This window comes from Acidovorax sp. 99, from assembly GCF_003096455.1.
GTDB lineage: Bacteria > Pseudomonadota > Gammaproteobacteria > Burkholderiales > Burkholderiaceae_C > Acidovorax > Acidovorax delafieldii.
This window is the reverse complement of record NZ_QEKU01000001.1, coordinates 4770310-4827980: the sequence shown is the minus strand read 5'-3', so window position 1 is coordinate 4827980 and position 57671 is coordinate 4770310. Positions and strand designations below refer to the sequence as shown.

Below are 57671 nucleotides of genomic sequence, written 5' to 3'. Positions count from 1 at the left end.
GGGCGCACCAGCAGTTGCAGGTGGCCAATCTTCATGGGGCAACACACCGCCTGCAGCAGCTTGGCGCACAACTGGTGTAGCGGCGCTTCGTCCGCCACACCTCGGAGCAGGCAGGCAAACTCATCGCCACCCAGGCGCACCACCAGGTCGCCATGGCGCACAGCGGCGTTCAGTCGCGCGGCTGTGATGCGCAATACCTCGTCGCCCACGCCGTGACCGTGGGTGTCGTTCACGGTCTTGAAGTTGTCGAGGTCGATGAACAACACCGTCGGTCCGGGTTGCAGGGAGTGCCTTTGGTCCAGCAAGTCTTCCAGGCGCAGTAGCAGATGGCGCCGGTTGGGCAGGTTGGTCAACTCGTCGTGCAGCGCCTGGTGTCGCGCCAGGCGCTCACCGTTGCGCACGCGGTCCAAATCGGCCAGCGCCTGGGTCAGTGCCGCCTGAGTGCCTTCCATGGTGCGCTCCAGGGCGTGGCGTTCTGCGGCTTCACGCGCCATTACCTGCAGCATCTGCTGCATGGCTGCCACACAGGTGCTCACACTGGGCTCGCCCAGGTTTTGATTGGCATGCGATGGGGGCGCCATCCACAGCCGGCCGTGCTGGGTGCTGGAGCCCGGTGCCCACTTCACTTGCAGCGAACGCAGCCACAGCTTCCAGCGCTGGACTTGTTCTGCTGTGGGCCAAGTGGCCGCCAGGGCCTTGCCCCACTCCCATGGTCTTTGGTTGCTGTCCATACGATTCATCAGGTGTTTCCGCCTCGCGGCACGAAGACGGTGTGAGCCACAACACCGACGCCGCTCCGGTGTGCCTGCCTCACCAGGTCAAGCGGTTGGCGGGCCAGCCAAGGCATCTGAACAGTGATTTGCCAGTGCCAGAGTCTGCTTGCTGCAAGGGGCGTGTACCGTCTGGCAGCGCACATAAACGTGGTAGGCAGCGCTGGCAAGGTCAATGTTGCAGGTGTTACATTTGTTTGACGCGTTAGCTGCCGCGGGCGCAGCGCCTTTGCACAGCGCTTCAGGCCGTTGCCCAGCACCTTCCGTCCCCGCCAAGGAACCGTCCCATGTCACCAGAACGCCAACGGCTCATCCGCATGCTGTTCGACGAGTACATCGAGATGTATGCCGGACGCGATGCCCGGCTGGTGGATCGCTTCAGCGAGAACTTCAGCGGCTTTGCGGGCAGCAGCGACAAGCTCATCAAAACCCGCAGCGAATGGGTGGACATCACGCAGACCGACTTTGCGCAGGTGCCCGGGCGCATCGGCATCGAGGTGCTGGACCTGTTCCCGCAGGAACTGGGGGCCGATGTGCTGGCCGTGACCGCGTTTTTCCACATCCACCTGCCCAACCCCGACCCGCTGTTTGCCAGCGAGACCGCCCGCTTGGTGCTCGTCTTCCGGCAGGAGGGCGATGACTGGAAGATTGCGCACAGCAGCATCTCCATCCCGTATGGACTGGCCCGAGACGGCGAGGTGTACCCCGTCAGCCGCCTACAGCAGCGCAACCAGGAGCTGCAGACGTTGGTGGATGAGCGCACCCAGGCACTGGCCCAGGCCAACAACCAGCTGCAGCTGCTCAGCAACACCGACGGCCTGACCGGTATCGCCAACCGCCGCCATTTTGACCAGACCTTGGCCCATGAATGGGCTCGCGCACAACGGGCCCACGGACCGCTGTCGCTGATCATGCTGGACGTGGATGTGTTCAAGCACTTCAATGACCACTACGGCCATCTGGCGGGCGATGCCTGCCTGAAATCCCTGGCCCTGACGCTGGCACAGACCGGGGGACGGCGCGACGGTGACCTGGTGGCGCGCTTTGGCGGCGAGGAGTTTGTGGTGCTGCTGCCCGGCGCCGATGCCCGGGTCGCCCTGGAGATGGCCCAGCACATCCAGCAAGCCATCCGGGCGCTGGCCTTGCCGCACGAGGGTGCGCCGTGGGGCATCGTGACGGTGAGCTTCGGCGTGGCCACCATGGCGCCACAGCGCGAGCAGTTGGCCGAAGAGCTGGTACGCCGCGCGGACCGCGCGATGTACCGTGCCAAGCAAGGCGGCCGCAACCGCATCGAGCAGGCGCCGGAGCAATAAAGCGGGGTGGGTCGGGTTTTACCTGGCCGCCAGCCGAGCGAATTCTTCCGCCACGCCCCGCACCGTGAGCGGCGCACAGCCTTCGGCATGGTTGCTGATGGTCACGAAGGCGTTCTGTCCACGGCCTGTGATGCCTGCGATCACTGCGGCCAGTGCCGCCCGGGTGTCCAGGTCCGGGTGGTGCAGGCGGTCGTAGGGTTCGTACATCCGCTCGGCCTCTTCATAGCCGTAGGGGCCGTGCACAGGGTTCAGGTTCCAGCGGCACACCAGCGGGCTAGGCCACAGAGCACGCAGCAGGGGCAGTTGGTCGGGGAGCGGCGGCATCTTGGCATGCAGCCCCAGGCAATAGGTGGCGCCCGCTTCACGCAGCACGGCCGCAAAGTCGGGCGTCAGCCACTCTGGGTCGCGCACCTCCACGGCAATCACCCCATCGGGCGCCAGTGGTGCCAGCGGGGGCAGGGCCAGCAGCATGGCACGCAGGCGATCCAGCAAGGCGGGCATGCGATCCAGCTGCGCCAGCGGCAGGGGGCTGAGCTGGAATACCAGCGCGCCCAGCTTGTGGCCCAGGCCCTGGAGCGCCGGCTCCACACATTCGCTGCGGGCCAGCTCGGGGCTGAGGAACGCCGGGTTGGGCTGGCGGCCGCGTCCGTCTTCGCTGCGCACCAGTGCATCCGTCACCACGCTGGGCGCTTTGACCACAAACCGGAAGTCGTCGGGCACCTGCGACGCATAGCGCTCGTATTGGCTCACCGTGAGCGGCCGGTAGAAGCTGCGGTCGATGCTCACCGTGCGCATCAGCGGGTGCTGGGCGTACACGGCCAGCCCCTGTTTGGACAGCTGCGTGTCGGAATGCTCGCCCTCCCACACCAGGCCTTTCCAGCCGGGGTAGGTCCATGACGAAGTGCCCAGGCGCAACTGGCGGGGCAGGGCAGCAGCCAAGGCTTCCAGAGCATCGTCCGGAACAATCGGGGCCACCGTGCCAGACCGGGTACGCCGTGCCGTGGACTCAGTGCCTTGCGTGGGTGATGGCGCCGATGGCCCGTTGGCCGGCATGTCTGCCGACGGAGGCTTGGGCAGTGTGTCGCCAAAAAGATCGTCTTGCATGCGCTGCTGTGGGGCGGTTTGGCGCGGTACGGCGGGGCAGTCTGCGCTACGAGCTGCCAAACAGCCCGCTCTCGTCCAGCAGGTCAAACGTGATCTGGGGGTGGGTGTCCATGCTTTTCTTGATGGCAGCCGGGATGGCCTGCCGTGTCTTGCGGCACAGGCCCGGCTGTTCGTGCACCAGGATCGCAATGCCCCGCAGGCTGCGCACCTCGTTCGGGCTTTGGGTGATGGACAGGCGGATGCCCAGTTGCTGCTCCATGCGCTCCTGCATCCTGCGCAGGTCGGCAAGACTGCCCAGGTTCTCCAGGCGCTCCAGCATCTTCTTTTCTTCGCTGCGCGTGAGCATCAGGATGCGCAGATCTCCCCCCGGTGCTTGCAGCAACGCCTCCCGGTCGCACACGCAGGTGCCAGGGGGGCATTCGGTACGGATGGGGAAAGGTGGGAGGGACATGAAGCGGCGTGCGAACAGTCTTTCATTCTATGAAGGGCTGACCGTGCCGAGCGTGTGGCCACCTGCAAGTCCATGCGGCCCATGACCCGTCCTGAATAGCGTTGACACCCAGGACGGTTTAAAACTCCAGCCGGACTATCCGACTAATGACGCCCGATGCACTGCATCGGGCGTTTGCATTTTCAGCGACAGATGAGGTCGCTCGCAGTTATAGATGTCGACTGACTGCTCGACCATGCGTCTGGCCTGGGCGAGATCCGCAGGGCGCTGCAACAAGAGCTCGGTCTTCAGAATGCCGTTGACCCGCTCGGCCAGCGCGTTCTGGTAGCAGTCGTAGCCGTCCGTCATCGAGCAGATCACGCCATGGCGCTTGTGCAGGGCCTGGTAATACGTCGAGCAGTACTGGATACCCCTGTCGGAGTGGTGCACCAGCTGCCGACTGCTCTGTCGCCCCGATAGCGCCATCTTCATGGCCTGCGCCACCTCCTCGGTCTGCAGGCTCTCATGCACGTGCCAGCCGACGATCTTTCTGGAATAAGCATCCGTGACCAGGCTCAGGTAAACAAACTTGCCGTGTGTGGGCAGGTAGGTGATGTCAGCCACCCAGACCTGTTCGCTGGCGCTGGCGCGAACCTGCTGTGGCCCGGCTTTGAGCAGGTTCGGATGGCGCCGGAAGCGGTGGTGACTGTCTGTTGTCTTGTGGTACGCCCGCCGGGGCGCCACCAGCAGCCTGGCGTTGCGCAGGACGTCGAACATTGCATCGCGGCCCAAGTCGATGCCTCAGCGCTGCAGCGGCTCCTGCAGCAGGTAGTGCAGCTTACGCGTGCCGATGCGTGGCCGACGCATGCGCTGCTCGCGCACCAACTCCACCACCGCCTGCGCGTTCGCGAGGCGATCGGCCTGGCGGCGCCTGCCCTGGTAATACGCCTGCCGGCTATGGCCCATGTGCTGGCAAGCCCTCTTCACGCTCAACCCTGTGACAAGGTTTTGCGCGAGGACTTGCCCAAAGGCTTTTTTACGACGCGCACCCCGTAGTCCTTGCGCAGCACGTCGATGACGGCTTCGAATAGCCTGGCCTTCTCCTGCGCCTGTGCGAGCTGCACCTGCAGGGCCTTGATCTGCTGCTCGGGCGTGAGAGCCCCAGTGTTCTTCTTGTCTATCGGCATGGCTGCAGATGATGCCGCAGGACTCCAGCCCAGGCGACCGTGCTTGCGCAGCCAGACCAGAACCGTCGAGCGGCCCTGGATACCGTAGCGCTGCTGCGCCTGTTTGTACGTGAGCTCGCCTTTTTCCACCTGCTCCACCACCGCCAACTTAAAGGCCAGTGTGTAGTCGCGCTGCGTGCGTTTGACACTTGATTCCATGACACATGCCCTTTTTGAAAGGTCCATGTGTCAACGCCGGGTAGGACGGGTCACACCCAACAAAAAGGGCTCCCAAAGGGAGCCCTTTTTGCCTGCCCGCCCCTGCGGTTCAGTTAACACTCCCCATGGCAGCAGCACCCGCACCGCGCGAAGTGCCACCACCCTGGGAAGTCCCGCAACTGCTTCAATCCAACCCAAGCAGTTGGTCTGCCAAATTACATGGCGCTGAATTCGCCCGAAGGGATCTGGCCGGTGCGCACGGCTTCGGCAGCCTGTGCACGCACGGCAGCGCGGTCAGCGGTGGACTTGTAGGTCACCACACGCGAGCCTGCGGGTTCCATGTTGTGGGTCTTGGCTTCCACTACAGCTTCGGCTTGCACTTCAGCGCGGGTGCGGTTCGTGTCGAACTTCAGAGCAAATTGCGAGCCATCGGCTTCGTCAGCATGGGCGCCAAAGGCGGCGAAAGCGGCAACAGCGGCGACGGAGAGGAAACGGGCGGTCTTGTTCATGATGAAAATCCTTAAAAAAACTTAAAAAGCGTCTCAAAAAAGCCGGGTCAAAAACCATTCCTGAACCGGGTTCGGTGAGTCGCCTTGCGGGTTCGGCTCATCGATGGGATGAACTGTACGCCGATGGTGTTCAGGGAAAAACCACTCAGTCGCAAACTAACTATTCCAGTATTGGGAACAATCCGCCGAGCGGTCTAAGGGCTGCCAAAACCGCCTGTGGCAAACTCGCGCGCTTCGCTTTTTTGTTTGACCGAGTCTCAGAGAGTCCGCCACACCCATGCAGCAGATCGTTCGGCAGTTGGCCGCAGAAATCAAAGTCAGTGAACAACAGGTGCGCGCAGCGGTGGAGCTGCTGGATGGCGGTGCCACGGTGCCCTTCATTGCGCGCTATCGCAAGGAAGTAACGGGCGGGCTAGACGACATTCAGCTGCGCGAACTGGAGGCGCGACTGTCCTATCTGCGCGAACTGGAAGACCGCCGTGTGGCCGTGCTCAAGGCGATTGACGAACAAGGCAAGCTGACCGACGCGCTGCGTGCCGCCATTGCCGCCGCGCCCACCAAGCAGGAGCTGGAAGACATCTACCTGCCCTTCAAGCAAAAGCGCCGCACCAAGGGGCAGATTGCGCGCGAGTTCGGTATTGAGCCGCTGGCCGACAAGCTGTTTGCCGACCCCACGCTGGACCCCGCCGTGGAGGCCGCCGCGTTTACCAAGCCGCCCGAAGTGCTGGATGATGGCAAGCCCGGTGCCGATTTCTCCACCGTGCCTGCCGTGCTCGACGGCGTGCGGGACATCCTGAGCGAGCGCTGGGCCGAAGACCCGGCGCTGGTGCAAAACCTGCGCGAGTGGTTGTGGGCCGAGGGCCTGCTGCGCAGCAAGAAGGTGGACAGCAAGAACGAGAACGACCCCGAGGTCTCCAAGTTCCGCGACTACTTTGACTACGACGAGCCCATCGGCCGCGTGCCCTCGCACCGTGCGCTGGCGGTGTTCCGCGGGCGTGGGCTGGAGATTCTGGAAGCCAAGTTGGTACTGCCGGTGGAGCCCGAGCCCGGCAAGCCCAGCCTGGCCGAAGGCAAGATCGCCCTGCACCTGGGCTGGAGCCACCAGGGCCGCAAGGCGGACGATCTGATCCGCAAGTGCGTGGCCTGGACCTGGCGCGTGAAGCTGAGCCTCTCTACCGAGCGCGACCTGTTTGCCCGCCTGCGCGACGAGGCCGAGAAGGTGGCGATCAAGGTGTTTGCCGACAACCTGCGCGACCTGCTGTTGGCCGCACCGGCCGGCCCGCGCGTAGTGATGGGGCTGGACCCCGGCATCCGCACCGGCGTGAAGGTGGCCGTGGTGGACGCCACCGGCAAGCTGGTGGAGACCGCCACGGTGTACCCGCACGAGCCCAAGCGCGACTGGGATGGCTCGTTGTTCACGCTGGCCAAGCTCGTGGAAAAACACGGCGTGAACCTGATTGCGATTGGCAATGGCACGGCCAGCCGCGAGACGGACAAACTGGCCGCCGATCTGATCAAGATGGCCGCCAAGGCCGACCGCGCCATCGAGAAGGTGGTGGTGAGCGAGGCGGGTGCCTCGGTGTATTCCGCCAGCGAATACGCATCGCAAGAGATGCCCGATGTGGACGTGAGCCTGCGCGGCGCCGCCTCCATTGCCCGCCGCCTGCAAGACCCGCTGGCCGAGTTGGTCAAGATCGACCCCAAGAGCATCGGCGTGGGTCAGTACCAGCACGACGTGAACCAGAGCGAGCTGGCCCGCACGCTGGGAACGGTAGTGGAAGACTGCGTGAACTCTGTGGGTGTGGACCTGAACACGGCCAGCGTGCCGCTGCTCTCCCGCGTGTCGGGCCTGTCGGGCAGCGTGGCCAAGGCCGTGGTGCGCTGGCGCGAAGCCAATGGCGCGTTCAAGAGCCGCAAGCAGTTGATGGAAGTGGCGGGCCTGGGCGCCAAGACCTTTGAACAGAGCGCTGGCTTCTTGCGCATTCGCGGCGGTGACAACCCCCTGGACATGACGGGCGTGCACCCCGAGACCTACCCGGTGGTCGAGCAGATCATGGAAAAGACCGGCAAGCCGGTGGCCGAGTTGATGGGCCGGGCCGACATGCTAAAGACCCTGAAGCCCGAACTGTTCGCCAACGAAAAGTTTGGCGTGATCACCGTCAAGGACATCCTGGCCGAGCTGGAAAAGCCCGGCCGCGATCCGCGCCCGGACTTCAAGGTGGCGCGCTTCAATGACGGCGTGGAAGACATCAAGGACCTGAAGGAAGGCATGATCCTGGAGGGCACGGTGAGCAACGTGGCCCAGTTCGGCGCCTTTGTGGACCTGGGCGTGCACCAGGACGGTCTGGTGCATGTGAGCCAGCTGGCGCACAAGTTCGTGAACGACGCCCGCGAGGTGGTCAAGACCGGCGACATCGTCAAGGTCAAGGTCATGGAAGTGGACGTGGAGCGCAAGCGCATTGGCCTGTCGATGAAGCTGGACGCCGCACCACCACGCCAGGGCGGTGACCGGGGCGCACCCCGTGACAACCGCTTTGAGGGCGCAGGCCGTGGCTATGCACAGCCCCAGCGCCGTGGGCCCGAGCCTGTGCAGCAGTCGGCCATGGCGTCGGCATTTGCGAAGTTGCAACAGGCCAAAGGCCGCTGACGCAGCCCGCTGTGCCGCCGGTGGTTTTTTGGCCGTGCAGGGGCCCATAATCGCCAGCACCTGAACCAACCACCGGCGCCGTACCCCATGGAGTTGAACGCACTGCTGGCCCAACCTGTGGCACTGCCCAGCCTTCCGCGCGCCGTGGCGTTGCTGATGAGCGAGCTGGCCCACGCTGAGCCCAGCCTGCGGCGCCTGAATCAGCTGTTTGGCACCGACCCGGCCCTGGCCGCGCGCCTGCTGGAGTTGGCCAATTCCCCCACCTTCCAGCTGCCCGGGCAGATTGCGGGTATCCCAGAGGCGCTGGCGCTGCTGGGCACTGCACAGCTGCGCACGCTGGTCACCTCGGCTCCGCTGGGCACTACGTCACGCTCGGTGCCCGGGGTCAACATGCAGCAGTTTTGGCGCTACAGCCTCAACACCGCCAAGCTCGCGCGCTCGCTGGCGGGCATCGTCCACCACAACCAGATCGCGGCGTATACCGCCGGTTTGCTGCATGCCCTGGGCGAGCTGGTGATCCACCTGGCCGACCCTGAGAAGGCCCAGTCGGTCAACACCCTCGTGGCGCCGTTTGACCTGCGCCGCGACAAGATCGAGCAGCGCATCTTTGGCTACAGCTACGGCCAGGTCACTGCGGGCTACGCGCGCCGCTGGCAACTGCCCGAGGTGGTGATTGACGCCCTGCAGCACCAGCATGCACCGTTTGACAACAAGGTCTACGAACCCCTGGCGGGCGTCATCCACCTGGCCGCCTGGCGCGCCCGCGCCCGCGAGGCCGAGCTGAACGAAAAAGAGCTGGCCGTGTCCTTCCCTGGCGAAGTGGGGCTGGCCCTGGGGCTCGACATCGACATGGTGCTGCAGCAAGACCCCATTGACTGGACCGCCCGACCGGATGCGGCGGCGGACTTCATCGTCTAGCAGCAGGGTGCCGGGGCAGGCGGTTGCCAGGGGAGAGCGCTGCTGGGCAAGGTCTAGGGGCTGACGGTGCTGCCCCAGCCGCTTTGCGACAATCAGCGCCATGAAAGCACTGCGCATCCATGCTGGCCCCCGCGCCCGCCAACACCTGGAACAACAGGGCCTGCGGCCCGCTGACGTGGGCGTAATCCCGGCAGCGGCTGGCGGTCCCAAGGGACTGATCCTGGGGCCGATGGACCGGTTCATTTTTGGGGAGTGGCTGCCGCGCTCCGATCAGCCCGTGCACCTGGTGGGCGCCTCGATTGGCGCCTGGCGCATGGCCACGGCCTGCCTGCAGCAATCGGTGGCGGCTTTTGAGCGGCTGGAGCACGACTACATCCACCAGGACTACGAGCTGCCACCCGGCAAAAAGCGCCCCACGGCCGCCCATGTGAGCGAGCGGTTCGGCCAGAACCTGGAGGCCTTCTATGGCGGGCGGGTGCAGGAAGTGCTCAGCCACCCCCGCTACCGCCTGCACATCGTCACGTCACGGGGCCGCCATGTGCTGGGGCGGGAGCATGCGCTGGGTACGCCGCTGGGGTATCTGGGGGCCTTCGTGACCAACACCGTGCACCGCAAGGCGATGGGGGCCTGGCTGGAGCGGGTGGTGTTTTCCTCGTCAGGCGCCGCCTTGCCTTTTGCCACGACCGATTACCGCACCCGGCAGGTGGGGTTGAGCGCAGACAACTTCATGCAGGCGCTACAGGCCAGCTGCTCGATCCCGTTTGTCTTGCAGGCCGTGCACAACATCCCAGGCGCACCCCGGGGCGCCTACTGGGACGGTGGCATCACCGACTACCACCTGCATCTTGCCTATGGGCTGCCGAACGGTGGCGCTTCTGAATTGATAGCTGCTCAGGCAATGAGTACTAGCGCTTCCGGCGAAAAAGACTCAAAAACTGCGGTCGAGCCGCTGCGCGCGGGTGCTGGCGGCATCGTGCTCTACCCCCACTTCCAGCACCGCGTGGTGCCGGGCTGGCTGGACAAGGGGCTGAAGTGGCGCCACAAGGCCACGTCCGCGCTTGACAACATGGTGGTGCTGTCGCCCGACCCGGACTGGGTGCGCCGCTTGCCCAACGCCAAGCTGCCCGACCGCAATGATTTCACCCACTACGGCACGGACAGCCGTGCCCGGGCCCAGGCGTGGCTCGCGGCCACGCGTGCCAGCCAGCAGCTGGTGGACGAGTGGCGCGAGTGGCTGGAGCGGCCTGACATGGGAGCGGTGCAGCCGCTGTAGGCCGCCAGGGCGGACGCGCCTTTGGGGCCCATTGGGTCTCCTGCGCTGGCCGCAGGCTCTCAGAACCTGTTCAAAGTCTTTTTGGAGTTGCACAAGTACCTTGCCGGGATGGGATGCAAGGCGCGGTGCGCCGCCGATAGCCCGTGCTATCGGCAAGCTTTGCTCCGCCGCAGACCGCCCGGCAAGGCACTTGCCCGCAGGGTTGGAGTGAAATCGGGCCGATGAACTCGGAGCTTTGGCGCCCCGGCTGCTTGCATGGGCACGAGCCCATGCGGCGCATCCGAAGCATCCACTCATCCCGATTGCACTTCAATGCAATCTCCAAAATGACTTTGAACAGGTTCTCAGATCGAGGCAGGGCGACGTGCCGCCTCTTGCACCGCCCGGGCAGCATGGCGTGCAGCGTGGTCCCGGGCCCAAGGCAGCACGTCGGCCGCGGGCATGGGTCGGGCAATGCCATAACCTTGTGCGCGTTCGCAACCCAGCTCTAGCAGCTTGGCGCAGTGCTCGGCGGTTTCGACGCCTTCGGCCACCACATGGCGGTGGAACGCAGCCGCCAGCGCCACGATGGCTTTGACGAGGGTGAGGTCGTCGCCATCCTCCAGAATGCCGCGCACGAAGGACTGGTCGATCTTGATCGTCTCGGCGGGCAGGCGCTTGAGGTAGGACAGGGACGAAAAGCCGGTGCCAAAGTCGTCCAGTGCAAAACGCACGCCCAGGGCTTGGCAGCTTTGCATCATGCGGCGCATGTACTGCATGTCTTCCAGCGCGGCGGATTCCAGGATCTCCAGCTCCAGCCGCGAGGGAGACACCTCGGGGCAGGTGTGCAGGATGTCCTTGAGCCGCTGCACAAAGTTGGGCCGGTGGAAGTGGGGCGCCGCGATGTTGACGCTGACTTCCCAGCCCATGCCGGCATCGCTCCATACCCGCATCTGCGCCAGGGCCTGGCGCAGCACCCATTCGCCCAGTTCGACCTGCAGGTCCGTGTCCTCCACCAGCGGCAGCACGTGCTGCGGGCCCAGCAGTCCTTCCTGCGGGTGTTGCCAGCGCAGCAGGGCTTCGAGCCCGATGATCTCGCCGGTGCGCAGGTTGACCTTGGGCTGGTAGTGCAGCACCAGCTCCCCCGCGTGCAGTGCGCGGGCCACCCGGGTCTGGCGGGTGTGCTGGGTCTGCACGGCGTGGTCGTGCTGTACATCGAACACGTGCAGCTGGTTGCGCCCGAAGCTCTTGGCCTGGCACATGGCTTGGTCGGCGTGGCGCAGCAGGGTGTCGGGGTTGGCGTCGTCTTGGGGAAACACGGCCACGCCAATGCTGACGGTGATGTTCACCAGGCGGTCGTCAATCGCATAGGGCGCGGCCAGTTGCTGCATCAGCACGGCCAGGCGCGCCTCGATGGCGGGCACATCGGGCTGTTCGCCCAGCAGCAGCACAAACTCGTCGCCGCCCATGCGGGCCACGGCTTCGTGGGCCGTGATGAACGCGCCCAGGCGCCGCGCCACTTCCTTGAGCAGACGGTCGCCCACGCGCTGGCCAAAGGTGTCGTTCACGGCCTGGAAGTGGTCCAGGTCCAGCATGCACACCGCCAGCAGCAGCTGCTTGTTGCGGGCCACAAACAGGGCGTGCGTGAGCTTTTCGGCCAGGGCCGCGCGGTTGTACAGACCGGTGAGCGCGTCGTGGCGGGCGTGCCACGAGATCTGGTGGCGCAGGTTGCGTGTTTCGGTCACGTCGCGGAACACCAGCACGCAGCCTGCCGCGTGGCCGCTGCCTTCGCGGATGGCGGCTGCCGTGTACTCGATGGCGTAGCGCTCGCCCGAGCGGTGGATCAGTACCTCGTAGGTGGCCTGCTGCAGCCCACCCGGCTGGGTGTCGCGCTCGGCGGCCGCGCTGGCGGTGCGACTGGCGGGCTCTTCGTACAGACGGAACACGTCGTCCAGCTGCCGGCCCAGCGCCTGGTCGGCAGTGAAGCCGGTCATGAGCTGCGCGGCCTCGTTGATGGTCTCGATGCGCCCACCCAGGTCGGTGGTGATGACGCCGTCGCCGATGGATGCGAGGGTGATCTCGGCACGCTCCTTTTCGGCGCGCAGGGCCTCCTGGGCGCGTTTTCGTTCCGTCACGTCCACCAGCGTACCGATGGTGCCAGCCAGTTCGCCGTTGGTGCTGGTGAAGGGCGCTTCGTAGTAGGCCATGTCCAGCGGGGGCTGGTGGGGCGGGCGGATGCGGATCTCGTTGTCGTGCGCACTGGCGATGCGGGCCGACCGTTCCGGGGCCAGTTCGGCAGGCAGGCTGGCGCCTGCGGCGCCGTCAGCGCCCGGCTGCGACTGGAACAGGCGCTGCCATGCGCGGTTGGCGTCCAGGTAGGTGCCGTCGGCATGGCGCACAAACACAGGCAGGGGTAGGGCATCGATCAACTGGCGGGTGAAGTGCAGTTGCTCGCTTTGCTGGCGCTGTGTTTCATGCAAGGACAGCACCAGGGACTGCACCTTGCCCGCCATGTCGTTGAAGGTCTCGGCCATGGCGCGGGACTCCAGCGTGCCGGTGACTTCCATGCGCGTGCTCAGATAGCCTTGGCGAAACGCATCGGTGGCCTGGGCCAGGCGCTGCAGCATGCGGGCATTGGCGCGCAGCAATAGCGTCAGCAAAAAGAAGATGGTGAAGATGTTGAGTGCCGAGATGCGCGCCTGCACCAGCACCGTGGCCCACACCTGGTCTGTCAGGGGCTGCGGGTGGGCCGTCACTGTCAGTCGGCCCGATGTGCCATCTGCCAGCGCCAGGCCGGACTGCTGCACCGGGGCAGAGAGGTCCAGCCAGTCGGTAAACCATTTGGGAGCAACGGCGGGGTAGGGAAAGGCGGTGACCTCGATGGCGGGCTGGTCGGCGGCCTGCCACTTGATGGACGCCACCGCCGGCGCGGCCTGCGCCAGCCCCTCGGTGAGGATACGGGTCACGGTGTCGGCATCGGGCGCGGGCTCGGCGGCCAGGCGCAGCTGCAATGGGTCGCTGGCGCGCCGCAGTTCGGTGGAGCCTTGCTGCAGGGCTTCGTCAGTTTCTGCAGCCAGCAGGTAGTGGTAGCGCACCCCCGTGACCAGCAGGATGATCGCCACGATGGACACATACAGCCGGGGGTAGGTGCCCCGCAGAAGCCAGGTGGTGAGATTTCCGGTGCGCATTGACGGTGGTCCTCCCCACAACCCAGTGGTAATGAATGGTTAATTAATTGTTGACAGCGGCGAGTCTATCTTGTGAGAAGTTGTGAGCGCGGTTTTGCGCAGCACCACCGGCCGGGTGTTGCTGATGTGTGACGTTTTGTAAAACTGCGGAGCTGCCGGCGCGCGCAAGGTGCTCCTGACAAGGGCACTGGCACGCGCTGGTTTCCCGCGCCATGGGCTGCCGCGCTCGCGTGCGCGGCAGTTGCCCCAAGGGCGACGCGGCTGGGCTCAGAGCGACTGCGCCAGCATGTCGCGGTATTCCTCGGGCGTGGCGATGCGTGGGTTGGTCTTGTGGCAGTGGTCGGCCATCGCACCCTTGATGATGTCGTCGAACATGCTTTCGGTCACGCCCATGGCGGCCAGGCCCGTGGGCAGGCCCAGGCGGGCGTTCATGTCGCGGATGGCTTCGGGGATGTCGCCTGCGCTGGCCAGGCCCATGGCGTGGGCCATGCGCTCCAGGCGCTTTTCCTTCTGTACCGACTCCGCCTGCGCGTTGAAGCGCACCACGGCGGGCAAAAACATGGCGTTGAGCGTACCGTGGTGCAGGCGCGGGTTCACGCCGCCCAGGCTGTGGCTGAGCGAGTGCACGGCGCCCAGGCCCTTCTGGAAGGCCATGGCGCCCTGCATGCTGGCGCTCATCATGTGCAGGCGTGCATCGCGGTCGCTGCCGTTTTTGGTGGCCTGTTCGATGTTCGCCCAGCCGCGTGTGAGGCCGTCCAGCGCAATGCCGTCGGCGGGTGGGTTGAACGCGGCGGACATGAAGGTCTCCATGCAGTGCGCAATTGCGTCCATGCCCGTGGCAGCCGTGAGCATGGGGGGCAGGCCGAGGGTGAGTTCCGGGTCGCAGATGGCGGTCTTGGGCACCAGGTTCCACGAGTGAAAGCCGAGCTTGCGGTGGTCGTCCACGATGATGATGGCGCCGCGCGCCACCTCGCTGCCCGTGCCGCTGGTGGTGGGCACGGCGATCAGCGGCGCGGCGCGGTCGGTGATGCGCGGCGAGCCGCCTTCGATGGTGGCGTAATGGGTGAGGGGGCCTTCGTGCGTGGCGGCAATCGCGATGCCCTTGGCGCAGTCGATGGCCGAGCCGCCACCCACGGCAATCAGGCCGTCGCAGCCCTGGGCCTTGTACATGTCCACGGCAGCGCGCACGGCGGCTTCGGTGGGGTTGGACGGGGTCTGGTCAAACACGGCCACCGTCATGCCCGGCAGCGCATCGAGCGCCTTTTGCAGCACCCCTGCGGCTTTCACGCCGGGGTCCGTCACGATCAAAGGGCGGGTGATGCCCACGCGCTCGCATTCCTGCTTGAGCAGTTGGACAGCGCCGAATTCAAACTGGATCTGGGTGACGTAGTAAATGAAAGCCATGGTGCAACAGGATGTGTGGATGGGGGTGCCAGCGATTACGATAGCTCGCCAGCCTTTGATACAGGTTTCAAACCCACTTTATAAGGAGGAGACAACCTTGAAAACGAAGCAAACCCTGATGGCGGCCCTGGTGGCCGTCGCATCTGTGACAAGCGCCCAGGCCCAGTGCCTCACGGACGCGCAGGCCGCCGACCTGGTGGCCAACTATGTGGCCAAGACCCCGGCAGCCAACCCCGAGAACCTTTCGGACGCCGACGGCGCCTGTACACGCGGCAAGGTCAACGCCTTGCTGGCCCAGCGCATGGGCAAGGTGATTGGCTACAAGGCCGGCCTGACCAACCCCGCCGTGCAAAAGCGCTTCAACACCGATAAGCCCGTGTGGGGCAAGCTGTACGAAGGCATGGTGCTGCCCAGTGGCGCCACGGTGGATGCGGCCTTTGGTGCCCGTCCTCTGTACGAGGCCGACATGCTGGTGCGCGTGAAAAGCGCGGCCATTAACCAAGCCAAGACCCCCATGGACGTGCTGGAGGCCGTGGACCAGATCATCCCCTTCATCGAGTTGCCCGACCTGATGGTGCAGGCGCCGCCCAAACTCAACGGCGCGGGCGTGACGGCCATCAACGTGGGTGCGCGCCTCGGAGTGGCGGGCGCGCCCATTGCCGTGCCGGCCTACCGCGGCGAACGTTTTGCGATGCTGAAGGCCCTGGCCGACATGAACGTGTCCTTGACCGATGGCACCGGCGCGCGCCTGGGCGGCGGCAAGGGCAGCGACATCCTGGACCACCCGCTCAATGCCGTGGTGTGGCTGGCCGGTGCGCTGGCGCAGGAGGGCCTGGCCATGCAGCCGGGCGACCTGATCAGCCTGGGCTCTTTCTCCGCATTGCTGCCGCCCAAGGCTGGCTTGTCGGTGACGGCCACGTATGACGGCTTGCCCGGCGCTGCACCCGTGCGACTGAGCTTCAAGTAACCCACCCCTCAGCGGCCCGCCGCCGCGCGGGCCGTTGTCTTTTTTGCCGAGACCCCGACCGTTGACCGATCTGCACATCCACCACACCCGCCTGACCCCGCAGATGCGCAGCGTGCTTGAACGCATGGCCCGCGCCGGGCACCCGCCGCTGCACACGCGCACGCCGCAAGAGGCACGCATCGCCTACCAGGCAGGCGCCGACGTGCTGGAGGTGCCCAAAGCCGCGCTGGCGCGGGTGGAAGACCTGCAGATCCCCACCCGCGACGGCGCCCAACTGCCCGCAAGGCTGTATGCACCCAGCACCGACAAGGGCCTGCCCGTGCTGCTGTACACGCACGGCGGCGGCTTCACCATCGGCAACATTGCCACGCACGACATCCTGTGCCGCGAGCTGGCGCGTCTGGCCGGTTGCATGGTGGTCTCGCTGGACTACCGGCTGGCGCCGGAGCACCGCTTTCCCACGGCCAGCAATGACGCCTGGGATGCCTTGCAATGGTTCGCTGCCAACTCTGAGCGCCTGGGCGCAGACCCCCAACGCCTAGCCGTGGGCGGCGATAGCGCAGGCGGCACGCTGGCTGCCGTCAACGCCATCCTGGCGCGCGATGCAGGCCTGCCTCTGGCGCTACAGCTGCTGATCTACCCCGGCTGCGCTGCGCACCAGGACACGCCTTCGCACGCCACCTTTGCACGTGGCCTGGTGCTGGAGGAGCCCGCCATCAGTTGGTTCTTTGGCCACTACGTGACCACCCGCGAAGAGCGCGAGGACTGGCGTTTTGCGCCGCTGCTGGCGCCGGACGTGGAGGGCGTGGCACCCGCGTGGATTGGCCTGGCCGAATGCGACCCGCTGGTGGACGAAGGCGTTGACTATGCCGACAAGCTCCGCCTAGCGGGCGTGCCCGTGGACCTGGACATCTACCGGGGCGTGACCCACGAATTCATCAAGATGGGCCGCGCCATCCCCGAAGCGCGCAAGGCCCATGCCGACGCAGCCCGCGCGCTGCGGCTGGCTTTTCACCTGGAGTAAACGAACCCATGCAACGCAGTGATTTCCGTTGTTTCCACCGCCTGCGCGTGCGCTGGGCCGAGGTGGACATGCAAAAGATCGTGTTCAACGCGCACTACCTCATGTATGTCGATACCGCCATGTCCGAATACTGGCGCGCGCTGGCGCTGCCGTACGAGGCGAGCATGCTGGCGCTGGGCGGCGAGATGTATGTGAAGAAGGCCACGGTGGAGTACCACGCCTCGGCGCGGCTGGATGACACGCTGGATGTGGGCCTGAAGTGCGCGCGCATCGGCAATTCGTCGTGCCTGTTCACGGCGGGCATTTTCTGTGGCGACCGGCTGCTGATCTCTGCCGAACTGGTCTATGTGTTTGCGGACCCGGCCACGCAGACCTCGCGCCCGGTGCCGCCCGCACTGCGCGCCATCTTTGAAGGCTTTGAAGCGGGTGCCGAAATGGCCGAGGTGCGCACTGGCGACTGGAACACCCTGGGCCGCGATGCCAGCCGCGTGCGCACCGATGTGTTTGTGCACGAGCAGGGCATTCCGGCCGAGGTCGAGGCCGATAGGCATGACATCTCGGCGCGCCACGCCGTGCTGTACAACCGGCTGGGCATGCCCGTCGCTGCGGGCCGCCTGCTGCAGCACGCGCCCGGCGTGGGCCGCATCGGCCGCATGGCGGTGGACCGGTCGGTGCGCGGCGCGCAGTGGGGCCGCCAATTGCTGGATGCGCTGGTGGACGCGGCGCGTGCCCGGGGCGATGCCGAAGTGCAACTGCACGCCCAGCGCAGCGCCGAGGGCTTTTACCGCCGTGCGGGGTTCGCGGTGGTGGGCGAGCCGTACGAAGAGGCGGGCATTGCGCACATTGCCATGGCCCGCAAGCTCTGATGGTTTGCTATTGAAAAGAGAGCTGCTCGGGCATGTTCGACTAGCGCATTTGCCCGATTTGGCTCAAATATCGTCCAGCAGCGGGTAGGGCAGGGGCAGCAGCGACAGCGCCACGTCGTCTGCTGCACCCACCTGCAGTGCGCCCTCTTGGGCGGCACTGATCTGCAGCGACACAATGGTGTCAAACCCACCGCCCGGCGCAGCGGCCACCTGCACCACGGTGCCGCAGGGCTGTTCGAGGTCGCTGGTGCTGAACACCTCGGCGCCCACCGCCACCTCAGCCGCTGCGTGGGCGATGTATGCGCGGCGCTTGAGCGTGCCCCGGAACTGGCTGCGCGCCACCACTTCCTGGCCGGGGTAGCAGCCCTTCTTGAAATTCACGCCGCCCACCGATTCGTAGTTGAGCATCTGGGGCACAAAGGCCTCGACCACCGGGGTGGTCAACGTGGCGACGCCGCTAGCGACTTCGCTCCAGAGCCACAGCGTGGCATCCAGCGCAGGGCCTGCGGGCGCGGGCTCCGTGGCGGGGGCCACCCACAGGGCGCGCGGGGTGCCGTTGGCGGGGTACAGGTGCACCACCGTTGCAGTGCCTAAATCGGCCTTGGACCAAGCTGGTTGTGCGCTACCAGCTACGGCATTGATAGCGTCTCCAGCGATGCCATACAGCGCAAAGTCACCGGTGGCATCCGTCAACTTGGCCTTGGCGCGCAGTACAAACATCGACAGGCGCTTGAGCGTGGCAGGCAGCAGGTCACGGCTGCAGACCAGCAGCACCTCGGTGGCGCTGCGCTTGAAGCCGATGAAGCTGGCCTGCATGCGGCCCTTGGCCGACAAGAAGGCCGCAAGGCGGGCCTGGTCCATGCCCAGCAGGGCGAAATCCTGGGTGAGCTGGCCGTGCAGAAACTTGGCAGCGTCTTCGCCTTCCACGCGAATCACGCCGAGGTGGGACAAGGGGGCTATGCCATTCAAGGGGTAGGTCATCGCTGAATTATGATGCCCTGATTCATACATATTGGTAGCAGGGTTGTGCGACGTTTACTGGCTTTGATCGTGTTGGTGGGGATCGCACTGGGCGGCGCTGCGTATTGGTGGCTGCACCAGCCGCTCGACGTGGGCCCCGAGCCGCTGGAGCTGGCCATCGAGCCCGGCACCACGCCGCGCGGCGTGGCCCGCGATGTGGTGGCGGCTGGGGTCAAGACGGACGCGCGCCTACTCTACGCATGGTTCCGCGTCTCGGGGCAAGACCGCGCCATCAAGGCCGGCAACTACGAACTCCCGCCCGGCACCACGCCCATCAGCCTGCTGCAAAAACTGGCCCGGGGTGAAGAGGCGCTGCGCGCACTCACCCTGGTGGAAGGCTGGAACTGGCGCCAGGTGCGCCAGGCGCTGGCCAAGGAAGAGCAGCTCAAACACGATGCTGCCGCCCTGACCGACGAAGCGCTGATGGCCCAGCTGGGCCGCCCCGGCGTGGCGCCCGAGGGGCGGTTTTTCCCGGACACCTATACCTACGCCAAAGGCTCCAGCGACATCGCCTTGCTGCGCCGGGCGATGCACGCCATGGACCGCCATCTGGAGGCAGCCTGGGCCCAGCGCGCGGCCGACACCCCGCTCAAGTCGGCGGACGAGGCGCTGACGCTGGCCAGCATTGTGGAAAAAGAAACCGGCAAGGCCAGCGACCGGGGCCAGATTGCGGGCGTGTTCGTCAACCGCTTGCGGGTGGGCATGCTGCTGCAGACCGACCCCACGGTGATCTACGGCCTGGGCGAGAAGTTCGACGGCAACCTGCGCAAGCGCGACCTGCAGACCGACACCCCCTGGAACACCTACACCCGTGCGGGCTTGCCGCCGACACCCATCGCCATGCCCGGCAAGGCCTCGCTGTTGGCCGCCGTGCAGCCCCAGGCCACGCGCGCGCTCTACTTTGTGGCCAAGGGCGACGGCACCAGCCACTTCAGCGCTTCGCTGGAGGAGCACAACCGCGCCGTCAACCGCTACCAGCGCGGGCAGCAGTAAACCGTTTCTTGAACCAAGGCGCCCATGTCACGACCCGGTCTGTTCATTTCGTTTGAAGGTATCGACGGTGCAGGCAAGTCCTCGCACATCGAGGGCCTGGCTGCGGCGTTCCGTACCCAGGGCCGTACGGTCACCGTGAGCCGCGAACCCGGCGGCACGTCGCTGGCCGAAAAGCTGCGCGAGATGGTCCTGAACGACCCGATGGATGCGCTCACCGAGTCGCTGCTGATCTTTGCTGCCCGCCGTGACCACCTGCGCAATGTGATCGAGCCCGCTTTGGCCCGGGGCGACGTGGTGCTGTGCGACCGGTTCACCGATGCCACGTTTGCCTATCAGGGCGCGGGGCGGGGCTTTGATCTGGGTGTGCTATCAATATTGGAGCGCCTGGCGCAGACGGGACTAGCGCCTCAGGCCGATTTGATGCGTGAACCCGATTTGACGGTGTGGTTTGACCTGGCCCCCGAGGTGGCGGCCGAGCGGCTGGCGGGTGCGCGGGTGCCTGACCGCTTCGAGGCCCAGCCGGTCGAGTTCTTCCGCCGCGTGGCCCAGGGCTATGCCGACCGCGCCGCTGCGGCGCCCCAGCGTTTTGCGCGCCTGGATGCTGCGCAGGAGCGCCACCGCGTGTGGCAGCAGCTCACCAGCGTGTTTGTGCGCAAAGGCTGGCTGGCCATCATGGTGGCCACGCAGGGAGGGCCGCAATGAGCGAAGCCGCCGTGGCGCTGGCGCCCTGGATCGCTGCGCAGCGCACCAGCCTGCTGGCCCAGCGCGGCCATGCGTGGCTGCTGCAGGGACCGTCGGGCCTGGGGCAGTACGCCCTGGGGCTGGAGCTGGTCCGCGCATGGCTGTGCGATACACCAACGGAGCAGGGCGCCTGCGGCCACTGCGGCAGCTGCCACGCCATCGATGTACGCACCCATGCCGACTTGTGCGTGCTGATGCCCGAGGTGCAGATGATGGCGCTGGGCTGGCCGCTGTCGGAAAAGGCCCAGGCCGATATCGACGACAAAAAGCGCAAGCCCAGCCGCGAGATCCGCGTGGAGGCCATGCGCGACGCGGTGGAGTTTTCGCAGCGCACATCGGCACGCGGCAAAGGCAAGGCCGTGCTGGTCTACCCGGCCGAGCAGATGAACCATGTGACGGCCAACGCATTGCTCAAGACGCTGGAAGAACCGCCCGGCGACGTGCGTTTTGTGCTGGCCAGCGAGGCTGCGCACCAGCTGCTGCCCACCATCCGCAGCCGCTGCCTGGGTCACACCATGGTCTGGCCGGCCGAGGCCGATAGCCTCGCGTGGTTGCAGGCCCAGGGTCTGGCCGGGGATGCGGCAGCGTCGTTTCTGCGCGCGGCAGGCGGGCGGCCCGAGGATGCCCTGGCGCTGGCCCAGTCGGGCCGCAGCCCGCAGGCCTGGTCTGCCTTGCCGCAGGCGGTGACACGGGGCGATGTGACGGCGCTGGGCGACTGGGCCCCGGCCCAGGTGATCGACGCGCTGCAAAAGCTCTGCCACGACCTGCTGGCCGCCAGCGTGGGCGCCGCACCACGCTACTTTGCGCCGGCCGACCTGCCCAAGGCACCGCCGCTGGGCGCGCTCACGCGCTGGTCGCGCGCACTGTCCAAGGCCGCGCGCACGGCAGACCACCCGTTCAATGGCGGGCTCATGCTGGAGGCGCTTGTCGCCCAGGCGCGAAACACCCTACACTCCAGACACTAAGCCGCACCCCCACCCATGAGCAGTCCATCCACCGCGCCCCGTCCCAGCGTCATGCAGCTGGCCATCAAGGAAAAGGCCGCGCTTTATGCCGCCTACATTCCCTTTTTCGCCGAAGGGGGCATCTTTGTGCCCACCCAGCGTGACTACAAGCTGGGCGACGATGTGTATGTGCTGCTGACCTTGCCGGACGACACCCAGCGCTACCCCGTGGCAGGCCGCGTGGCCTGGGTCACACCCGCCCGTGCCGCAGGCAACCGCACCCAGGGCGTGGGCATCCAGTTCCCCAAGGACGAAAAATCCCGCCAGCTCAAGGCCAAGATCGAGGAATTGCTGGGAACTGCGCTGGGCTCAGACCGTCCTACCCAGACGATCTGACCGCGACGCCGCCGCCCCCGTGCCGACCCGCGCTGGCTGGTCGGCTTTTTTGTTTTTCATCACATGTTCACTGATTCGCACTGCCACCTCAACTTCCCGGAACTGGTCAGCCAGCTGCCCGCCATCCGCCAGGCCATGGCCGAGGCGCAAGTCACCCGGGCCCTGTGCATCTGCACCACCATGGAAGAGTTCGAGGGCGTGCACGCCCTGGCCCTGGCCCATGAAAACTTTTGGAGCACGGTGGGCGTGCACCCCGACAACGAGGGCGTGACGGAGCCCAGCGTGCAGGATCTGCTGGACCGCGCCGCTCTGCCCCGCGTGGTGGCGATTGGCGAGACCGGCCTGGACTATTACGGCATGGAAGACCGCAAGGGCGGGCGCAGCATTGCCGACCTGGAATGGCAACGCGACCGTTTCCGCACCCACATCCGCGCAGCGCGGGCCTGTGGAAAGCCGCTCATCATCCACACGCGCAGTGCGTCCGATGACACGCTGGCCATCCTGCGGGAAGAGGGCGAGGATGGCGCAAGCAACCAGGCGGGCGGCGTGTTCCACTGCTTTACCGAGTCCATGCAGGTGGCGCGCGCCGCGCTGGATCGGGGCTACTACATCTCGTTCTCGGGCATCGTCACCTTCAAGAGCGCGCAGGAACTGCGCGACGTGGTGGCCTTTGTGCCGCTGGACCGCATGCTCATCGAGACCGATAGCCCCTACCTGGCCCCGGTGCCCTACCGTGGCAAGACCAACAACCCGTCGTATGTGCCCCATGTGGCCCGGCAGGTGGCCGAGACCAAGGGCCTGGCGCTGGAGGTGGTGGCAGAGGCTACCAGCCGCAATTTCGACCGCTTGTTCCCGGAGGTGACGGCATGAGCCTGCAACGACGTTCTGCCCTGGCTGCTGTGGCGCTGGGCCTGGTGTCTGCCCGGGCTTGGGCCGGTGCCTATGAAGATTTTTTTGTGGCCATCCTGCGCGATGACGGGGATGCAATCACTGCGCTGCTGCGCCGGGGGTTTGATCCGAATACCCGTGATCCCAAGGGGCAGGTGGCGCTCACGATTGCCCTGCAAAACGGCGCGAACAAGGCCGTTGCCGCGTTGCTGGCATCCCGTCGGCTGAATGTGGAGGCCCGCAATGCCAAGGACGAAAGCCCGTTGATGATGGCTGCCATCAAGGGCAACGTGGAGGCCGTCAAGGCGCTCATCGCGCGCGATGCAGATGTCAACAAGACGGGCTGGACCCCGCTGCACTACGCCGCGTCGGCAGGTTCGCCGCAGCATGCGGTCATCATTGGGTTGCTGCTCGAAAACCACGCCTACATCGACGCAACATCGCCCAACGGCACCACGCCGCTGATGATGGCGGCGCATTACGGCTCGACCGAGGCCGTGCAACTGCTGCTGGACGAAGGGGCTGACCCCACGCTCAAGAACCAGCTGGGCTTGACCGCCGCTGATTTCGCCTTGCGCGTGAGCCGTACCGAGTCTGCGGAGAGAATCGCTGCGGCTATTCGGAAGCGCCAGCCCAACCGGGGCAAGTGGTAGCCAAGGCTGGCGACAGCAGCACATTGCGGGCTGGTGCAAAGAGGGCCGTCGGGACTGGTTGGAAGTCAGCGAAGGCCAGCGCCGGTCGTGCCTCGCCTAGTTACTCGGCGATGGTCCCTGTGCCCGATGCGGCGCGTGTCTGCAGCCGCGCATACAGCCCACCCTGCGCCATCAGCTCGCTGTGGGTGCCTTGCTCGGCGATGCGCCCGCGCTCCATCACCACGACGCGGTCGGCATGCTCGATGGTGGACAGCCGGTGTGCAATGACCAGGGTCGTGCGGCCCTGCATCAGGCGCTGTAGGGCCTCTTGCACCAGGCGTTCCGATTCGGTGTCCAGGGCAGACGTCGCCTCGTCCAGGATGAGGATGGGAGCGTCCTTGTACAGGGCCCGTGCAATGGCCAGCCGCTGACGCTGCCCACCTGACAACTGCGTGGCGTTGTGTCCCACCACCGTGTGGATGCCCTGCGGCAGACCTTCTACATGCTCCGCCAGGTTGGCGGCAGCCAGGCATTCCCGCACCCGGGTTTCGTTCACGGCCTGGCCCAGCGCCACATTGGTGGCAATGGTGTCATTGAACATCACCACGTCTTGGCTCACCATGGCAAATTGCGACCGGAGGGAGGGCAGGTCCCAGTCCGGCAAGGCATGCCCGTCGACCGCGATGGTGCCCGCCGAAGGCATGACAAAACGCGGGAGCAGGTTGACCAGCGTGGTCTTGCCGGCGCCAGAGGGCCCCACCAGTGCCACGATCTCGCCCGGGGCCACCTGCAGGTTGACCCCGTCCAGGGCGGGGGCGTGATCGGCGCCAAACGATGCAGTGACATTGCTCAGCGTGAGTGCGCCTTGCACGCGGTCCTTGCGGTAGATGCCACCAGTTTCTGCGCCCGTGTCGCCCAGCAGCCCAAGGCCGCGTTCCAAAGCTGCTACACCCCGGGTCACGGGGCTCGCCACATCAGCCAGGCGCCGGATGGGCGCGATCAGCATCAGCATGGCCGTAATAAATGACACAAACCCGCCCACGGTCACGTCCTTCGTATCGACCGCACCCCGGCTCTGCCAGAGCGCAATGCAGATCACCATCGACAGCGCAGCGGCGGCCAGCAACTGGGTCAGCGGTGTCATCGCTGCGGAGGCGATGGTGGACTTGATGGCCAGGCGGCGCAGGCTGCGGCTCAAGTCGGCAAAACGCTGCGCTTGCCCGCCTTGCGCGCCATGCAGGCGCACCATACGATGCGCCAGCACGTTTTCTTCGACCACATAGGCCAGCTCGTCCGTGGCCTGCTGGCTGCTTTTGGTCAAGTGATACAGCCGCCGCGACAGGGTCTTCATGATCCAGGCGACCCCCGGAACAACGACGGCAACAATCAGTGTGAGCTGCCAGTTGAGGTACAGCAAATAGACCAGCAGCGCGACCAGCGTGAAGCCATCGCGCGACAGGCCGAGCAGGGCCTGCACCAGCAACGTGGCACCGGTCTGCACTTCATAGACCACGGTGTTGGAGAGGGCGCTGGCCGACTGGCGCGCAAACAATCCCATTTCTGCGGCCAGAACACGATCAAACAGCGCCTGACGCAGTGTCAGCATGCCTTCATTGGCGATGCGCGCCAGTGCATATTGACCCACAAACTGGGCTACACCGCGGACGAAGAAAACCCCCAGAATTGCCAGGGGCACCATCCACAGCTGCAAGGTGCCTTGGGTAAAGCCCTTGTCCAGCAGCGGCTGCAGAAGGGCAGGGATCAGGGGTTCGGTGATTGCGCCCACCAAGGTTGCAACAATGGCCAGACTCCAGGCCATTCGCTGGTCGCCAAAGTACACCGACAGCCGCTTCAGGCGCGCCATCAAGGTTGTGGGGGGAGTAGGGGCTGAGGCAGGCTTGGTGCCCGTGTCGGTGGCTTGCATGTCGCCCGGATTCTACGTTTGTGCCGTGCGCAGCCTTTCCGGCAGGGTGTGTCGCGCACAGTTTGTCACAGGGGGCTCGCCGCTGTGTGTAACATTCGGGTTTGCCCTTTCGGCACTTGTTCGGCCACTGCTGGATGCCAATGACCACAGATCGAATCTCCCAACACCCATCTTCTGCAGCTCCGCTGCTTCCCCTGCGCCGCCAGTTGCTGGCCGCACTCATCGCCTCACCATCCATTCCAGCGCTTGCTCAATTCCGTGTGGAAGTCACCGGCGTTGGGCTGACCCAATTGCCCATCGCCATTGCTCCGTTTCGGGGCGAGGCGCAATCGCCCCAAAAAATTGCGGCCATCGTCCAGGCCGACCTGGAGCGAAGCGGGCAGTTCCGCGCCATTGACGCCTCCGGCGCAACGCTGGACGAAACCGCGCGGCCAGACGTCGCACTGTGGCGCCAGAAAAGTGCGGATTCACTGGCCACTGGCAGCGTCACGCGTTTGGCTGATGGGCGTTTTGATGTGCGGTTTCGTTTGTGGGATGTGGTCAAGGGCCAAGACCTGGGCGGACAGAGTTTTGTGGTCACGCAGGGCGACCTGCGCCTGGTGTCGCACCGCATTGCCGACTTCATCTACGAAAAGCTCACGGGTGAGCGCGGTATCTTCTCGACGCGCATTGCCTATGTGACCAAAACCGGCCCCCGTTACAGCCTTTGGGTTGCGGATGCCGACGGCGAGAACGCCCAGTCCGCACTGTCCAGCCCCGAGCCCATCATCTCGCCTGCATGGTCGCCCAACGGGGGGCAACTGGCCTATGTGTCGTTTGAGTCGCGCAAGCCGGTTGTTTATGTGCACGATGTGGCCACAGGTCGCAGGCGCCTGATCGCGAACTTCCGTGGCTCCAACAGTGCGCCAGCCTGGGCGCCGGATGGCCGTACGCTGGCAGTCACGTTGAGCCGCGATGGCGGCTCGCAGCTGTACACCATTGATGCCAACGGCGGCGAGCCGCGCCGTCTGATGCAAAGCGCAGGCATCGATACCGAGCCTGTGTTCTCGGGCGATGGCCGCAGCATTTTCTTTGTGAGCGATCGGGGCGGTGCCCCGCAAATCTACAAGGTGGGTGCGTCCGGTGGCAATGCGGAGCGCGTGACCTTCACTGGCACCTACAACATCTCGCCCAGCGTGAGTCCCGACGGTCGCTGGCTGGCCTACATCTCCCGCGTGGGTGGCGCATTCAAGCTGCATGTGATGGATCTGTCCACGGGCACCGTCAATGCGGTGACAGATACGACGGCGGACGAAAATCCCAGCTTTGCGCCCAACAGCCGGCTCATTGTTTACGCGACCCAACAGCAGGGCCGTGAAGCCCTCATGACCACAACCCTGGACGGCAAGATCAAGGCGCGTCTCGCCGGTCAGGCGGGCGACATCCGCGAGCCGGACTGGGGCCCGTTCCAAAAGCAATGAACTTATCTGCACTTTCAGTTATCAAGCCTTCAGGAGAAATTTGGATGATGAAACGTATTACCCTTGCCCTCACCGTTGCCGCTCTCGTGGCGGGCTGCAGCTCTGGCGTGAAGCTGGATGACGTGCCGGTCGAAGACAAAAATGCCACCTCCACCATGGGTGGAGCCAACAACGGTGCCAACTCCGGCAATACCTCGCAAAGCGGCGTGGCGGGCGTGGACCTCGGCCAGTCCGGCCGTGACGGTGCAGGCCCCGTGGGGGTCGCGCGCGTCGTGTACTTTGATTACGACAGCTACGTGATCAAACCCGAGTTCCAGTCGCTGATTGAAGCGCATTCCCGCTTCATCAAAGCGGCCCCCAACCGCAAGGTCATGATCGAAGGCCACACCGATGACCGTGGTGGCCGCGAGTACAACCTGGCACTGGGCCAGAAGCGTGCAGAAGCCGTGCGCCGTTCGCTGGGCTTGCTGGGCGTGCCTGACAGCCAGGTCGAGGCCGTGAGTTTTGGCAAGGAAAAGCCTGCAGCCCAAGGCGCTACCGAAGATGCACGCGCCCAGAACCGCCGCGCTGAACTCTCGTACCGTTGATGACATCCGCTGCACCGGTTTTCTCGTTGCGGGCGCTGGTCACGGTGGCACTGCTCGCCGTGTCGATGTCTTCTGCCCATGCCGCCATCTTTGAAGATGGCGAAGCGCGACGGGCTATCCTGGAGATGCGACAGCGCGTTGATGGTCTGCAGTTGTCTCAGCAGCGCTCTGCCGAAGAGGTGCGCAAGCTGGGCGAAGAAAACGCTCAGTTGCGCCGCAGTCTGCTGGATTTGCAGACGCAGATCGAGACCTTGCGTGCCGAGCAAGCCAAACTCAACGGCCAGAACGAGCAGCTTTTGCGCGATGTCGGTGAACTGCAGCGTCGGCAGAAAGACATCGCGCAGGGTGTGGATGAGCGATTGCGGCAGTTCGAGCCTATCAAGGTCAATGTGGATGGCCGAGATTTCCAGGCAGATCCTGCCGAAAAGCGGGATTTTGAGGCGGCTCTGGCTGTCTTTCGCTCCGGCAAATTCCCTGATGCAAGTGTCGCTTTCGCGGGCTTTGTGCGGCAGTATCCGCGCAGCGGCTACGTGCCCTCTGCCCGTTTCTGGTTGGGAAATGCCCAGTACGCTACGCGTGAGTACAAGGAAGCCATCGGCAATTTCAAGCAAATGCTGACCGACGCCCCCATGCACGCCCGTGCGCCCGAGGCAGCTCTGTCCATCGCCAATTGCCAGATTGAGCTCAAAGACACACGCACCGCGCGCAAGACACTGGAAGACCTCATCCGGGCTTATCCGCAGTCTGAGGCCGCTGTGGCCGCTAAAGAACGCCTGTCGCGGCTCAAGTGATGGCGGGTGATGTGGCTTTTGCCTCGCAGGCTGCGCCAGATGGTGGTGCGGAGCACGCTTCGGAGCGCCGCTTTGGTGGGCTTCAGCGGCTCTACGGAGTGCAGGGCGCAGCCAGAATTCGCTCCGCGCACGTGGCCGTGGTTGGTATTGGTGGAGTCGGGTCGTGGGCCGCAGAGGCCCTGGCGCGTAGCGGCGTCGCGCAAATTACCCTGATCGACTTGGACCATGTGGCTGAATCCAACATCAACCGACAGATCCATGCGCTCACCGATACGGTGGGACAGGCCAAGGTTTTGGCCATGCGTGATCGCATCGCACAAATCCACCCGGACTGCATCGTGCATTGCGTGGAGGAGTTTGTGGAGCCTGGAAACTGGCCTGCCTTGCTGCAAACGCCCGTAGACGCTCTCATTGATGCCTGTGACCAGATCAAAGCCAAAACTGCACTGTCCATATGGGCGCAGGCCCACGGGGTGCTGCACATCACCGTGGGTGCAGCAGGGGGCAAGCGGTATGCGCACAAGGTGGATGTGGATGATCTCGCACTGACCACCCATGACCCGCTGTTGGCCCAAATGCGCTATCAGCTGCGCAAACACCACGGCGCACCGCGGGAGGGCAAGAAGATCGGGGTCACCTGTGTTTTCAGCCGTGAGGCCGTAGCCCCGCCAGATGCTTCCTGCAATATCGATGGCGATGGTTCTTTGAACTGCCACGGCTACGGCTCGGTGGTCGCTGTGACCGCGACCTTCGGCCAATGTGCCGCAGGCTGGGTGCTCGATAAACTTGCAACCAATTCCAAATCGGCTGGAAAAAAGACGCTATAATTCAAGGCTTTGCAGCAATCGACACGATAGCTGCAATCGGTCGGGACGTTAGCTCAGTTGGTAGAGCAGCGGACTTTTAATCCGTTGGTCACAAGTTCGAATCTTGTACGTCCTACCACCCGATTCAAAGCGCATCATTGAATGTGTGTTCAGCCAAAAGCCTCCCTTGGGAGGCTTTTGTTTTTGGCGGCCATTTAAAGCGCCAGTCAAAGGCCATCGATGCCCCTGACTGGTAAATGTGGCCGAGGCTGGAGGGGATCACCGGGTGGGTGCGTCCATCTCCGGCGGTGGTGAAAAAAGGTCCCAGCTGGCCATGAACAGTGCAGCTATCACTGGACCGATTACAAACCCCGTGAGTCCGAACAAGGCCATGCCGCCCAGTGTAGAGATCAGCACGATGTAGTCGGGCATCTTGGTGTCTTTGCCCACCAGAATGGGGCGCAGGATGTTGTCCACGAGTCCGATCACGCAGATGCCGAATGCAGTCAGCACCACGCCTTGCCACACAGCGCCGGTTGCCAGAAAGTAGATGGCCACAGGCACCCAGATCAGCCCGGCGCCCACGGCTGGCAAAAGGGACAGGAAGGCCATGAGCACCCCCCACAGCACCGGTCCCTGGATGCCCAAGATCCAGAAAATCATGCCGCCCAGCGCGCCCTGAGAAGCCGCCACCACAATGTTGCCTTTGACCGTGGCACGGATCACGGTCGTGAATTTACCGACCAGCTGGCGCTTGTGCGCTTCTTCCAGGGGGGTGGCCTGCCCGATACGCTGTGCCAGACTGGCTCCGTCTCGCAGCAGGAAGAACAACAGGTACAACATGATGCCGAAGCTGACAATGAACTCCAGGGTGTTTTGACCGATGCTCAGCGCCTGTGTCGCAACGAATTGACTGGCCTGTACCGCGAAGGACGAGAGCTTTTGCTGCAGCTCGCCGACGCTGGTAAGTTGGAGGCGGTCAAGCAGGCCGACAGCCCAAGCTGGCAGTGCAGCAATGACCTGCTGCAGGTACAGCCCAAAATTGATTTGACCTGAGCGCACCCGTTCGTAGATTGCGGTGGCCTCCTGAATGAGCGACACCGTGATGGCCGTCATCGGCAAGATCACCACCACAAGGCACAAACCGAGTGTGCATAAGGCCGCGAGCGTGGGCCGCTTGGGCATTTTTCGCAGCAGTTTGCGGTGCAGTGGGGCAAAAAGAATGGAGAGGATGACGCCCCAGAAAACGGCTCCGTGAAACTGCCACAGGATCGCACCGAACGCGACGGTGACGAGGGTGAGCAGCAGCAAAAAGGCTTTGTCCTGGAGGTGTTGATGCGGCATGGAGTGGGGTTTGCAATGGGATACCCGGAATGTACGCGAGGCGTCGATCAGCGCGGCTTCTTGCGCTGCGCGGCGATGGTCTGGATCCACTTTTTGGGGGTGGACTTCGGTTCGGTGGCACAATGGCGCCCGTACCAAGGCCCTTCCCCAGCCACAGTCGCATCCGCCAACCGGTTCAGCCGTGTCGCGGAAGGTTTCTCAACCAGCTAATGCTTTCCCAAGGAAAGCGGAGGTCAGCGGAATATGAGCGATACGACATCCGTCTATCAAGCCTACCAAGGCAACACCTACCTCTTCGGCGGCAATGCGCCCTATGTCGAAGAGATGTACGAGAACTATCTCGCCAATCCCGGTAGCGTGCCAGATACGTGGCGCGAGTACTTTGACGCGCTGCAGCATGTCCCCGCCGTGGATGGCAGCAACGCCAAAGACGTTCCCCATCTGCCTGTCATCAATGCCTTTGCCGAGCGTGCCAAGCAAGGCGGCACCAAGGTCGTGGTTGCGACGGGCGCCGACTCTGAACTGGGCCGCAAGCGTACCGCCGTTCAGCAGCTGATCGCCGCTTACCGCAATGTGGGTCAGCGCTGGGCCGACCTGGATCCGCTCAAGCGCACAGAGCGTCCCGCAATTCCTGAACTGGAGCCTTCGTTCTACGGTTTCAGCGATGCTGATCAGGAAACTGTGTTCAACACCAGCAACACGTTCTTCGGCAAAGAGTCGATGACGTTGCGTGAACTCATCAACGCGCTGCGTGAGACCTATTGTGGCTCCATCGGCGCTGAATACATGTACGCCACCGACCAGAACCAGAAGCGCTGGTGGCAGGAGAAGCTGGAAAAGATCCGCAGCAAGCCCAGCTTTGGTGCTGACAAGAAAAAACAAATCCTTGACCGCCTGACGGCTGCTGAAGGGCTGGAGCGCTTCCTGCACACCAAGTACGTGGGTCAGAAGCGCTTTTCGTTGGAAGGCGGCGAAAGCTTTATTGCTGCGATGGATGAACTCATCCAGTCTGCAGGCGCCAAGGGCGTACAAGAAATCGTGATCGGCATGGCCCACCGGGGCCGCCTGAACGTGCTGGTCAACTCGCTGGGCAAGATGCCCAAGGACCTGTTCGCTGAGTTCGATCACACCGCTCCCGAAGACCTGCCTGCGGGTGACGTGAAGTACCACCAGGGCTTCAGCTCGGATGTGACGACCCCCGGCGGTCCGGTTCACCTGTCGCTGGCATTCAACCCCTCGCACCTGGAAATCGTGAACCCCGTGGTCGAAGGCTCTGTGCGTGCTCGCATGGACCGCCGTGCCGATCCACACGGCAAGCAGGTTTTGCCAGTGCTGGTGCACGGTGACGCCGCCTTTGCAGGCCAAGGTGTCAATCAGGAAACTCTGGCGCTGGCCCAGACCCGTGGCTACTACACGGGTGGTACGGTGCACATCATCATCAACAACCAGATCGGCTTCACCACGTCCGATCCACGTGACACCCGCTCCACGCTCTACTGCACCGACATCGTCAAGATGATCGAGTCGCCCGTACTGCACGTGAACGGTGATGATCCGGAAGCCGTGGTGTTGGCGACTCAGCTTGCGCTTGAGTTCCGCATGGAGTTCAAGAAAGACGTGGTGGTGGACATCATCTGCTTCCGCAAGCTGGGCCACAACGAGCAGGACACCCCGGCTCTGACGCAGCCGCTGATGTACAAGAAGATCGGCGCACACCCCGGCACACGCAAGCTGTACGCCGATAAGCTGGCGGCGCAGGGTCTGGGCGAGTCACTGGGCGACGACATGGTCAAGGCCTACCGCGCTGCTATGGATGCGGGCAAGCACACGGTCGATCCCGTGCTGACCAACTTCAAGAGCAAGTACGCGGTGGACTGGAGCCCGTTCCTGGGCAAAAAGTGGACTGATGCTGGAGACACGGCTATTCCTCTGGCCGAGTGGAAGCGCCTGGCTGAGAAGATCACCACCATCCCCGAGAGCGTGACGCCGCATCAGTTGGTGAAGAAGGTGTATGACGACCGCGCGGCCATGGGCCGTGGTGACATCCCTGTGGATTGGGGCATGGGTGAGCACATGGCATTTGCCTCGCTGGTGGCCAGCGGCTATCCCGTGCGCCTGTCCGGTGAAGACTGCGGCCGCGGCACGTTCACGCACCGCCACGCCGTGATCCATGACCAAAAGCGCGAGAAGTGGGACATTGGTACCTACGTGCCGCTGCAGAACGTGGCCGACAACCAGGCCCCGTTTGTTGTGATCGACTCCATTCTGTCCGAAGAAGCTGTCCTGGGCTTCGAGTACGGCTATGCGTCGAACGACCCCAATACACTGGTGATCTGGGAGGCGCAGTTCGGCGACTTCGCCAATGGCGCCCAAGTGGTGATCGACCAGTTCATCGCCTCCGGCGAAGTGAAGTGGGGCCGGGTAAACGGCATCACCCTGATGCTGCCCCACGGCTACGAAGGCCAGGGCCCAGAGCACAGCTCTGCCCGCCTGGAACGCTTCATGCAACTGGCTGCCGACGCCAACATGCAGATCGTGCAACCCACTACGGCCAGCCAGATCTTCCACGTGCTGCGTCGCCAGATGGTGCGTGATCTGCGCAAGCCGCTGATCATCATGACGCCCAAGTCGCTGCTGCGTAACAAGGATGCGACCTCGCCGCTGTCCGAGTTCACCAAGGGCAGCTTCCAGACGGTGATTCCCGAGCAGGATGAAGCCATCGTCAAGAAGGCGGCCAAGGTCAAGCGCGTGATCGCATGCTCTGGCAAGGTTTACTACGACCTCGTGAAGAAGCGCGCAGAGAAGGAAGCCGACGATGTGGTGATCCTGCGCGTCGAGCAGTTGTACCCCTTCCCGCACAAGGCGTTTGCCGCTGAACTGAAGAAGTACCCCAACGCCACCGACGTGGTGTGGTGCCAGGACGAGCCGCAAAACCAGGGTGCCTGGTTCTTCGTGCAGCACTACATCCACGAGAACATGCTCGAAGGCCAGAAGCTGGGCTACTCCGGCCGCGCAGCTTCCGCATCGCCAGCCGTGGGTTACTCGCACCTGCACCAAGAACAACAAAAGGCGCTGGTGGACGGCGCGTTTGCCAAGCTCAAGGGTTTTGTCCTGACCAAGTAAGGCCAGCTGCGACCCGACAACAGAACAAAACCCCATTCCGAAAGAATTGATATGGCTATCGTAGAAGTCAAAGTCCCCCAGCTGTCCGAATCCGTGGCTGAAGCCACCATGCTGACCTGGAAGAAAAAGGCCGGTGAGGCCGTGGCGGTGGACGAGATCCTGATCGAGATCGAAACCGACAAGGTCGTGCTCGAAGTGCCCGCACCGTCCGCTGGCGTGTTGGCTGAAATCATCCAGGGCGACGGCGCCACGGTGGTGGCCGACCAGCTCATCGCCAAGATCGACACCGAAGGCAAGGCTGGTGCCGCGGCTCCTGCTCCGGCAGCAGCAGCTCCTGTTGCCGCCGCAGCGCCTGTTGCCGCACCCGCTGCTGCCGGTGGCTCCAAGGGCGATGTGGCCATGCCTGCCGCCGCCAAGCTGCTCGCCGACAACAACCTGTCTGTGTCGGCCGTGGCCGGTTCGGGCAAGGATGGCCGTGTGACCAAGGGTGATGTGCTGGCCGCTGTGGCCGGTGGCGCCAAGGCTGCCGTGGCAGCCCCCAGCGTGATCCCCACCGGTGTGCCCTCCAAGACACTGCCCCAGGTGGCAGCGCCCGCTGGCAAGGAAGACCTGAGCGGCCGCCCCGAGCAGCGCGTGCCCATGAGCCGCCTGCGTGCCCGCGTGGCCGAGCGTCTGCTGCAGTCGCAATCGACCAACGCCATCCTGACCACGTTCAACGAAGTGAACATGGCTCCGGTGATGGACCTGCGCAAGAAGTTCCAGGACAGCTTCACCAAAGAGCACGGCACCAAGCTGGGCTTCATGTCCTTCTTCGTCAAGGCTGCTGTGCATGCCCTCAAGAAGTACCCTGTGCTGAATGCATCGGTGGACGGCAACGATATCGTCTACCACGGCTACTTCGACATTGGTATCGCTGTGGGCTCGCCCCGTGGCCTGGTGGTGCCCATCCTGCGCAATGCAGACCAGATGAGCTTCGCCGACATCGAGAAGAAGATTGCCGAGTTCGGCAAGAAGGCTGCGGAAGGCAAGCTGGGCATTGAAGAAATGACCGGTGGCACGTTCTCCATCTCCAATGGCGGCACGTTCGGTTCCATGCTGTCCACCCCCATCATCAACCCGCCCCAGTCGGCTATTCTGGGCGTGCACGCCACCAAGGATCGCGCCGTGGTCGAAAACGGCCAGATCGTGATCCGCCCGATGAACTACCTGGCCATGTCCTATGACCACCGCATCATCGACGGCCGCGAAGCCGTGCTGGGCTTGGTGGCGATGAAGGACGCGCTGGAAGACCCATCGCGCCTGCTGTTCGACATCTGATCCCCTGACTGTATCGACCCACCCGCGTGGCCCGGCCTCTGGTCCTGCCCGCCGGTGGGTCTTTCTCCAACTGACTGAACGAGATTTCCCATGAGCAAACAATTTGATGTGATCGTCATCGGTGGCGGCCCCGGCGGCTACATCGCCGCCATCCGCGCCGCCCAGCTGGGCTTCAATGTCGCGTGCATCGACGAATGGAAGAACGAAAAGGGTGGCCCCGCACCGGGCGGCACTTGCACCAACGTGGGCTGCATTCCCTCCAAGGCCCTGCTGCAGTCGTCCGAGCATTTCGAGCATGCCAACAAACACTTTGCCGAGCATGGCATCACCGCCACTGGCGTCAAGATGGACGTGGCCAAGATGATTGCCCGCAAGGACACCGTCGTGAAGCAGAACAACGACGGCATCCTGTACCTGTTCAAGAAGAACAAGGTCAGCTTCTTCCACGGCCGTGGCTCGTTCGTGAAGGCTGCCGAAGGCGGCTACGAGATCAAAGTGGCAGGTGCCGCTGAAGAGACGCTGACCGGCAAGCAGATCATCATCGCCACCGGCTCCAACGCCCGTGCGCTGCCCGGCACGCCGTTCGACGAAGAACTGGTGCTGTCCAACGATGGCGCGCTGCGCGTTGGCGCCGTGCCCAAGAAGCTCGGCCTCATCGGCTCGGGCGTGATCGGCCTGGAAATGGGCTCGGTCTGGCGCCGCCTGGGTGCTGAAGTCACCATCCTCGAAGGTCTGCCCACTTTCCTGGGCGCGGTGGATGAGCAGATCGCCAAGGAAGCCAAGAAGGCCTTCGACAAGCAGGGCCTGAAGATCGAGCTGGGCGTGAAGGTCGGCGAGATCAAGACCGGCAAAAAGGGTGTGAGCATTGCCTACACCAACGCCAAGGGCGAAGCACAGTCGCTGGACGTGGACAAGCTCATCGTCTCCATCGGCCGCGTGCCCAACACCATCGGCCTGAACAACGAAGCGGTGGGCCTGCAGCTCGACGAGCGCGGCGCCATCGTGGTGGATGCTGACTGCAAGACCAATCTGCCCGGCGTTTGGGCGGTGGGCGACGTGGTGCGCGGCCCTATGCTGGCCCACAAGGCCGAGGAAGAGGGCGTTGCCGTGGCCGAGCGCATTGCCGGCCAGCATGGTCATGTCAACTTCAACACCATCCCCTGGGTCATCTACACCAGCCCCGAGATCGCCTGGGTGGGCCGCACTGAGCAGCAGCTCAAGGCCGACGGCGTCAAGTACAAGGCGGGTAGCTTCCCGTTCCTGGCCAATGGCCGCGCACGTGCGCTGGGCGACACCACCGGCATGGTCAAGATGCTGGCGGATGCCGAGACCGACGAGATCTTGGGCGTGCACATCGTGGGTCCACAGGCCAGCGAGCTGATCTCCGAGGCCGTGGTCGCCATGGAGTTCAAGGCCAGCAGCGAAGACATCGCACGCATTTGCCATGCGCACCCCAGCTTGAGCGAAGCCACCAAGGAAGCAGCGCTGGCGGTGGATAAGCGCACGCTGAACTTCTGATATTGGGTCTCAATCGGCTGAAAGCGCATGATTAACATGCGCTTGCAGCTATCAATTTTGTAGTATCAGAGCAACCGCAAAGTGACCGTCAAACAGGCTTACCTGGCCGAGCTGGCCGCCAAAGGCTATCAAAGCGACCCCGCCCAGCTGCGAGCAGTGGAAGCCCTGCAGCGCTGTGCTGACGAGTGGGCCCGGTACAAGGCTCGGCGCTCCAACGCGATCAAGAAGCTGATCAACCGCCCGGAGATTCCCCGCGGTGTCTACATGTATGGCGGGGTGGGGCGCGGCAAGAGCTTTTTGATGGAGTGCTTTTTTGACGCTGTTCCCCTGAAGCGAAAGGTGCGCCTGCACTTTCACGAATTCATGCGTGAGGTGCATCGCGAACTGGCGGCCCTTCAGGGCACGGTCAATCCGCTGGATGTGTTGGGCGAGCGCATTGCCAAACGCTACAAGCTCATCTGTTTTGATGAGTTCCACGTGGCGGACATCACGGACGCGATGATCCTGCACCGATTGCTGGTGGCGTTGTTCGACAACGGCGTTGGCTTCGTGACCACTTCCAATTTCAAGCCTGACGACCTTTACCCCGGTGGCTTGCATCGCGACCGTATCTTGCCCGCCATTGCACTGCTCAACGAGCGGCTGGAGGTGGTCAATGTGGACAACGGCACCGACTACCGCCGGCGTACGCTGGAGCACGTAAAGCTGTATCACACGCCACTGGGCGCAGAGGCGGATGCCGAGATGAACCAGGCGTTCGACCAACTCGCTGAAGTGCACGATGAAGACCCCGTGCTGCATATCGAGGCGCGCGAAATTCGCGCCCGTCGCAAGGCTGGCGGGGTGGTGTGGTTTGACTTCAAGACACTGTGTGGTGGTCCTCGATCGCAAAACGACTACCTGGAAATTGCAACGCAGTTCCACACGGTGTTGCTGTCCGATGTTCCTTACATGCCTGTGAGCATGGCGTCGCCTGCGCGGCGCTTTACCTGGCTGGTGGATGTGCTCTATGACCGCCGGGTCAAACTCATCCTGTCGGCGGCTGTGCCGCCCGAGCAGTTGTATACCGAAGGGCCTTTGGCTCACGAGTTTCCGCGCACAGTGTCCCGGCTCAACGAGATGCAGTCCAAGGAGTTTCTGGCGCTAGAGCGCCGCATGGTGGATACGGGGTTGACATGAACAAGACCGGTGGTCGCTTTTTGGCGGTAGTGCTGGCGCTGGCTTGCTCAACACTGCCTGTGCTGGCCGTCCCGGCCTGGGCCGCGACGGGGGAAAAAGTAGATCCCGCATCCGCGTCGGCCGCAGCACATCGCAAAGTGGAGCGTGACCGAATCAAAATGGAGCGCGAGGCACTGACGGCCCGGCGGCAGCAGGATGAGGCGGTGTGCTACCAACGTTTTGCCGTGGAGGATTGCTTGCGCAGCGTGCGTGCCAAGGCACGGGAGTCCCACGACCGATTGCGTGCGCAGGAAATTGAACTCAACGATGCCGAGCGCAGGGAGAAAGCGGCGGAGCGCCTGCGGGCCATTGAAGACAAGCAAATGGCCGTACCGCCAGCGAGCAAACGCGCTGACGCGCAGGTTCGCAAGCCATCCGCCGATCCGGATGTTGCCAAGGCACAGCGGGACCAGGACGCACACCAACGCGCGCAGCAACAAAATAGCCGTGCCCAGGTTCAGGCCAGTGAACAGGCGGCCCGCGCTGCGGGGACTGCCGAGCGCGCTGCCCAATCGCGTGCCAAACATACCCAGGCGCTCCAAGCGGCGGAGGAGCGCCGCGCGCGGGTCGAAAAATCTCAAGCTGATGCCCTGGCTCAGGGCCGCAAGCCTGCAGCGCCCTTGCCAGCGCCTGCTGCTTCTGCGCCTCGCTGAGTTTGGAAGGGCCGCTGAGCCAAGCAACCAGTGGCTGAGTGGTTGACGATAGGGTATCGGCGACTATCTGCTGGTTGCTCGATGGGTTCGCGTTCACCCGTCGATACACCGATGGGTGGTGCAGACAAGGCCCTCAGGGCCGACCCGTGTCCAGCGGCGTCAGGCGCGCAATCTTTTTCTCTTCGGCCAGGGCTTCGATCTTGACGACCACCAGCGACAGGTTGTCGCCGCCTCCGCGTGCCCGGGAGCGGGCTTTTTCAATCAGGAACTCCGTCGCTTCGCGGGGCGACAGCGAATCGACCACCGATGCCAGTTCGGTGGGAGAAAAGTAGTGCCAAACCCCGTCGCTGCAGGCCAGCAAGACATCGCCCGGCTGAAGTTGGGGAATGACGTGGGTGGTGATGGGCGGATCGCTCTCTGTGCCCAGGCAACCCACCAGAATGTTGGAATGAGGATGGTTGTTGGCCTCTGCTTCCGTCAGCTCACCCCGGTCCACCAGGGCTTGCACATAAGAGTGGTCGCTGGTGCGGAATGCCAGCCGTGAGCCTTGAAAGTGGTAGATGCGCGAGTCGCCCGCATGCACCCAATGGCAGTCGCCCCGGGGATTGATGAGAAACGCAGCGATGGTGCTGTGAGGTTCCTGCTCTGCCGATATGGCCGTCAACCGGATAACGATGTGGGCCTCTTCAACCATGTTCTTGAGCATTGCCACCGGGTCATCGGTGTCGGGCGAGTACCGCTCGAACAGTTGCCGTGCTGTCATCATGACCTGGTCTGATGCCTTGCGCCCCCCGCTGCGGCCGCCCATCCCGTCGGCAACCACACCCAGAACGCAGCCGTTGTGCCGCTCGTGGGAGATCAGGGCCACCTGGTCTTGCTGGTATTCGCGGTCACCCTTGTGGATGCCGGTGGAGGCGATGAGGCGAAACGCTTTGGTCATGCTGCAGATTGTGGGGGCGCCTACGCGAACGCCTGTCGTGGAAAGCGGGCCAAGCGCGTATTATCCGCCCGCCTGTGGCATTTTTGCCATGCCCACGGCCTCCTGCCTTGAAACCCAGCCTGCACTCTCCCCACCGTCAGTTGATCGAGCTGCGCATGGAACATGCCGATCTCGACGCACTCATCGACCGGTGTAAGCCCGAAGCGGCACCCGACGAGCTTACCCTGCGCCGTCTCAAAAAGCGCCGACTCGTGTTGCGTGACGCGATGGAGCGGCTGGAGCGGCAACTTCAACCGCAAGAGCCCGCCTGATGTCACTGGAGGCCATGGTGCCCGAGGTGTTTGCCCCCGATGGTGTGCTGGCGAGGGCTGATGGGCATTTTCAACCGCGTGACGGTCAGACCCAGATGGCCATTGCGGTGGCCCAGGCCATTACAGAGGGAGGGGCGCTGGTGGTGGAGGCAGGCACCGGAGTGGGCAAGACCTTTGCCTACCTAGTGCCGGCCTTGCTGAGTGGCGAGCGGGTGCTGTTGTCTACGGCCACCAAGGCCTTGCAAGACCAGTTGTTCGCCCGCGATCTGCCCCGCTTGGCGCACATCCTGGGACTGCCCGTTCGCATGGCCCTGCTCAAGGGGCGCGCCAGTTACTTGTGCCTGCACCGCATGGAGCAGGCACGGCACGATGCTCAGGCCCTGGACCGAGGCGTCGCCCGCGTGCTGGCCAAGGTGGAGGAATGGTCGCGCCAGACCGTATCCGGCGATCTGGCCGAGCTGACAGGGTTGGACGAGCGATCGCCCGTGATCCCCCTGGTCACCTCGACGCGTGAGAACTGCCTGGGGTCTTCCTGCCCGCGCTTTCGGGAATGCCATGTTCATCGGGCGCGGCGCGAGGCGTTGGCGGCGGACATCGTGGTCATCAATCACCATCTGTTCTTTGCGGATGTGGCGGTACGCGAGTCAGGCATGGCCGAGTTGCTGCCGACGGTGCGTGTGGTCGTTTTTGATGAGGCCCACCAGATCAATGAGACTGGCGTGCAGTTCTTGGGTACGCAGATTTCCACGGGGCAATGGATGGACTTTGCCCGTGACCTTTTGATAGCCGGGCTGCAGCATGCGCGCGGTCTGGCTGACTGGACAGGCCTGGCGCAGCTTCTGGAGTTGTCTGCACGGGACCTCCGTCTGGTCGTGGGCACCGCTGCTTTCCAGGGACAGAATGGCATTTCGGGAGGGGGCAGATTGCGCTGGACGGAGGAGGCTCCCGAAGGTGTCTCGGGCGCCGTATGGCAGTCCGCGCTGCGCGCACTGGCCTTGGCGTGTGCACAGGCGCTGGAGGCCCTGGACACCGTGAGCGAAATGTCCCCCGATCTGGAGCGCCTGTACGAACGGGGCAGTGCACTATTGGCCCGGCTGGCCAGGTTTTCAGGCCCGTGCCAGGCCGATGCGGTGCGTTGGCTCGATGTGGGCAACCAGTTGCGCCTGATCGAGTCCCCGTTGGACATTGCAGACGCCATGCGTACCCGGATTCTGGCGTCGCCCGCTGAAACCTCGGACGGCGAAGCTTGGCCCGAGGAGCCTGGCGCAAACGCCGGCAGGGCGTGGATTTTCACCTCTGCGACCCTCGGTGCGGACGAGGCGTTGACTTGGTTCACCGAACGAGCTGGGCTCACGGATGCTCGCATCCTTCGGGTGGCCAGCCCCTTCGACTATGCGCGACAGGCGGCTTTGTATGTGCCGCGCCAGTTGCCGTCGCCTGCAGATCCGTCCCACAGCCGTAGCGTGGCTGACTGGGTCGCACTGGCCGCCGAGCCGCTGGGCGGGCGCACGCTGGTGCTGACCACCACGCTCAAGGCCTTGCGCACCATTGGCGACGCACTCAAAGCACGTTGGCAGGCTTCAGGCACGTTGGAGGTGCTGGTGCAGGGCGAGTGGCCCAAGCGGCGCCTGATGGAGCGTTTTCGCGAGGGGGCATCGCACGGGCGGCCGGGTTGTGTGCTGGTGGCTTCGGCGTCCTTCTGGGAGGGGTTTGATGTGCCAGGCGATGCTCTGCAACTGGTGGTTATCGACAAGCTGCCTTTTCCGCCCCCGGGAGATCCATTGGTGGAGGCGCGCACCCAACACATCGAAATGGCCGGTGGCAAAGCGTTCACTGCCTACGCTCTGCCAGAGGCGGCGGTGGCACTCAAGCAAGGTGCCGGGCGTTTGATCCGGCATGAAGCGGATCGGGGTATTTTGGTGGTGGGCGACACGCGCCTCATCAAGATGGGTTATGGCAAGCGCTTGCTGGCGGCTTTGCCCCCCATGCGCAGGCTGGAATCGCCCGAAGAGTTTCAGTCTGCGCTGATGGCGCTTACCAAACCTTCCACCACGGATCCGACTTGCCTTTGACGCCGCCATTCAGATAGGCGCTTTGAGGGTAGGACTTGTCCATCACGCGGCGTGCATCGTCCCGCAGCTGGGTCATTCCGAGCGCGTCGTACGACTGGATCAGGATGTACAACGCCTCTTCCAGCGCGGGCACGCCCTGGTAGTCTGCCAATGCGACCTGCGCGCGACTGATGGCAGCCACATAGGCGCCACGCTGGAAGTAGTACCGCGCCACATGCACTTCGTATTGGGCCAGCGAGTTGACGATGTAGGTCATGCGCTGGCGCGAGTCCTGCGCATAACGGGACTCAGGAAAGCGTGTGACCAGTTCGCTGAATGCTTCAAAGGAGTCTTTGGCCGCCTTTTGGTCACGCTCTGATAGATCCTGGCGCGAGATAAATGAGAACAGACCCAAGTTGTCGTTGAAGTTGACCAGGCCCTTCAGGTACAGCGCATAGTCCAATGCAGGGCTGGCAGGGTGCAGCTTCATGAAGCGGTCCAGCGTTGCGACGGCTTGCGCCTTTTCGCCCGCCTTGTAGTGGGCATAGGCTTTGTCAATCTGGGCCTGCTGTGCCAGTGGCGTGCCTGCCGCACGGCCTTCCAGTTTCTCCAGCAGAGGAACGGCCTTGTCATACGCCCCGCTGTTCATTTCGTCCTGGGCTTCCGAGTGGATGCGATTGGGACTCCAGCCTGCCGTTTTATCAACTGTGGTGCTGGAGCAGCCAACCAGCAAACCAGCCAGCAGCAGGGCGGAAACAAGGGGCAGTGGGGCACGCAGCATCGCAAGCAGCTTTCAGCAAAGAAGGAAAAAGGTGCACAAAGAATGGCCCGAGGGTTCAGTCATAGGGGAGTGCGCTTGGCGTACTCGTCACGGAAGCCTTCGGCGCCATTTCGGGCACGAAAAAGCATTGTACTGGTGGCGCCAGCAGCGCCAAGGCGCTGCCGACGCAAGTCCTGTTGGAGAGTCGCAGGGGTTTCTACAATGCCTGCATGTTTGTTCATTTGCGCCTGCACACCGAGTTCTCCGTCGTTGACGGTACCAATCGCATCGACGAGGTGGCCAAAGCGGCCGCCAAGGACGGCCAGCCCGCTCTGGCCATCACCGATCTCAATAACCTCTTCGGGGCGATCAAGTTCTACAAGGAAGCGCGAGGTAAAGGTGTCAAGCCCATCTTGGGTGCAGAAATCTTTCTTGAAGGCGAGGCGGGAGGTGTCCCATCGCGCCTTATCCTCCTGGTGCAGAGTCGCCAGGGGTATCTGAATCTGTCGGAGCTGCTGGCCCGGGCCTGGACGCGCAATATCGTCAAGAACCTGGCGCTGAGCACTTGGACTTGGCTGGAAGAGCTGTCAGAGGGATTGATTGCCCTGTCTGGCGCGCAGGCGGGCCCGGTAGGGCAAGCGCTGATGAAGGGGGATGAGTCAGGTGCCGCCGACGTTGCGTTGCGCTTGGCGGGCATTTTTCCGCACCGGTTTTACATCGAGCTGCAACGGGCTGGCCGAAACGACGATGAAGCCCATGTGGTGGCAGCCGCTCAGCTTGCTGCCCGGTTGAACCTGCCGGTGGTGGCGACCCACCCCGTTCAGTTTGCCGAGCCCGATGATTACGAGGCCCACGAGGCGCGAATCTGTATCGCCGAGGGGGAAATCCTGGCAAACCCGCGTCGTGTCCGCAAGTTCACCCGCGACCAGTATTTCAAGTCCTCGGCGGAGATGGAGGCCTTGTTTGCCGACCTGCCATCGGCCATCGCCAATACGGTCGAGATTGCACAACGCTGCAACCTGACCCTGGTGCTGGGCAAGCCGCAGCTCCCGGATTTTCCGACGCCCAACGGCATGCCCATCGACGAGTATTTCCGCTACGCGTCGTTTGAAGGGCTGGAGGAGCGCCTGAAACATCTTTTTCCTAACGAAGCTGAAAGGGACAAGGAGCGCCCGCGCTATGTCGAGCGCCTGGAGTTCGAGCTGGGCACCATCCTCAAGATGGGGTTCCCGGGCTACTTTCTGATCGTGGGTGATTTCATCCAGTGGGCGAAGCAGAACGGCTGCCCAGTGGGGCCCGGCCGTGGCTCCGGCGCCGGTTCGCTGGTCGCTTATGCGCTAAAGATCACTGACCTGGACCCGCTGCAATACAACTTGCTGTTCGAGCGATTCTTGAACCCGGAGCGCGTGTCGATGCCCGACTTCGACATTGACTTTTGCCAATCCAACCGCGACCGGGTGATTGACTACGTCAAGGACAAGTACGGCAAGAACGCCGTGAGCCAGATCGCTACCTTCGGCACGATGGCGGCCAAGGCGGCCATCCGCGACGTGGGCCGGGTCATGGACATGAGCTACACATTTTGTGATGGCATCTCCAAGCTGGTGCCAGGCAAGCCGGGCATGTCCTACACCCTGGCCTATCCGCCTGAGGTGAAAAAGGACGGCGACAAGAACAACTATGCGCTGGAACTGGAGCCCATGCTCTACGAGCGCGTGCGCAAGGAAGAAGACGTCAAGACCGTCATCGAGATGGCACAAAAGCTTGAGGGCATGACACGGAACATCGGCATGCATGCCGGTGGCGTTCTGATCGCGCCTGGCAAGCTCACCGATTTTTGTCCGCTGTACCAGCAGCCGGGCAGCGAATCCGCCGTGAGCCAGTATGACAAGGACGACGTGGAAGCCATCGGCTTGGTGAAGTTCGACTTCTTGGGGCTTGCCACGCTCACCATTCTGGAAATTGCGCGCGAGTTCATCATGAAGCGGCACAAGGGCCAGGAGAATTTTGCGTTCGAGAATATTCCCCTCGACGACGGGCCCACTTATCGGCTGTTCTCTGAGGGTAAGACCGAAGCAGTGTTCCAGTTTGAAAGCCGCGGCATGCAGGGTATGTTGAAAGAGGCGCGCCCCAGTCGGCTGGAAGACCTCATTGCCTTGAATGCGTTGTACCGACCGGGGCCTATGGACCTGATTCCCAGCTTTGTGAACCGCAAACATGGCAAGGAAGAGGTCATCTACCCCCACCCGCTGGTAGAGCCGGTGCTGGCCGAGACCTACGGCATCATGGTGTACCAGGAGCAGGTGATGCAGACCGCCCAGGTGCTGGGCGGATATAGCTTGGGCGGCGCCGACATGCTTCGGCGTGCCATGGGGAAAAAGAAGGCCGAGGAAATGGCCGAACACCGCGCCATTTTCCGCAAGGGTGCAGCGGAGAAAGGCATCAGCCAGGAGAAGGCCGACGAGGTGTTCGACCTGATGGAGAAGTTCGCGGGCTATGGCTTCAACAAGTCACACGCGGCTGCTTACTCCCTGCTGGCGTACCACACTGGCTGGCTCAAGGTGCACTACACGGCCGAGTTTTTCTGCGCCAACATGACCGTGGAAATGGACGACACCGACAAGCTCAAGGTGCTGTTCGAGGATGCACACAAGATGGGGCTGTCGTTCGAGCCGCCGGACGTGAATCGGGGCTTTTATCGGTTTGAACCAGTCACCGACAAGATCATCCGTTACGGTCTGGGGGCGGTGAAAGGCACTGGACAGCAGGCGATCGAAGCGATCGTCGCGGCCCGTGAAGGGCGCGGTGAAGGCCCCCAGGGTTCGACCAAAGGGCCCTTCAAAAGTCTGTTTGACTTCTGCGTGCGAGTGGACAAGGCCCGCATGAACAAGCGCACAGTCGAGGCCCTGATCAAGGCGGGTGCCTTTGATTCGATCCATCTCAACCGGGCGGCCCTGGTGGCCTCTATTGATCGGGCCTTTGACTTTGCCGCCGCAACGCTGGCCAACGTCAACCAGGGCGGCTTGTTTGACATGATGGGTGACGATGCCCATGGCTCCAGTACCCAGGAGCCCGATCTGGTGGACGCAACGCCCTGGGGTATCAAGGAGCGGCTTACGCTGGAGAAAACCGCCGTCGGGTTCTACCTGTCTGGCCATCTTTTTGATGAAGTGGCCACCGAGGTGCGCCGCTTTGTGCGCACCCAGATCGATGAGCTGCTTGACAGCCGTGAGCCCCAGATACTCGCCGGCATCATCAGCGACTTTCGGGTCATCAACGGGCAACGCGGGAGGCTGGGACTCTTCAAGCTGGACGACAAATCCGCTGTGATTGAGGCTTCTGCCGATGAGGCGTTGCTCAATACCTACCGCAATCAGCTCAAGGAAGATGAGTTTGTAGTGATGATGGGCCGGCTGCAGCTGGACCACTTCAGTGGCGGTCTGCGCGTCAAGGTGCAGCAGGTGTGGGACCTGGCGGGCGCGCGCTGCCGGTTTGGCAAATACCTGCATGTGACCGTGGGTGATAAGGCGCCAGATGTGCCGCGCTTGGTGCGCGAGTTTCCGCCGTTGCGCGAAGAGGTCGCCGAAGGGGAGTTGGTGCACGGGTTGCGCGTGCGCATGGGCGTGCGCTGCCAGTCGGACGATGCTGCCGCAGTGGCAGAGTTGCAACTGGGTGAAAACGCGCGTTTCTATCCCAGCGATGCTGCATTGGCGGCATGGACCGCCCAAGTGGGGGCCGGTGCCGCCAATGTGGTGTACGAGTGATTGAGTTCCCTGCAGAAGTTTCTGTAAGCCGTGGGTTGAAAAATACCTGGTCAACAACCAGCTTGTCCTGCAGCGGCACCCTGTTCGGGTCGCTAGAATGATTTTCATGGCAACAAAACCACCTTCACCCCCCACCGCGCCGCCCGTGACCCGGCCTGCGCGGGATGATGGCGGTTCGGTCGTGCTCGAGAGGCGCACCCAAAAGACCCAGCCGCCGCAGATGTACCAGGTGGTCATGCTGAACGACGACTACACGCCCATGGAGTTCGTCATCGTGGTTCTGCAGGAGTTTTTCAGTAAAGACCGCGAAACTGCCACCCAGATCATGTTGAAGATCCACCTCGATGGCAAAGGCGTCTGCGGCGTTTATTCGCGCGATGTGGCAGCCACCAAGGTAGAGCAAGTGCTTGACGCCGCCCTCAAGGCGGGCCACCCACTGCAATGTGTCAGTGAGCCTGTTGAATAACAGGTCTTTTGTCCCGATCTAAAGTTATCCCTTCCACGCAAGCACAAAGGAGTTCACATGATTGCCCAGGAACTGGAAGTCAGCTTGCACATGGCCTTTGTTGAGGCCCGTCAGCAGCGCCACGAGTTCATCACCGTGGAGCATCTGTTGCTTGCATTGCTCGATAACCCCAGCGCAGCGGAGGTGCTGCGCGCATGTTCGGCCAATATCGATGATCTGCGTTCATCGCTGGCGAATTTCATCAAAGACAACACCCCCCAGGTCGCAGGTACCGACGAGGTGGACACCCAGCCTACGCTGGGATTCCAGCGCGTGATCCAGCGCGCCATCATGCACGTGCAGTCCACGGGCAACGGCAAGAAAGAGGTGACGGGTGCCAATGTGCTCGTGGCAATTTTTGGCGAAAAGGATTCGCACGCCGTGTACTACCTGCACCAGCAAGGTGTCACGCGTCTGGATGTGGTGAATTTCATCGCCCACGGTATCAAGAAGGGCGAGCCGCCCGAGCCTGCTAAGGCCGAGAATCAGGCCGAGGGCGAAGAGGGCGGAGGTGGCGAGCGTAACGAAAAGGCGTCGCCGCTGGAGCAATTCACCCAGAACCTGAACCAGGCCGCCAAGGATGGCAAGATCGATCCATTGATCGGCCGCCATTACGAGGTCGAGCGCACGATCCAGATTCTGTGCCGTCGCCGCAAAAACAATCCTCTGCTGGTGGGCGAGGCAGGGGTGGGCAAGACTGCGATTGCCGAGGGCCTGGCTTGGCGGATCACGCAAAACGATGTGCCCGAGATCCTGGCTGAGGCAACGGTGTACTCCCTGGACATGGGTGCTCTGCTTGCGGGCACCAAGTACCGTGGCGACTTCGAGCAGCGCCTCAAGGGCGTGCTCAAGTCGCTCAAAGATAAGCCCAACGCCATCCTTTTCATCGACGAGATCCACACCTTGATCGGTGCGGGTGCGGCCTCGGGCGGCACGCTCGATGCTTCCAATCTGCTGAAGCCGGCGCTGTCCAGCGGCCAGCTCAAGTGCATCGGTGCGACCACTTTCACGGAGTACCGGGGGATCTTCGAAAAGGATGCTGCCTTGTCGCGCCGCTTCCAAAAGGTGGACGTGGTGGAGCCCAGCGTGGCCGAAACCATCGACATCCTGAAGGGGCTGAAGTCTCGTTTTGAAGAGCATCACAGCGTGAAGTACGCTGCAGCTGCCCTGCAGGCTGCGGCAGAACTGAGCGCCAAGTACATCAACGACCGCCACCTGCCCGACAAGGCAATCGACGTCATCGATGAAGCCGGTGCGGCCCAGCGCATCATGGTGCCGAGCAAGCGCAAGAAGACCATCGGTAAGGCCGAGATCGAAGAGATCGTGGCCAAGATCGCGCGCATTCCGCCTGCCAACGTGTCCAATGACGACCGCGGCAAGTTGCAGACCCTGGAACGTGACCTGAAAAGCGTGGTGTTCGGCCAGGACAAGGCATTGGAAGTGCTTGCCAGTGCCGTCAAGATGGCGCGTTCTGGCCTGGGCAAGGGCGACAAGCCGATCGGCTCGTTCCTGTTCAGCGGTCCCACCGGCGTCGGCAAGACCGAAGCGGCCAAGCAGCTTGCCTACATCATGGGCATCGAGCTGATCCGTTTTGACATGTCCGAGTACATGGAGCGCCATGCCGTGAGCCGCCTGATTGGCGCGCCTCCAGGTTATGTCGGTTTCGACCAAGGTGGTCTGCTGACGGAAGCCATCACGAAGAAGCCGCACGCGGTGCTGCTGCTCGATGAGATCGAGAAAGCACATCCGGACATCTTCAACGTGCTGCTGCAGGTCATGGACCACGGCACTCTGACGGATAACAACGGTCGCAAGGCCGACTTCCGTAACGTGCTCATCATCATGACCACGAACGCCGGCGCCGAGACCATGAACAAGGCGACTATTGGCTTTACCAACCCGCGGCAGGCGGGCGATGAAATGGGTGATATCAAGCGCCTGTTCACGCCTGAGTTCCGCAACCGGCTGGATGCCATCGTCAACTTCAAGGCACTCGATGAACAGATCATCCTGCGCGTGGTGGACAAGTTCCTGCTGCAGCTGGAGACGCAGTTGGCCGAGAAGAAGGTGGAGGTCACCTTCACCGATGCCCTGCGCAAGCACCTGGCCAAGAAGGGGTTCGATCCGCTGATGGGCGCACGCCCTATGCAGCGCCTGATCCAGGACACCATCCGACGCGCCTTGGCCGACGAGTTGCTGTTTGGCCGCCTGACCGAAGGCGGACGCTTGACCGTGGATATCGACATGAAGAAGGACGACAAGGGTGTGGAAACACCCGACGTGCTGCTGGATATCCAGCCTTTGCCGAAGAAGGAGCGTTCGGCGAAGTCCGAGCCTGCAGAGCCTGAAGAGGCGACGGCCGACTGACCTCGGGTTCCTCGCAGATCCACGAAAAGCCCACGGTTCACGCCGTGGGCTTTTTCATTGGCGATGGCCGCTGGGGCCCACACACCCGCAGAGGCGGTGTTGAACTGTTTTTTAGCGTGATGGCGTGCGCGCGACCGGCGCGCCAGCGCGCCCTGCCTTGACCGGTTGTGTAGCTTGAGCAAGCAAGGGCGCACACTGCGCGTCGTCGTCAGCTCCGGGTACCGTTACAGGTAACAATGCCAAGGCGGCAGGCGCGGCCACCGCAGCGGCAATGGCTGCCCCGGCGCGCAACAGCAGGGGGCCTGGTTCTGCGCCCACATCGGGTTTGCCCAGCGTGCCGCGCACGTACAGCGGAGTGCGCAGCGAGAAGAACTTCCACTCCAGCGACGCTGGTTTCACGCTCAGGTTCAGGCGTTCCTCCGCCATGTCGATGGTGCCCGTGACATCCACCACCGCCTCGTTGGTGCTCAGCTTGGCGGTGCGGACCGTGGCAAGGCCTTCGCGCACCGACAGATCTGCCACCGCGCAACGCAGTTGCACTTCTTTGTTGTCGCCAAACAGTTTGCCCACCACGATGCTGCCCACGTTGAGTGCAGCGCGGTCCAGTAGTTCGCGGCTCAGAGTGCCATCGCGCACATACAGGCGGGCCTCGCCGCTGCTGCTGCCAAGCCACTGCGCTACGGAATTCCCCTGGCCATTCAGCGCCATGGCGCCATCGAGTCGCCCCAGGCTTTTTTGGGTCAGTTCCACCTCGGGAAACAGCGCAGCGAGCCGCAGGTTTTGCACGCGGGTGTCCATGTGTACCGTCAGCGGTCGTTTGCGGCTGTCCAGCACCAGTTTGGATTCAATCTGGCCTTTGGCCACACCAAAATGCAAGGGTTCCAGGCGCAGCACGGCATCGTCCAATACGGCATGCACGCTAAGGTCCTCCAGCGGCAGGCTGTTGGGTCGGATCACACGCTGCCCCGCGAACTTGAGATCCATATCCATGGTGCTCCAGCGATCGGTGGCAAACGCAGCGTTGGGCAGTACCTTGCCATTGCGGCCAGGCTGGGCAGTCGCCGTGGTGGCTGTACCGAGCACTGGTCCCAGGTCCACCAGGCGCAACTGATTGGATGTGATGGCGCCTGAAAGTTTGCCGCGTGGCGCAGCCGACACGAAGCGCAGATTGCCGTGCAGATCGCTCTGGCCTACCGTACCAGTGAAGTCACGGTAGTCCCATACAGCACGGCCTGGTTGCAGACTGCCCTGCAATCGTCCCTGGGTTTGAAATGCGGGCGTATTGGGCAGGACAAGACCCGTGAGTGCATACAGGTCTGCCATGCTGGCGCCTTTGAGCATGACTTGGAAATCCATCCCTGACAGCGCACCCGGGTTTGCCAGAACGCCCCGAACGGCCGTTTCTACGCTGCCCGCCTTGGCGGTGAATTGCAGGGGGTAGTTCACCTCTTTGTCGCGCAGCGAGAGCACAGAGCCGGCCTGACCCTGACCCTCGATACGCGCCTTGCCCAGCGTGCCCTTGAGGTCGAAGCGCACGCCATAAACTGGGGTGCTAGAGGCACTCGCCGTGCCAGACGCAGGCGATGCAGCATTCCCCGATGCAACGACTGTCTGCCCTTCGCTCAGAGTGTCGACGCGGGCGGTCAGATCAAGGTCTTGCTTGGCGTCGTTATATGCCAAATGCCCCCCGCGGACCGCTAGCTGATGAATGCTGAACGCCCAGCGCGGCGTGGCGTCGTCGGGATCCCTCTTTGGGAGCAGCGTCCAATTGTTGCTGCCGTCGCGCAGGCGGGCGAGGGAGATGTCCGGGCCAGACAGCTCCAGGGTATCAATGACCACTTGCCTCGCCAGTAGTGGCCAAAGCTTGAGCGATGCGCGCGCCATCTCGGCGCGTGCCGTGGTTTGGGGCGTTGCGGCTTTGCCAGGACGGGCAAATCCTGGCGGGTCTTGCAGAACCAGCTGGGTTCCCTGCACAGTGATGCCGGGAACCCAGCGGTGCCACCCTTCTTCAAGGGGCTGTGGCCAGTGCCAGGATGCCGATAGATTGCCCTCCACCGCAAACTGTCGTCCGGCTGCCTCGCTGAGGGTTTGGTTGATCCAGGGTTTGAAGTGGTTCCAATCCCACTGGCTCAGCGCCACAGCGCCTATCAGCAGCAGTCCTACCATGCCTCCCGCTACGCCACAGGCAATGCGGACCCTGCTATGGCCCTGCCTCGGGCGAGGCGTTGAAGTCACTCCAGCTGGTGCCATTGCCGTCGCCGTTGCGCGTGCAGATGTGGTGTGCTGGTCCGTTTGGGGTCTTGTCATAGAGCACCCATGCTAGCCCGCAGAACGCAAATTTGCGTCGATTGCGTTGGCCGATAGGCCTTTTGGCGTGCTTGTCCTACAGCGCTGCTCTGCATGGGCTTTGTGCTCCACCTGTATGCGCGGGTGAAGCGCTATCCCCGGTCGGGACTGGCGTATCTTGACGCCGACCAACCCCCTAGAATTTGCAGGCCATGCACAACCCTCGCCATCCCCATGTATTGCCCGTGCGCGATGGGGTGAGCCCCAGCTGCGTGGTACTGCCAGTGCGAGGGCACGGCAGCATGCTGGATTTTTTGACAGAGCGGCTGCCGGCCGTGTCCCGTGAAGGGTGGCACGAGCGCATGGAGGCGGGTGTCGTGGTGGATGAACGCGGGCAGGCCGTGTTGCCTGATCGGGCTTTTGAGGGAGGGCTGCGCCTTTACTACTATCGCAGCCTTCCGGCCGAGCCCGCCTTGCCGTTCAGTGAAGCGGTGGTGTATCAGGACGAGCATCTGGTGGTGGCAGATAAGCCGCACTTCATGCCGGTAACGCCCTCAGGCCGGTATCTGCATAACACCTTGCTGGTACGCCTCAAACGCCGGTTGGGGCTGCCCGAGCTTTCGCCATTGCACCGCATTGACCGCGATACGGCGGGGTTGGTGATGCTGTCAGTGCATCAGGCAACGCGCGGGTCGTATCAGGCGCTGTTCCGCGATCGGCAGATCATCAAGCATTACGAGGCCGTTGCACCGTGGCGCGCCGACCTGACCTTCCCGCGTGACCACCGCAGCCGGTTGGAGGAGAGTCCGCAGTTCTTTCGTATGCAGGAGGTGTCGGGCGAGCCCAATAGCTACACCCATATCCAGGTGCTAGAGGTCGCAGGCGACTGGGCTCGGTACCTGCTGTCGCCCGTCACTGGCAAGCGCCACCAGTTGCGCGTGCATATGGCGGCCCTGGGGCTGCCACTGCGCAACGACCCTTTTTATCCCGTCGTCAACGACCCGCCCGAAGGCGACTACTCGCGGCCTCTGCAGCTGTTGGCGCGGTCTCTTGAGTTTGTGGATCCCGTCACTGGGGTGCAAAGGGTTTTTGAAAGCAGACAGGCGCTGAGCCTGCCTTGAACACGCTGGGACCTCGACGCAGACCTGCATGACCACTTCTGTGTCTGCAGCAGCGGGTTGTTGTGGTGGTGAATTTTTTCAAGGGTTTTCCCTATGCTTGGAAAGGCCATTGCACTGGTGATGGTTTTGTTTTTGCGCGAGATCGGGTACTTTGGTTCTCCGTATGCACGTCGATGCATAAATTACCAAAAAGCACCAGATGATTCCCTCAAGCTCCCGCCATTCCGTCGCCTTCAAGCTGTCCTTGACGGCTTTGCTCAGTCTGTTGGCGGTTTTGTTGGCCACGATGGGCATCGTCAGTACCCTGCTCTGGCAAGACTTTGGTCGCCTCGCGCGTGGTGATGCCATGCAATACGCCGCCCAGGTACGCACTTTGGTCCAGACCTTTGATGAAACGGCACAAGAGCAGGCCAAGCGCGACTTCACCCTGTTCAAGGCGAATTTCCCAGGTCAATTCACCGTGGCAGAGTCGCCTGGGGCCGATGGAAAGCCCGAGGCTGTGCTGTCTTTCCAGGGGGCCTCCGTCAACGGCGACTTTGAAGTGGTGGACCGATTCTCAAAGGACAGCACGGGAGCCGTGGCCACGATTTTCGCGCGCACCGGCGACGATTTCATTCGTGTGACCACATCCCTCAAAAAGCAGGATGGTGAGCGTGCTTACAAGACCCTGCTGGACCGTAAGCACCCGGCCTATGCCCTCATGAATGAGGGCAAAACCTATATCGGCCGTGCCAGCCTGTTTGGCCGTGAGTACATGACCGTGTATGAGCCCATCCGCGACGGGACTCGCACCATCGGCATCCTGTTCATTGGCTCCGACATGGGTGCCATTCTGGGCAAGCTCGACACCGTGATGGCGGGACAAAAATTGTTTACCTCGGGTGCTGTGTATGCCGTCAATCTCTCATCGGGCCCCGCACGGGGCAGTGTTTTCGGGTTGCCCGGCGCTGGCAAGTCCCTGAAGTTGGATGACAAGGACGACAACGCCAAGGCTTGGCTGGCGTCGTTGGCTGCGGTCCAGTCCTCTGGCGATCTGGAGTCCGGTTGGTCGCCCCGTCGCAGCGGTGAGAGTGATACCGCCACCCGCTACGTGGCGGTTGAGCACTACAAACCCTGGAGCTGGGCCATCGTTGCCGAGGCACCTTTGACAGAGATGATGAGTGAGGCGCGCGGCGTGCTCACCTGGCTTTGGCTGGGTGTGGCGGTGGCACTCGCTTTGCTCACTGTGGTGCTGTTGGTGGCTACGCGCAGACTGGTGGGTGCCCCCGTGCAGCAGCTAAGCACAGCCCTTGGCTATCTGGCGCAGGGGGATCTCACGCACGCGGTGTCCGTCCGCTCGCGCGATGAAATCGGCTCTCTGGCCCAGGCCATGGAAGGCTTTCGCATCCGGTTGGTGGAAAGTTTGGGCACGGTGCGTACCAGTGCCGACAGCGTATCTGCTGCCAGTACGGAGATTGCACAGGGTAACCAGGACCTGTCGGGGCGTACCGAAAGTCAAGCCAGTGCGTTGGAGCAGACGGCGGCCAGCATGGAGCAACTGGGCGCCACCATACGCCACAACGCCGACAGCGCAAGCCAAGCCAACCAACTGGCCGTGGGGGCCAGCCGGGTTGCCCAGCAGGGTGGTGAGGTGGTGTCCAAAGTGGTCCGCACGATGCAGGACATCAACAACAGCAGCCAGAGGATCGCCGACATCATTGGTGTGATCGACGGCATTGCCTTTCAGACCAACATCCTGGCGCTCAACGCGGCGGTCGAGGCGGCACGCGCGGGTGAACAAGGTCGCGGCTTCGCGGTGGTGGCTGCCGAGGTGCGCAACCTGGCCCAGCGCACGGCAGCCGAAGCCAAGGCCATCAAGGAGCTGATTGGCGCCAGCAGCGCCATGGTGCAACAGGGCTCGGTGCTGGCCGATCAGGCGGGCACCACGATGCAGGAAGTCGTCAGCTCTATCCAGCGCGTGGCCGACATGGTCTCTGAAATCAGCGCGGCCAGTAACGAGCAGACCGCCGGAGTTGGCCAGGTGGGTGAGGCTGTCACACAGCTCGACCAGACCACGCAGCAGAATGCGGCGCTGGTGGAGGAAATGGCTGCGGCTGCAAGCAGCCTGCGCACGCAGGCGCAGCAGATGGTTGAGGCCATTGCGCGGTTCAACCTGGGCCAGGATGCAACAACGGCGCGTATGCATGTGCCCGCATCGGACCGTGCCGTGCCAAAGCTCGGCGGCTAGAGAGCATCGACAGAAAGACATCAGCCCATGAAAAAACCTGCCAGGCATTGCTGCCTGGCAGGTTTTATTGATTTGGAGCGGGTGAAGGGAATCGAACCCTCGTATGAAGCTTGGGAAGCTGCCGTTCTACCATTGAACTACACCCGCGACGCTCCGGATTATAGGCAGCATCCGCTAGGTGTCTTGCAAGCGCTTTGTGCAAGCGTGCAAAACGCATATCCATAGCCGAACATGTTGGTTGGGTGTGATCGCGTCGGGCTCTAAATTCCTTCCACCTGCTGCACTGCACAGGCACTTCAAAGAAAAGGAAAGGATGCCAATGACAACCCAACGCACTCTCTCGTCGCAATGGTCTGGATGCCGCTGGATGCGCGCCTCCTTGGCATCCTGCATGGCGTTGTTCGGTGGAACTTTGCTCGCTGCCACACCCATCCCCGCGGGCCCTCTGGTCACCACCGAATGGCTGGCGCAGAACCTGGACAACCAGCAGGTGCGCATTGTGGAGGTGAGCGTGAACCCCGGCCTTTACGAGCGCGGCCATGTGCCGGGTGCGGTCAACTTCTCGTGGCACCAGGACCTGAACGACCGGGTGCGCCGTGACATCGTGAGCAAGGAGGCGTTTGAGTCCCTGTTGTCCAAGGCGGGCGTGTCGCAAGACACCACGGTGGTGCTGTACGGCGACACCAACAACTGGTTTGCTGCCTGGGGCGCGTGGGTGTTTGACATCTATGGTGTCAAGAACGTGAAGCTGCTCGACGGCGGCCGCAAGAAGTGGGAGGCGGAGAACCAGCCGCTGAACAACCGCGTGCCCGAGTTTGCAACCACCAGCTACAGGGTGGCCAAGGTGAACACCGACCTGCGGGCCCGCCTGTCCGATGCATTGGCTGCGGCAGAAGGCAAGAGCAATGCAAAGCTGGTGGACATCCGGTCGGCCGACGAATACGCGGGCAAGATTTTTGCCCCGGCCGGGGTGCCCGAGCTGAGCATCCGTGCTGGCCACATCCCCGGCGCGGCCAACGTGCCCTGGGGCCAGGCGGTCAAGGAGGATGGCACCTTCAAGTCCGCCGAGGACCTCAAAAAGCTCTACGCCAGCGCGGGCGTGGATGGCAGCAAGCCCATCATCACCTACTGCCGCATTGGCGAACGCTCCAGCCACACCTGGTTTGCGCTGTCCAAGATCCTGGGCTACAGCGTCAAGAACTATGACGGTTCGTGGACGGAATACGGCAATGCGGTGGGCGTGCCCATCACCAACCCGGCGGGCACCATCTGGGCCGCGAAGTGAATGGGCTGACCGACAGAACCTTTTGGGAAGAAGGTGCAATGCAAAACAAAGAGATCTTTTGAGTTTTGGTAGGGGGTCTCCTTTACAGCCCGCCTGGTGCGGGCTTTTTTTATGGGTGCGGTGCAATGACATACAAGATCAATTTCTCTGGCGCAGGAGCCCTGGCGTCGCTTGCAGCGCTGGCGGCATTGGGTTGGGCGGCCCAGGCGGTTCAGGGCTTGCCAGGCGGGCGCACGCTCGTTTTTGCTTTGATCACGGGCGCGGTGCTGGGGCTCGTGTTGCAGCGCTCGCGCTTTTGCTTTTACTGCCACGCGCGCGACTGGTTTGAAGACCGCAATCCGCGCGGGCTGCTGGCCATCGTGCTGGCGCTGGCGGTGGGGGTGGTGGGCTACACCGTGGTGCTGGGTAGCTGGTTGCCGGTGCCCCAGCCGGGCAAGCTGCCGCCCGACATGCACATCGGCCCCGTGAGCTGGGTGCTGGTAGCGGCTGGGCTGTCGTTTGGTACCGGCATGGTGGTGTCGGGCTCGTGCATCAGCGCGCACTGGTACCGGCTGGCCGAAGCGGCCACGGTATCGCCGTTCGCGCTGGCCGGGTCGGCACTGGGCTTCATCCTGGGTTTCAAGACCTGGAACCCCTTATACAGCCAGAGTGTGGCCGATGCGCCCGTGGTGTGGCTGCCTGCCCACCTGGGGTATGGCGGCGCCTTGCTGGCGCAACTGGGCGGGTTGGCCCTGGTGGCTGCCTGGCTTTGGCGGGGCTTTGCGCAGGAGGCCGCCGCATCATCAGCGCCGGGTGCAGTCCCTGTCGTACCAGGACTGCGTGCCGTGTGGCGCAACCTGTGGACCGGACGCTGGCACTACTGGGTAGGCGGGTTGGTCGTGGGTCTGATTGGCGCATTTGCCATCGTGCGCATGCGACCCCTGGGCGTGACAGCCACGCTGGGCAGCGCCGCACGCCAGTGGGCACAGGGGCAGGGCTGGATTCCCGACCGGCTCGATGGGCTCGATGGATTTGCGGGTTGCGCTACCGTGCCGCAGGCCACCTGGTTTACCCCCAATGCCATGCTGTTGGTGGGCCTGGTGGCGGGAGCGTTCGTGGCAGCTACAGCCAGCCGCCAGTTTGTGCCGCGCTGGCCTACGTGGCGCGATGCTGTACGGGGCCTGTCGGGTGGCGTGTTCCTGGGCTGGGGGGCGATGACCGGGCTGGGCTGCACCGTTGGCACGCTGCTGTCCGGCGGCATGGCGGGCGCGCTGTCGGGTTGGGTGTTTGGTGCCGCGGTGTTCTTCGCAGTGTGGGCCGGCCTGCGCGTGAAGGCGATGTTGCGTCGCTGACGAGACCCCAAATTTTGAAGCTTTTTTGGCCGCTAGCGCTTATAAATTAAGCGCTAGCAGCTATCAAAAGCATATCAACGGGAAGCCGTTCTGGCGCTGGTCACTTCTGAATGTCGCCCAGGCACAGGTATTTGATCTCCACATAGTCGTCCATGCCGTAGTGCGAGCCTTCGCGGCCCAGGCCCGACTGCTTGACGCCGCCAAAGGGCACGTGCTCGGTGGCCAGAATGCCCACGTTGGCACCGACCATCCCGTATTCCAGCGCCTCGGTCACGCGGAAGATGCGACCCACGTCGCGGCTGTAGAAGTAGCTGGCCAGGCCGAACTCGGTGTTGTTGGCTGCGTCGATGGCTTCCTGCTCGGTCTTGAACTTGAACACGGGCGCAAACGGGCCAAAGGTTTCTTCGCGGGCACACAGCATGTCGGCTGACGCATTGGCCACCACCGTGGGCTCGAAGAACTGCCCGGAGCCCAGACTCTTGAGCCGCTGGCCGCCAGCCACCACTTGGCCGCCCTTGGCCAGCGCGTCGTCCACGTGGCGCTGCACCTTGGCCAGCGCGGCTTCCTCGATCAGCGGGCCCTGGTTCACAC

General features: G+C 63.4%; 44 protein-coding genes, 2 tRNA genes and 1 pseudogene (2 of these 47 only partly in view). 32 read left to right on the top strand and 15 right to left on the bottom strand.

Annotation, left to right across the window (positions count from 1 at the left end):
• Positions 1-740, bottom strand: partial view of a GGDEF domain-containing protein gene (locus C8C95_RS22170; RefSeq protein WP_243415754.1) — the 5' portion only. Its footprint begins 163 nt before the window's first position; 740 of the gene's 903 nt are visible here — the first part of the coding sequence; its start codon is at positions 738-740; its stop codon lies beyond the left edge, outside the window.
• Positions 741-1057: 317 nt separating this feature from the next.
• Between C8C95_RS22170 and C8C95_RS22165 the strand changes: the two genes are divergently transcribed.
• Positions 1058-2083: a diguanylate cyclase gene (locus tag C8C95_RS22165; RefSeq protein ID WP_116750015.1), complete on the top strand. Its 1026-nt coding sequence runs from the start codon at positions 1058-1060 to the stop codon at positions 2081-2083.
• A gap of 18 nt (positions 2084-2101) precedes the next feature.
• Here C8C95_RS22165 and C8C95_RS22160 read toward each other — a convergent pair whose 3' ends face one another.
• The 4 genes and pseudogenes from C8C95_RS22160 to C8C95_RS22145 form a co-directional block, all read right to left on the bottom strand.
• On the bottom strand, positions 2102-3187 hold the full coding sequence (locus tag C8C95_RS22160) for a DUF72 domain-containing protein (RefSeq protein ID WP_116750014.1): 1086 nt from the start codon (positions 3185-3187) through the stop codon (positions 2102-2104).
• Between the two features lie 46 nt (positions 3188-3233).
• On the bottom strand, positions 3234-3638 hold the full coding sequence (locus C8C95_RS22155; protein WP_056063453.1) for a hypothetical protein: 405 nt from the start codon (positions 3636-3638) through the stop codon (positions 3234-3236).
• 135 nt (positions 3639-3773) lie between these two features.
• Positions 3774-5002 (bottom strand): annotated as a pseudogene (locus C8C95_RS22150) (IS3 family transposase).
• 215 nt (positions 5003-5217) lie between these two features.
• Positions 5218-5511, bottom strand: coding sequence for a DUF4148 domain-containing protein (locus tag C8C95_RS22145; protein WP_015013846.1), 294 nt, complete (start codon positions 5509-5511; stop codon positions 5218-5220).
• 277 nt (positions 5512-5788) lie between these two features.
• On the opposite strand from C8C95_RS22145, the gene C8C95_RS22140 reads away from it, so the two are divergent.
• From C8C95_RS22140 to C8C95_RS22130, 3 genes are all read left to right on the top strand, one after another.
• A complete protein-coding gene (locus C8C95_RS22140; RefSeq protein ID WP_116750013.1) occupies positions 5789-8158 on the top strand; it encodes a Tex family protein in 2370 nt (789 codons plus the stop codon).
• 87 nt (positions 8159-8245) lie between these two features.
• Positions 8246-9076, top strand: coding sequence for an HDOD domain-containing protein (locus C8C95_RS22135; RefSeq protein ID WP_116750012.1), 831 nt, complete (start codon positions 8246-8248; stop codon positions 9074-9076).
• 100 nt (positions 9077-9176) lie between these two features.
• The gene (locus tag C8C95_RS22130) at positions 9177-10349 is read left to right on the top strand and encodes a patatin-like phospholipase family protein (RefSeq protein ID WP_116750011.1); all 1173 of its coding nucleotides are present in this window, start codon (positions 9177-9179) and stop codon (positions 10347-10349) included.
• Between the two features lie 344 nt (positions 10350-10693).
• Here the strand turns inward: C8C95_RS22130 and C8C95_RS22125 are convergent, their stop codons facing one another.
• Positions 10694-13516, bottom strand: a complete 2823-nt coding sequence (locus tag C8C95_RS22125; RefSeq protein WP_116750010.1) for an EAL domain-containing protein — start codon at positions 13514-13516, stop codon at positions 10694-10696.
• Between the two features lie 267 nt (positions 13517-13783).
• Positions 13784-14920, bottom strand: coding sequence for an iron-containing alcohol dehydrogenase (locus C8C95_RS22120; protein WP_116750009.1), 1137 nt, complete (start codon positions 14918-14920; stop codon positions 13784-13786).
• A 97-nt stretch (positions 14921-15017) separates the two neighbouring features.
• Between C8C95_RS22120 and C8C95_RS22115 the strand changes: the two genes are divergently transcribed.
• The 3 genes from C8C95_RS22115 to C8C95_RS22105 all read left to right on the top strand — a co-directional run bounded on the left by C8C95_RS22115 (position 15018) and on the right by C8C95_RS22105 (position 17777).
• Positions 15018-15887, top strand: coding sequence for a fumarylacetoacetate hydrolase (locus tag C8C95_RS22115; RefSeq protein WP_116750008.1), 870 nt, complete (start codon positions 15018-15020; stop codon positions 15885-15887).
• 103 nt (positions 15888-15990) lie between these two features.
• Positions 15991-16911, top strand: coding sequence for an alpha/beta hydrolase (locus C8C95_RS22110; RefSeq protein ID WP_243415797.1), 921 nt, complete (start codon positions 15991-15993; stop codon positions 16909-16911).
• A gap of 8 nt (positions 16912-16919) precedes the next feature.
• Complete coding sequence (locus C8C95_RS22105; protein ID WP_116750006.1) at positions 16920-17777, top strand: YbgC/FadM family acyl-CoA thioesterase; 858 nt, start codon at positions 16920-16922, stop codon at positions 17775-17777.
• 63 nt (positions 17778-17840) lie between these two features.
• Here C8C95_RS22105 and C8C95_RS22100 read toward each other — a convergent pair whose 3' ends face one another.
• The gene (locus C8C95_RS22100) at positions 17841-18758 is read right to left on the bottom strand and encodes a folate-binding protein YgfZ (protein WP_116750005.1); all 918 of its coding nucleotides are present in this window, start codon (positions 18756-18758) and stop codon (positions 17841-17843) included.
• A gap of 45 nt (positions 18759-18803) precedes the next feature.
• Here C8C95_RS22100 and mltG point away from each other — a divergent pair, with 45 nt between their 5' ends.
• The 6 genes from mltG (at position 18804) to C8C95_RS22070 (ending at position 23412) form a co-directional block, all read left to right on the top strand.
• On the top strand, positions 18804-19790 hold the full coding sequence (mltG, locus tag C8C95_RS22095) for an endolytic transglycosylase MltG (RefSeq protein WP_243415753.1): 987 nt from the start codon (positions 18804-18806) through the stop codon (positions 19788-19790).
• 24 nt (positions 19791-19814) lie between these two features.
• Positions 19815-20492, top strand: coding sequence for a dTMP kinase (gene tmk / locus C8C95_RS22090; RefSeq protein ID WP_116750003.1), 678 nt, complete (start codon positions 19815-19817; stop codon positions 20490-20492).
• Entirely contained in the window at positions 20489-21496 is a 1008-nt protein-coding gene (locus tag C8C95_RS22085) for a DNA polymerase III subunit delta' (RefSeq protein ID WP_116750002.1), read from the top strand. The genes tmk and C8C95_RS22085 overlap by 4 nt, the downstream gene beginning before the upstream one ends.
• A 15-nt stretch (positions 21497-21511) precedes the next feature.
• Positions 21512-21871, top strand: a complete 360-nt coding sequence (locus tag C8C95_RS22080; RefSeq protein ID WP_015013859.1) for a PilZ domain-containing protein — start codon at positions 21512-21514, stop codon at positions 21869-21871.
• A 63-nt stretch (positions 21872-21934) separates the two neighbouring features.
• Entirely contained in the window at positions 21935-22741 is an 807-nt protein-coding gene (locus C8C95_RS22075) for a TatD family hydrolase (protein WP_116750001.1), read from the top strand.
• A complete protein-coding gene (locus C8C95_RS22070) occupies positions 22738-23412 on the top strand; it encodes an ankyrin repeat domain-containing protein (protein ID WP_116750000.1) in 675 nt (224 codons plus the stop codon). The genes C8C95_RS22075 and C8C95_RS22070 overlap by 4 nt, the downstream gene beginning before the upstream one ends.
• A 100-nt stretch (positions 23413-23512) precedes the next feature.
• Here the strand turns inward: C8C95_RS22070 and msbA are convergent, their stop codons facing one another.
• A complete protein-coding gene (gene msbA / locus C8C95_RS22065) occupies positions 23513-25315 on the bottom strand; it encodes a lipid A export permease/ATP-binding protein MsbA (protein WP_116749999.1) in 1803 nt (600 codons plus the stop codon).
• A gap of 140 nt (positions 25316-25455) precedes the next feature.
• On the opposite strand from msbA, the gene tolB reads away from it, so the two are divergent.
• The 5 genes from tolB (at position 25456) to C8C95_RS22040 (ending at position 29098) form a co-directional block, all read left to right on the top strand.
• Positions 25456-26775, top strand: coding sequence for a Tol-Pal system beta propeller repeat protein TolB (tolB, locus tag C8C95_RS22060; protein ID WP_056063403.1), 1320 nt, complete (start codon positions 25456-25458; stop codon positions 26773-26775).
• 44 nt (positions 26776-26819) lie between these two features.
• Positions 26820-27362 (top strand): peptidoglycan-associated lipoprotein Pal, encoded by a 543-nt coding sequence (gene pal / locus C8C95_RS22055; RefSeq protein WP_099730420.1) that lies wholly within the window; start codon positions 26820-26822, stop codon positions 27360-27362.
• A 65-nt stretch (positions 27363-27427) separates the two neighbouring features.
• The gene (ybgF, locus tag C8C95_RS22050; RefSeq protein WP_243415796.1) at positions 27428-28153 is read left to right on the top strand and encodes a tol-pal system protein YbgF; all 726 of its coding nucleotides are present in this window, start codon (positions 27428-27430) and stop codon (positions 28151-28153) included.
• Positions 28150-28980 carry a tRNA threonylcarbamoyladenosine dehydratase gene (locus tag C8C95_RS22045; RefSeq protein WP_116749997.1) on the top strand — a complete coding sequence of 277 codons (831 nt, stop codon included), beginning with the start codon at positions 28150-28152 and terminating at the stop codon, positions 28978-28980. The genes ybgF and C8C95_RS22045 overlap by 4 nt, the downstream gene beginning before the upstream one ends.
• A 42-nt stretch (positions 28981-29022) precedes the next feature.
• Positions 29023-29098 (top strand) — tRNA-Lys (locus C8C95_RS22040).
• A gap of 140 nt (positions 29099-29238) precedes the next feature.
• Here C8C95_RS22040 and C8C95_RS22035 read toward each other — a convergent pair.
• Positions 29239-30303 carry an AI-2E family transporter gene (locus C8C95_RS22035; RefSeq protein ID WP_116749996.1) on the bottom strand — a complete coding sequence of 355 codons (1065 nt, stop codon included), beginning with the start codon at positions 30301-30303 and terminating at the stop codon, positions 29239-29241.
• Between the two features lie 243 nt (positions 30304-30546).
• Here C8C95_RS22035 and C8C95_RS22030 point away from each other — a divergent pair, with 243 nt between their 5' ends.
• The 5 genes from C8C95_RS22030 (at position 30547) to C8C95_RS22010 (ending at position 38132) form a co-directional block, all read left to right on the top strand.
• Positions 30547-33426 (top strand): 2-oxoglutarate dehydrogenase E1 component, encoded by a 2880-nt coding sequence (locus C8C95_RS22030; RefSeq protein ID WP_056063390.1) that lies wholly within the window; start codon positions 30547-30549, stop codon positions 33424-33426.
• 51 nt (positions 33427-33477) lie between these two features.
• Positions 33478-34743, top strand: a complete 1266-nt coding sequence (gene odhB / locus C8C95_RS22025) for a 2-oxoglutarate dehydrogenase complex dihydrolipoyllysine-residue succinyltransferase (RefSeq protein WP_056063386.1) — start codon at positions 33478-33480, stop codon at positions 34741-34743.
• A gap of 90 nt (positions 34744-34833) precedes the next feature.
• A complete protein-coding gene (lpdA, locus tag C8C95_RS22020) occupies positions 34834-36261 on the top strand; it encodes a dihydrolipoyl dehydrogenase (protein ID WP_116749995.1) in 1428 nt (475 codons plus the stop codon).
• A gap of 81 nt (positions 36262-36342) precedes the next feature.
• Positions 36343-37440, top strand: a complete 1098-nt coding sequence (zapE, locus tag C8C95_RS22015; RefSeq protein ID WP_116749994.1) for a cell division protein ZapE — start codon at positions 36343-36345, stop codon at positions 37438-37440.
• Positions 37437-38132: a hypothetical protein gene (locus C8C95_RS22010; protein ID WP_116749993.1), complete on the top strand. Its 696-nt coding sequence runs from the start codon at positions 37437-37439 to the stop codon at positions 38130-38132. Before zapE ends, C8C95_RS22010 begins: the two co-directional genes overlap by 4 nt.
• A 133-nt stretch (positions 38133-38265) precedes the next feature.
• On the opposite strand, the gene C8C95_RS22005 is transcribed toward C8C95_RS22010, so the two are convergent.
• On the bottom strand, positions 38266-39072 hold the full coding sequence (locus C8C95_RS22005; RefSeq protein ID WP_056063373.1) for a protein phosphatase 2C domain-containing protein: 807 nt from the start codon (positions 39070-39072) through the stop codon (positions 38266-38268).
• 107 nt (positions 39073-39179) lie between these two features.
• On the opposite strand from C8C95_RS22005, the gene C8C95_RS22000 reads away from it, so the two are divergent.
• Positions 39180-39383, top strand: a complete 204-nt coding sequence (locus tag C8C95_RS22000; RefSeq protein WP_108499247.1) for a YdcH family protein — start codon at positions 39180-39182, stop codon at positions 39381-39383.
• Entirely contained in the window at positions 39383-41455 is a 2073-nt protein-coding gene (locus C8C95_RS21995) for an ATP-dependent DNA helicase (protein WP_116749992.1), read from the top strand. Before C8C95_RS22000 ends, C8C95_RS21995 begins: the two co-directional genes overlap by 1 nt.
• On the opposite strand, the gene C8C95_RS21990 is transcribed toward C8C95_RS21995, so the two are convergent.
• A complete protein-coding gene (locus tag C8C95_RS21990; protein ID WP_056744462.1) occupies positions 41418-42215 on the bottom strand; it encodes an outer membrane protein assembly factor BamD in 798 nt (265 codons plus the stop codon). The two genes, C8C95_RS21995 and C8C95_RS21990, sit on opposite strands and share 38 nt — an antisense overlap.
• 209 nt (positions 42216-42424) lie before the next feature.
• On the opposite strand from C8C95_RS21990, the gene dnaE reads away from it, so the two are divergent.
• The 3 genes from dnaE to clpA all read left to right on the top strand — a co-directional run bounded on the left by dnaE (position 42425) and on the right by clpA (position 48830).
• Positions 42425-45958, top strand: coding sequence for a DNA polymerase III subunit alpha (dnaE, locus tag C8C95_RS21985; protein ID WP_116749991.1), 3534 nt, complete (start codon positions 42425-42427; stop codon positions 45956-45958).
• A gap of 97 nt (positions 45959-46055) precedes the next feature.
• Positions 46056-46424, top strand: a complete 369-nt coding sequence (clpS, locus tag C8C95_RS21980; RefSeq protein WP_015013909.1) for an ATP-dependent Clp protease adapter ClpS — start codon at positions 46056-46058, stop codon at positions 46422-46424.
• A gap of 57 nt (positions 46425-46481) precedes the next feature.
• The gene (clpA, locus tag C8C95_RS21975) at positions 46482-48830 is read left to right on the top strand and encodes an ATP-dependent Clp protease ATP-binding subunit ClpA (RefSeq protein ID WP_056063359.1); all 2349 of its coding nucleotides are present in this window, start codon (positions 46482-46484) and stop codon (positions 48828-48830) included.
• 111 nt (positions 48831-48941) lie between these two features.
• On the opposite strand, the gene C8C95_RS21970 is transcribed toward clpA, so the two are convergent.
• Complete coding sequence (locus C8C95_RS21970; protein WP_243415752.1) at positions 48942-50996, bottom strand: AsmA family protein; 2055 nt, start codon at positions 50994-50996, stop codon at positions 48942-48944.
• A 332-nt stretch (positions 50997-51328) separates the two neighbouring features.
• On the opposite strand from C8C95_RS21970, the gene C8C95_RS21965 reads away from it, so the two are divergent.
• The gene (locus C8C95_RS21965) at positions 51329-52237 is read left to right on the top strand and encodes a pseudouridine synthase (RefSeq protein WP_116749989.1); all 909 of its coding nucleotides are present in this window, start codon (positions 51329-51331) and stop codon (positions 52235-52237) included.
• 286 nt (positions 52238-52523) lie between these two features.
• The gene (locus C8C95_RS21960) at positions 52524-54464 is read left to right on the top strand and encodes a Cache 3/Cache 2 fusion domain-containing protein (RefSeq protein WP_279323250.1); all 1941 of its coding nucleotides are present in this window, start codon (positions 52524-52526) and stop codon (positions 54462-54464) included.
• 73 nt (positions 54465-54537) lie between these two features.
• On the opposite strand, the gene C8C95_RS21955 is transcribed toward C8C95_RS21960, so the two are convergent.
• Positions 54538-54611, bottom strand: a tRNA-Gly gene (locus C8C95_RS21955).
• Between the two features lie 244 nt (positions 54612-54855).
• Between C8C95_RS21955 and C8C95_RS21950 the strand changes: the two genes are divergently transcribed.
• Together C8C95_RS21950 and C8C95_RS21945 are read left to right on the top strand one after the other, a co-directional pair.
• Positions 54856-55749 carry a sulfurtransferase gene (locus tag C8C95_RS21950; protein ID WP_207780659.1) on the top strand — a complete coding sequence of 298 codons (894 nt, stop codon included), beginning with the start codon at positions 54856-54858 and terminating at the stop codon, positions 55747-55749.
• A gap of 125 nt (positions 55750-55874) precedes the next feature.
• Entirely contained in the window at positions 55875-57080 is a 1206-nt protein-coding gene (locus tag C8C95_RS21945) for a YeeE/YedE family protein (RefSeq protein ID WP_116749986.1), read from the top strand.
• 100 nt (positions 57081-57180) lie between these two features.
• Here the strand turns inward: C8C95_RS21945 and C8C95_RS21940 are convergent, their stop codons facing one another.
• Positions 57181-57671, bottom strand: the end of a protein-coding gene (locus C8C95_RS21940; protein WP_116749985.1) for an NAD-dependent succinate-semialdehyde dehydrogenase. 1000 nt of this gene lie beyond the right edge of the window; only the last 491 of its 1491 coding nucleotides appear in the window; its start codon lies off the right edge, out of view — the gene reads right to left on this strand; it ends in the stop codon at positions 57181-57183.

Bases quoted from the DNA above. Each gene is read 5' to 3' on its own strand.
- C8C95_RS22070 (WP_116750000.1), top strand. From the start codon at position 22,738: ATGAGCCTGCAACGACGTTCTGCCCTGGCTGCTGTGGCGCTGGGCCTG.
- C8C95_RS21965 (WP_116749989.1), top strand. From the start codon at position 51,329: ATGCACAACCCTCGCCATCCCCATGTATTGCCCGTGCGCGATGGGGTG.
- C8C95_RS22130 (WP_116750011.1), top strand. From the start codon at position 9,177: ATGAAAGCACTGCGCATCCATGCTGGCCCCCGCGCCCGCCAACACCTG.
- ybgF (WP_243415796.1), top strand. From the start codon at position 27,428: ATGTCTTCTGCCCATGCCGCCATCTTTGAAGATGGCGAAGCGCGACGG.
- C8C95_RS22035 (WP_116749996.1), bottom strand. From the start codon at position 30,303: ATGCCGCATCAACACCTCCAGGACAAAGCCTTTTTGCTGCTGCTCACC.
- C8C95_RS22080 (WP_015013859.1), top strand. From the start codon at position 21,512: ATGAGCAGTCCATCCACCGCGCCCCGTCCCAGCGTCATGCAGCTGGCC.
- C8C95_RS21950 (WP_207780659.1), top strand. From the start codon at position 54,856: ATGGCGTTGTTCGGTGGAACTTTGCTCGCTGCCACACCCATCCCCGCG.
- C8C95_RS21970 (WP_243415752.1), bottom strand. From the start codon at position 50,996: ATGGTAGGACTGCTGCTGATAGGCGCTGTGGCGCTGAGCCAGTGGGAT.
- C8C95_RS22030 (WP_056063390.1), top strand. From the start codon at position 30,547: ATGAGCGATACGACATCCGTCTATCAAGCCTACCAAGGCAACACCTAC.
- odhB (WP_056063386.1), top strand. From the start codon at position 33,478: ATGGCTATCGTAGAAGTCAAAGTCCCCCAGCTGTCCGAATCCGTGGCT.
- C8C95_RS22010 (WP_116749993.1), top strand. From the start codon at position 37,437: ATGAACAAGACCGGTGGTCGCTTTTTGGCGGTAGTGCTGGCGCTGGCT.
- C8C95_RS21945 (WP_116749986.1), top strand. From the start codon at position 55,875: ATGACATACAAGATCAATTTCTCTGGCGCAGGAGCCCTGGCGTCGCTT.
- C8C95_RS22085 (WP_116750002.1), top strand. From the start codon at position 20,489: ATGAGCGAAGCCGCCGTGGCGCTGGCGCCCTGGATCGCTGCGCAGCGC.
- clpS (WP_015013909.1), top strand. From the start codon at position 46,056: ATGATTTTCATGGCAACAAAACCACCTTCACCCCCCACCGCGCCGCCC.
- C8C95_RS22120 (WP_116750009.1), bottom strand. From the start codon at position 14,920: ATGGCTTTCATTTACTACGTCACCCAGATCCAGTTTGAATTCGGCGCT.
- tmk (WP_116750003.1), top strand. From the start codon at position 19,815: ATGTCACGACCCGGTCTGTTCATTTCGTTTGAAGGTATCGACGGTGCA.
- msbA (WP_116749999.1), bottom strand. From the start codon at position 25,315: ATGCAAGCCACCGACACGGGCACCAAGCCTGCCTCAGCCCCTACTCCC.
- C8C95_RS21990 (WP_056744462.1), bottom strand. From the start codon at position 42,215: ATGCTGCGTGCCCCACTGCCCCTTGTTTCCGCCCTGCTGCTGGCTGGT.
- C8C95_RS22005 (WP_056063373.1), bottom strand. From the start codon at position 39,072: ATGACCAAAGCGTTTCGCCTCATCGCCTCCACCGGCATCCACAAGGGT.
- C8C95_RS21960 (WP_279323250.1), top strand. From the start codon at position 52,524: ATGGGCATCGTCAGTACCCTGCTCTGGCAAGACTTTGGTCGCCTCGCG.
- tolB (WP_056063403.1), top strand. From the start codon at position 25,456: ATGACCACAGATCGAATCTCCCAACACCCATCTTCTGCAGCTCCGCTG.
- clpA (WP_056063359.1), top strand. From the start codon at position 46,482: ATGATTGCCCAGGAACTGGAAGTCAGCTTGCACATGGCCTTTGTTGAG.
- C8C95_RS22075 (WP_116750001.1), top strand. From the start codon at position 21,935: ATGTTCACTGATTCGCACTGCCACCTCAACTTCCCGGAACTGGTCAGC.
- C8C95_RS22125 (WP_116750010.1), bottom strand. From the start codon at position 13,516: ATGCGCACCGGAAATCTCACCACCTGGCTTCTGCGGGGCACCTACCCC.
- dnaE (WP_116749991.1), top strand. From the start codon at position 42,425: ATGTTTGTTCATTTGCGCCTGCACACCGAGTTCTCCGTCGTTGACGGT.
- C8C95_RS22160 (WP_116750014.1), bottom strand. From the start codon at position 3,187: ATGCAAGACGATCTTTTTGGCGACACACTGCCCAAGCCTCCGTCGGCA.
- C8C95_RS22110 (WP_243415797.1), top strand. From the start codon at position 15,991: ATGCGCAGCGTGCTTGAACGCATGGCCCGCGCCGGGCACCCGCCGCTG.
- C8C95_RS21995 (WP_116749992.1), top strand. From the start codon at position 39,383: ATGTCACTGGAGGCCATGGTGCCCGAGGTGTTTGCCCCCGATGGTGTG.
- C8C95_RS22145 (WP_015013846.1), bottom strand. From the start codon at position 5,511: ATGAACAAGACCGCCCGTTTCCTCTCCGTCGCCGCTGTTGCCGCTTTC.
- C8C95_RS22135 (WP_116750012.1), top strand. From the start codon at position 8,246: ATGGAGTTGAACGCACTGCTGGCCCAACCTGTGGCACTGCCCAGCCTT.
- C8C95_RS22140 (WP_116750013.1), top strand. From the start codon at position 5,789: ATGCAGCAGATCGTTCGGCAGTTGGCCGCAGAAATCAAAGTCAGTGAA.
- C8C95_RS22165 (WP_116750015.1), top strand. From the start codon at position 1,058: ATGTCACCAGAACGCCAACGGCTCATCCGCATGCTGTTCGACGAGTAC.
- C8C95_RS22155 (WP_056063453.1), bottom strand. From the start codon at position 3,638: ATGTCCCTCCCACCTTTCCCCATCCGTACCGAATGCCCCCCTGGCACC.
- C8C95_RS22100 (WP_116750005.1), bottom strand. From the start codon at position 18,758: ATGACCTACCCCTTGAATGGCATAGCCCCCTTGTCCCACCTCGGCGTG.
- pal (WP_099730420.1), top strand. From the start codon at position 26,820: ATGATGAAACGTATTACCCTTGCCCTCACCGTTGCCGCTCTCGTGGCG.
- C8C95_RS22105 (WP_116750006.1), top strand. From the start codon at position 16,920: ATGCAACGCAGTGATTTCCGTTGTTTCCACCGCCTGCGCGTGCGCTGG.
- lpdA (WP_116749995.1), top strand. From the start codon at position 34,834: ATGAGCAAACAATTTGATGTGATCGTCATCGGTGGCGGCCCCGGCGGC.